The sequence below is a fragment of the Rubritalea profundi genome (assembly GCF_002954445.1).
GTDB lineage: Bacteria > Verrucomicrobiota > Verrucomicrobiia > Verrucomicrobiales > Akkermansiaceae > Rubritalea > Rubritalea profundi.
This window is the reverse complement of record NZ_MQWA01000001.1, coordinates 3679780-3737450: the sequence shown is the minus strand read 5'-3', so window position 1 is coordinate 3737450 and position 57671 is coordinate 3679780. Positions and strand designations below refer to the sequence as shown.

Here is a 57671-nt window from a genome sequence, read left to right as displayed (position 1 = left end):
AATAACAATAGCTGTGATAAAGGGGATAGTATCGTAAAGATTTCCAACAGGTGGACGGTTCATTAGGATACTCCGGTGCGTGATTCCAGTGATCAGCAACAATGCTCCAATGACTAACAAGCCCCATGCTATGCGATTACAGCCACGTCCCCATCGAGTTGCTGGCGATATCCAACCGCAGGCGACAATAATGAAACCTAGGATGAAGGGAGTGATGGAATAGTAGAAGTAATCCATCTTGTAGTAAACCATCTCACTCTTCAGGCTCTTGCCTTCTCCACGCTCATCCATCTTGGTCTGGACCGTTGCTTTGTAGAGCTTCACAGCCTCTAGTAAACCTTGCTGACCATCTTTACCGTAGGCTAGTGCCAGTGTCTCCATCTCACGGAGGTACTGGAATTGATCCTGATCTGCAGGAACTTTGTTCTGCATGTACTGTGAGAGCCAGCCCTGACGCTTCGGCCACGATGCCTGCTCCGGGTCGCTCGGCGGGAAGAGAGCTATATCTGAATACACGGAATCTAAAACGCGCATGGAAATCATGTTCGCCACTTTATTTAGCCCATCCATTTGTTTGCCTTCTTGCTGAGCAGCGGCTGCTAGAAACTGGCTAAGTTGTGGCCATCTTTCTACCCAGGTGGAAAAAAGTCTTAACTCATCACTGAGGCTGCTACTCTTGTCAGCCATAGCCTCCTTCACTGGAGAAAAGTGCGAACTAATCGAGACATAACTCTGAATGTTACTTACCAGCCCTATGAATTGGTCTTCGATGGGCTCGCGCTCGTCTTTGGTTTTTTGAGCGATCTCATCACGCAGCTTATCCACCTGCTTTAGATGGCCCTGAATCTCGGCCATACTATAGCGGTCACGTCGCTTTTTGCCGTCGTGAGGCATCTCTATCATATCGAGCACAGCATCGTCCTCGACCTGAAAAACGGTCATCTTGGATGCTAATTCATCACGAAACATCAGGTCTAACACCCACTCGGTCGGCTTGATGCTCACCTTCTCACCGTTGCTCTCGAAGCGAACTTTGCGCTTACCATTGATAGCTAACAGCTCAAAGCCAGCCCAGGTCGACACTGGCTTGATGCGTCCGCCGTCTTGGATTGGCATGGAGCCAAACTCTTTGACTAGTTCTGGATCCCATTTTTCATAGCCATCCACCACATTGGCGGGGCCACTCACAGTGGAGTCTTTAGCTGTGTAGAGCAGCATCGAAGCCACCACTAACAGGACAAAGAGAAAACCTATCCAACGACCTAATTTACTACTGCTCATTTTTGCTCCTTGCTATGCTATTGGACACGAATCCGAAAAGTTTGATAATAAAATGCACGAAGAGTGCTACTCCACAGGTATAGATGGCATACTTTGGCCACTGATCTGATGGGTTTGTTTTGACTGTGAAACCTGACTCAACTTTGGGACCAGCGTCATTCCAGCTCGTTTGGTAAAAGGTGAGATCTTTATAGCGCAATGGCTTATTCATCTCTATTTTGAACTTCCGCTCAGCACTACCATTTTCATCAAGAACAGTAACATCGCTCTCGTAAATCATAGCCATCCCAGTGCCAGGATGCTTTTCGCCACGTGAGTCGTCTAGACGGACACGGAATGGGGTATTCCAAATCTCACCATGGAGGCGGAGCCCGTATATCTTATCCTCAATCGTCACTGTCAGATCATGCGAAATTCCCTCGAACAAGAGCAACTCATGCTGCTTGCCTGATGAGCGCTCTTTTAGCGTAATGATACAGGCTGAAAGGTTCGTTTCCTCAGCTCCCGTTGGTTCGGTCGGCATTGCATAATATCCATCCACCACATGCACCCCCTCAGGCGCATTTCCCTGCACTGGGAAGAGTTCATTGTGGATATGGTACTCGCTCACCGTCGCGTCGAATGGGAAATTTGGTAGAAGAAATTCTCGTTGGCGCGTTGGTTTCCCTCTCACCCCAGCTAACAGCTCCGAGCTAATCACCAGCGGCTCTTGCTTTTGCCCTTCCTTGACCTCTGCAATCTCGATCGACAGCTCGGTCAAGCTGAACGCGGAGTCACCAGTTTCACCCACAGCTAAGAGCATATACGCTTCTCGTGATTGATGGTAAGTCATTGCTCCGCCAATCATCAACATCAGCATACTGAAGTGTGAAACGAGTATCGGAGCATGCTTCCAACCCTTGCGCATACGCATCAAACCGCCAAATAGAAGGTTCAGCGTGAAAATCGCACAAACCCAGTAACCACCGGGAAGATAAATTGGCAAATCATTGCCATACAGTGTTGGGCGCACATAGTAGGCACCGAAGCTAAAGTACTTTTCTAAGGTCCAGTAAAGTCCACCTGGGCCAGTCTGCTCGAGAGTCGAGAGCCATGTCAGAATAAGCAATAAAACCATACAGACGATGGCGACCTGAAATCCACCAATCAAGGCGAAGATCTTTGTAATAGGATTGGTTGGTTTCTTACTCATCATTTACTTCCATTGAATGCTTTTAGAAAAGGCGATGAAATTCTCGCGCTGCGCCTGAACTTCCTCTTTCTTTCCGATCATCTTCACCGTGATCAAATTTCCACGAGTCTCTACCAACAACCCGAGCAAACCCGCATCCTCTATAGTGACACCACGCATACCAGCAAATGTGCCTTCCGCTTCTAAAATAACGGCTTTTGAGCCCATTACATCGAGCTTCTCCAGTTCAGAAACGACAACCTCCCGCGTGTCACCAAACTGCTTGAGCCAGCGTTCGGCATTACTCTTGATATCGCCGGATCCTATTGAAATATAGACCTCGCCGATTTCGTTAAATTTACAATTATAGTCACGAAACCTAGTGCTGGGAACCCTCCGCCAATTTTTAGGCATAGCCACCGCGAGATTGCTCTCGTCATCGTAACTAGTGAGTTTGCGGGTCTCTGAGACCTCTACAGGATTAGTATTCTCATCACAGCTGGTGAGAGCGATCATTGGGACGAGCCCCAGGGCTAACTTGCGTAAGTTCATGACTGTTGTGGCGATAGCGTTGTGCACTTTAAGATGCAAGGGTAATCGACACTTTGCCATGTGCCGATTCTTACTATTCGTGGATTGCTTTTCCCCTGCTCTGCCCCACACTACGTGGCGTGGAGCCTATTACTTTCTATAATCGTTATACCGATAGCACCGAAACCGAACAAGTCTACGGAGAATCTTTCCTAAAATGGGCCTACGGCAACCCGCTCGGCAAAATCGCCCTCCACGCTTTCGTCAAGCGTCCCTTCTTTTCAGCGTGGTACGGCCGACGCATGGACCATCCGAAAACTAAAGAGAAAGTAGCTCCATTCATCGATGACTACCAAATGAACGTAGACGACTTTCTAGACACACCAGAAAGCTACCCTCACTTCAACGCATTTTTCTACCGCAAGCTCAAGCCCAGCGCCCGCCCGATCGCTGACACCGATCTCGTCTTCCCAGCCGATGGTCGCCATCTAGGATTTGAAAATGCCGAGGACATCGCTGGAGCTTTCATCAAAGGCCAGAAATGGGACCTCCGGGCGCTGATCGACGACGACGCACTCTACCAACAATTCAAAGGCGGCAGCCTGGTGCTCTCGCGCCTCTGCCCGGTCGACTACCACCGTTTCCATTTCCCCTGCGTAGGCACCCCCGGTGAAACCCGTGTGATCAACGGCCCACTCTTCTCAGTCTCCCCCATCGCACTGCGCCAAAACCTCAGCTACATGTGGGAAAATAAACGCACCTGCACAGTCCTCGACACCCCCGATCTCGGCAAAGTCCTCATTCTAGAAATTGGAGCCACCTGCGTAGGCTCTATCCTCCAGACCTACCAAGCGAATCAAGCGATCGCAAAAGGCGACGAGAAAGGCTACTTCGCCTTCGGTGGTTCCTCCACCATCACCATCTTCCAACCTGCCAAAGTCCAACTCTCCAGCGACCTACTAGAACACAGCGCCAACTGCCAAGAACTCTACGCACGCATGGGCGACACCATGGGCGACACCATGGGCGAAAAAAAATAGAACCACAGACACTCACCCTTAAAAAAACCTAACGCTTACTTTGGACGTCACGGCCAAACTAGTTTATACCCTAACCTATCATGACCGAAACTACTCACTCAGCTCTACAATACTGCCCGGATCTCTTCGCTTACCAGCGTCGATTCTCCCGCGAAATTACTGTTGGAAATCTTACATTTGGACGGAACAACCCGGTTCGCATCCAGTCGATGATTACCTCAGACACTCGCGATACGGTTAGCTGTGTGAAAGAAATTCTTGAGCTCGTTGAAGCCGGTTGCGAGCTCGTTCGCATCACTGCTCAGACGAGCAAGTACGCTGAGAATTTAGAGAACATCGTTCGTGAAGTCCGTGCTGCGGGTTGTAACGTGCCGTTCGTAGCCGACATCCATTTTAAACCAGATGCCGCGCTCGAAGCCGCCAAGTGGGTCGAGAAAATTCGCATCAACCCAGGCAACTACGTCGATAAAAAGAAATTTGAAATCCGCGAGTACTCGGACGATCAATACGAAGACGAACTCGTGCGTATCCGCGAGAAATTTACCCCGCTGGTCAAGCTTTGTAAGGAAAAGAACCGCGCCATGCGCATCGGCACCAACCACGGATCGCTGTCCGATCGCATCATGAATCGCTACGGCGACACCCCACTCGGGATGGTCGAGAGCGCTCTCGAGTTCGCACGCATCGCCCGTGACAACGACTACCACAACTTCCTTTTCTCGATGAAGGCCTCCAACCCGAAGGTCATGATCGAGGCCTACCGCCTGCTCGTCGCTCGCCTCTACGCTGAGGGATCTGACTGGAACTACCCGATCCACCTCGGTGTCACAGAAGCTGGTGATGGCGAAGATGGCCGGATCAAATCCGCCATCGGCATTGGTTCCCTTCTTGCAGACGGCGTGGGCGACACCATCCGCGTGTCACTCACCGAAGATGCAGTGAGAGAAATCCCTGTAGCCATGGCACTGGTCGACAATGTAGCCGACTCCCACCTCCCTCACGACCCACAGAACCAACAACAAGGGACACTGAGCTACGACCCATTTAGCTACAACCGCCGCAGCAGCAAAGAAGTCACGATCAATGGCCACAAGCTCGGAGCGGCAAACACTGTTCGCGTTTTCACCTCTCAGGAAAAATACGATGCTCTCTCACACAAGCTCGACAAACTGGGTGACTTCCAGCCAGAAATCGTCATCGAAAAATCCGGCGTCGTAGAAGTCGACCCCGAGGACAATGCCTCAATTGCTCAAATCAATGCCCAGTCAGTGCCACAGCTCGTCACGATCCGCGATGGACACCCGATGGCGGTGATTCACGCCTACCGCTTGCTGGCATGCAAGCTCGATGCCCACCACCCGATCTTGCTCAAGGACACCTTCCACCCATCCACAGATGAGAATAAGGCTTTCCAAGACATACTGCTAACCGCTGCTAGAAATTTAGGTTCCCTACTGTGCGATGGTATCGGCGATGCCATCATCATCCAGGGCGAACAAGCCCCCGGCCAATCGCTCCGACTATCCTACAACATCCTCCAAGCTGCAGGAACACGCATTTTCAAAACCGACTATGTCGCTTGCCCGAGTTGCGGACGCACGCTCTTCAACCTGCAAGAAACCACCCAGAAAATCCGCGAAGCCACTGGCCATCTCAAAGGTGTTCGCATCGCTGTGATGGGGTGCATCGTCAACGGCCCAGGTGAAATGGCTGACGCTGATTTCGGCTACGTCGGTGGTGCTCCGAACAAGATCAACCTCTACGTCAACAAGACCCCAGTGAAATTCAACATCCCCGAGGCTGAAGCCGTCGACCAACTCATCGATCTCATCAAAGAGCACGACAAATGGATCGATGCTCCAACTCTCGTTGCAGAAGTCTAAGTAATGAACTTACTCGCACTCAGCCAAGGGGAATTCGGTCACATCATCCTGCAAGATATTGCGCTCATCTGTGTGATTGCCGTCGTCCTTGCTGGCTTGATCCACGGCCGGCTGCGCAAGGCCTCGCCGAACCTACAGTGGAATCAGATAGGCAAGGTGAGTACCGTGGGACTGGGGCCAGCGGACATCGTGGGCTGCCTGTTAGTTACCCTACCCTTCTCTCTTTCATTAGTTTTGCCGTATCAAGACCCTAGCGGCACTGACCTTACCCCCATGATGCTAATCGCCAATTTTGCGATTATCTCCTTAATGGCTGGCATCGTATTAGTGATCTATCAACAGCGAGGCCTACTCCCAGACGCCCTCGGGCTACACCCAAGGCATCCTGTGCAAGTGATCACGTGGACTGTGGTTGCCTACATCGCCGTCTATATTCTCAGTATAGCTCTGTCATATCTAGGCATAGAAGAATGGTTAAGTGCTCGTCTTGGCGAACAACAGAACCAACAGATCGTCGACGAAATGATCGCTAGCCAGGAAAACCAAAAACTCCTTATCATGATACTCGGAGCCTGCGTCATTGCTCCCATTGCTGAAGAAATCGTATTCCGAGGCTACCTCTATCCTGTTATTAAGCGCTACACCGAGCCCGTTGTCGCCGCCATCTTTACAGGCGTTATTTTTGGAGCCATCCATGGCCAAATCTGGGCAGTCATCCCCCTCTCACTGTTCGGCATCCTACTCGCTATTCTTTATGAAAAAAGCGGTAGCATCTGGGCCTGCATCCTCTGCCATGGTCTGTTCAACACCATCAATGTCTTCTTCATGCTCACAATGGGTGACCAACTATGAAGCTCGGCGACAGCTCTGAAGACCAGCTCATTAGTCGTGTCACTCGCCGCCTAGTGCAGCAAGAGGATGTGCTCGTTGGACCTGGAGATGATTGCGCTGTAATCACCCTCCCAAGCGGCGATCTCCAACTGCTAAAGACGGACTGCGTAGTAGAAGGTGTTCACTTTTATCCCAACGAAAGTGGCGAGCGTGTCGGCTGGAAAGCGATCGCCCGCGTCGTCAGTGACATCGCAGCCATGGGCGGCACACCCCACGCCTTTGTCGTCACACTCGTGCTCACTCCTGACACAACAGTCGACTGGTTAGACGCCCTTTATGTTGGCATGCAAAAATGCGCTGACGCCTTCCAACTCTCTATCGTCGGTGGAGAAACCTCATCCGCACCCACTGGCTCAGCCAATGTCATTTCAGTAGCCGCCACTGGACACGTACAAGCCAGCAAACTCGTATTGCGCAGTACATGCAATGTTGCCGACGCGATTTACCTCACCGGAAAACTAGGCGGCTCCCTCGTAGGCAAGCACCTCGACTTTATACCAAGATTACAGCCGGCCCAGTGGCTAGTAGAAAACTGTAAACCCAGCGCCATGATGGACCTCTCCGATGGCTTAGCCAAAGATCTTCCTCGTATGGCAAAGCTCAGCGATGTCAGCTACGAGGTAGATCTGTCTTCTATCCCTTGCTCTAAAAACTGCACTATCAACCAAGCCCTCAGCGATGGCGAAGACTACGAACTACTTTTCACAGTCTCGCCAGACATGGTGGAGCGCCTTGGCTCGGATTGGCCCTCCTCTTTTCCACCGCTAGCCCGCATAGGAATCGTCAAAGAACCCTCTATTCCCCCCACTAAGCTCGATGGTGGTTGGGAACACTTTAGTAGGCCTTAGACCTTTGATCGGTGGCAAAAAGTTACGGGGAGATGCCTCATTAGAGCACCTAAAATACTCCATTTCATCTGACTGTTAAAAAAACATACAAGCATCACATCATCAATTTACGATCAAGAGTTCTGTATTGAACAGCCTCCATAACGTGGTGGACTGCGATACTTTCGACCCCTTCTAGGTCTGCCAGCGTTCTAGCCACCTTGAGAATTCTGTCATGTGCGCGGGCTGAGAAATTCAGCTCACTCATCGTTTGCTCTAGATAATTGGATGTTTCTTCGTCAATTCCACAATATTCCTCCATCAATCGACTAGGAAGCATGCTATTCGAATAAATGCTATCGTGTTCAGCATAGCGCGATTGCTGCCGCTGACGTGCACTTACCACCCGTTTCTTCACCTCTTCAGAACGCTCACCTCCATCGCCGCTACGGAGTTCCCTATATTCGATCATTGGAACTTCTACATGGATATCTATCCTATCTAGTAACGGACCGCTTATCCTCTGTCGGTATTTCTCGATTTGAGGGGGGGAGCAACGACATTCACGTTTGAGGTCACCGTAGTAGCCGCACGGGCAAGGATTAAGCGCAGCGACTAACATGCAATTACATGGAAATGTGACTGATCCAGCAGCACGAGAAATACATACTTCTCTATCCTCCAGCGGTTGGCGCAACACTTCGAGGGTTTGACGTCTAAATTCAGGTAGTTCATCAAGAAATAGCACGCCATTATGCGCCAGACTTACTTCACCAGGCCTCGGGTTCGTCCCGCCTCCTAACAAACCTGCATCAGAAATGGTGTGGTGAGGTGATCTATAAGGTCTTGAAACAATGAAAGATCCCGTTCCGTTGAGTTTTCCAGATACTGAATGAATCTTGGTCGTCTCTATCGCTTCACCAATATTCATGTCAGGAAGAATGGTGGCGATGCGTTTGGCTATCATCGATTTGCCAGTTCCAGGAGGCCCAACCATAAGAATGTTGTGGCCCCCTGCTGCAGCGACTTCGAGTGCGCGTTTGACCTGATGTTGTCCCTTCACATCGCACAAATCATCGAGTGTACGCAGGTGTCCCTTCATAAAAGCATCTCGATCTATCGACAATGGAGGCTGAAGGAGGTCTCCAGTAATGAGCAACCATGCTTGGTGTAAGCTATCTACTCCATACACTTCAACCCCCTCCACAACCGCAGCCTCTTCAGCATTCATAGTCGGCACGATGAGTCTAGTGCGCCCACATTTTTTAGCTTCTAACGCAATAGATATCACCCCTTTCACTGAACGCACAGCACCATCTAGAGCAAGTTCACCCACAATACAATATCGATCAAAAAAGGAGATCTCTTTCTCCATACCAACAGCAGCCATCGCCAAAGCTATTGGCAGGTCAAAACTGGGACCTTCTTTCTTTAAATCAGCCGGAGCTAAATTCACTGTGTTGATTCCCTTGCCAAAGAGTAATCCACTATTATCAATGGCGCTAAGCACCCTCTGCGAACTCTCCCTCACTGCGGCATCGGGTAAACCAACCAATGACATGCTGAATTTATCGCGCTTGATATGATTCACCTCCACATCCACCTCTATCGCATCCACACCTGATAAGGCCGCCGAAAAAACTCGCACTAACATAACAAGCAACCTAACAGGAAGATTAGGAGTAAGCAAGTTAGTTGTATCGTATTTCACACTACGCGACGAACTTTAAGGTGGAAGCCAGCATATTTAACCCGTTGACGAAACATCGGAATTCTTCGGCTAGAAGGTGAAGGTACCTTTTCACAGCATGGAGCTTGCCTGCCACAGCCTCTGCCGCAGGAGAGGGCACCATGACTGAGGAGAAACGCTGATTTATCAAGAAAGCGCGCCGCAGCCACTTATTCAGCGAAGCACATCTTCCTAAAAGTCCCAAAAACACCATTTGTCAATTTTGATTCACTAAGTGGCATAACCACTCAAATGGTAATATTTGTGAAAATAACAATCGAGGCACTAAGAGCATTCCTCATCTGAAAGCTTATTAATCAGAGCATTACTACGAGCCATACGCCACATGCCACGCGCCACGCGCCAGAGCAAGTGTCGCAATAATTGGCAACCCTTAACAGATCGACAGCTCAGGAGACGATTATATGACCAGCAATCTAATCAATCAGCAAAACGAGTGGAACTCAGATCCAAGCCACTAGGACGCTGGAAAAGTCGAAGACCGAACTCCGGAGTAATTGCCATGAGGTGGTCAAAAATATCACTCTGAATCCCCTCAAAATTCACCCACGCATTATCATTGCTGAATGCATAGATCTCGATAGGTAAGCCATTATCACCCGGTGAGAGATGGCGCACGAGAATTGTTTCTGCTTCATCGATATTTGGATGACTCTTGAGGTACTCAACAACGTAAGCTCGGAAGGTTCCAATATTGGTAAGAGCTCTGGCGTTGACTAGCTCGTGTGAAGTAACCCCCTGTTCTGTATTCCAAGCTGTAATTTCAGCTTCTTTTGAAATGATATAGTCCTTCAGCAATGTGATCTGACGCATTTTTTCAATTTCCTCTGGCTTGAGTACTCTGACCGACTGCATATCGAAATGCATCGCACGCTTCATGCGGCGCACACCACTCTCGCTCATGCCACTCCAGTTTTTGAAGCTATCTGAGATCAATGCATAGGTAGGGACTGTGGTGACCGTCTTGTCCCAGTTACAAACCTTGACCGTCGTGAGAGCCACTTCTTCCACCTCTCCGTCGGCACCAAACTTAGGCATCTCGATCCAGTCACCGACCGACACCATCTGATTTGCAGAAAGCTGAATACCTGCGACTAATCCCAAAATAGCGTCTTTAAAAATCAACATGAGAATTGCTGTCGCAGCGCCCAGTCCTGAGAATATAAACAATGGCGACTTACCCATCACACTAGAGATGATAAAGATCAGGCTTACTGTGAAGATTACCACTTTGATCACCTGCAAGAAACTCTTCAAAGGCAACTTCTTCGACACTTCATAGCGATTGTAGATTCTCTCTATGATGTTCAATACCGACATCAAGGAAAACATGATTAACACGATAGCGGTGACCTGTGAGACAATAAGTAAGATTTCCCCGATTCCTACAATTATTGAGTTCTGTTTATCGGCTCCAAATGCATCTCCATCAAAAACAAGAAGCGCTGTTTCCAAAACAATAGCCACAGGCACTAAGAGTGACACCCAGGTGAAAAGTTTCGATTTGAGTAACTCGTCATCCCAATTGTTTGGAGTGGCTCTTACGATCTTAGCTACTGCACCATAAATGATTTTACGTGTGATGAAATAGGCTGCTACTGCAACCGCTAAAACAATCGCAAACAATACAAAATTGACTACTAGCTGCTGAGCAAGCCCAATGTCCGAATTACCCCCAAAGATCAAATCAAGAATTTTATAGTGCCAGTCATGCACAGCTAATTCCTCAACTTGAGCCACAGTAAGGCCTTCAACTTCAGTAACTGGGGTATTCAACTCACTTATTTTCATACCATGGAATTACCCGCCAACTGCTAGATTATCAAGTGCTATGTGATAAAGCTGTCGCTTATGCCACCTAGCACTTCAAAAGAAACCAATGTTCGATTTGATGTCTTAATGCTGTTTATGCTTCACATTTATGTGGAAACTGGGCGATTCGTTTCTTTTGAAGTGCTAAGTGGTATTAGATGAGCTTGCAATCGAGCTAAACCAGCAGCAAGTTCCATCCACACTCCGATGAAAACCTTTCTACTTCACTTCCTAATCCTCATTTTTAGCCTCGTTTTACTCACAGGCTGTAAAATCGATGGTGAAGAAGAAATAACGATCAACAGTGATGGTTCGGGAGACATCCGAGTCCATTTCATCCTACCCTATAAAGCGTTCTCAAGAAAAGATGCCGTTGAAGTTAATTCATTGCTCGGTGAGATCGCAGCGAGGCACCGAGGAATTTCCATCATTGAGAACAACTCATGCGCCCATGGGAATTATTGCCAAGCACTCAAACTCCATATTCGTTTCGACTCAGCATTCGATTTAGAACGGATCGTCCTCTCAGAACAAGCCTACTTTGATGATCAAGATGACTCATCTGAAGCTAACGAAGAAAGTCTCGAAATGATATGCGCGCTGCTAGGTAATATTGATGCGGGCATCAATGTCGGAGGGATAGACTACCACCGTGAGCTCGACCTCAGCCCTTTATTTAAGGGTAAGATCAAAAATGGGGCTATTCTTGGCGACGCTGAATTTCGCTATATTCTCAATACCCCGATGGCTCCAGACTCCCATAATGCAGACACTTTCGATTCATCATCAAGTAGCCTCGTCTGGACGATCCCGCTCAAAACGTATTTTAACAACCCCTTCACCCTGCAGGCTAGCTATGCAGGTAGTGAGTTTTGCTTCATCTGGGCAATAAGCCTTCTATTAGGAATTGCTGTTCTCGCTTGGTTCTACGTTCGGTTTAGACGGCGCGGCAAAACTCACAGGTAGAGGAAACCTTCTACATCCATTGTCGCACGAGTCTCGACTTGGTTGTCACCATCGACACCAAACACGATGCTTGAAATCTTTAAGTGCTCGAAATCTCCATCTTCGTAGGCGAAACCAGGTAGTAGCCTGCCCACACTGCCCTCTTTCCATCCCGCTTGAAATTGATTGGTTGTCGTCACAGCATTCGGGTGCTCCGTAGACAAGGCAATGACTTTCCCATTCAGAACACCTACAGGGTAACAAGGAACGTCGGCATCATGGTCTAGCAGGCCTCCGGTGTGATAGAATATCCCCTCATTCGGGTGAAGCTTTGCCACCTTAAGCCGCAAACTCTCTCCACCGATATACGCCTCCACTGGGAAGGTCAGATTCCATTCTTCTAAGTGGCTCACCGATGTGTATTCGTCCGCTAAAAGCACTCGGACCTGATGCACCAGAGGTAAACCAATGGCAAAAATCAGCGCTGTTTCATCCTTTGAATCGACAACAATGACACCTCGTTTGCTAAACGCCGGACTTTCAGCGACCTGGAGCGCATTGGTAATCAAAGCGCGCTGCTGTCCGTCATTCATCGCCTTCACTTCATCTAACATTGCGGTAAAAGCGTTCTTATCTCCATCGAGCAACTCAAACTTCTTAGCTAATAGTCGCGATGGATGAACCAAAATATCACGCATTTCTATAGATTCCGACGAGAGTTGGTGGAGAGCTTTCCTCACAGCCACTGAACTCGCAATGCGGGGCAAGATTGGCTCCCCCCACGCAACCGTCACACCATAAGGAACACTATAGGGAATCTTCTTAAACATCCGGCCACGTTCGTAAGAAAAAATTGACCCCCAAAGGCCATCCATATAAACTGGCATCACTGGACATTTTGCTTTGCGGGCAATCATTTCAAAACCTCGCTTCAGCTCATTCATAGCACCACTGCGAGTCAATTGCCCCTCAGGGAAAATACAAACAACCGAGCCCTCAGCAACAGCTTCAGCGGCAATAGCTATCGCCTCTTTTGCCTTGTGGGCAGAAATCGGAACGGTGTCGAAAAGTTTCACGAAATGCCGCAAAATCCCATCCTTCTCAAAGTAGCTATCGTGCATCAAAAAACGAATCGGCCGTGGGCTTGCAGCGGTGAGGATAAAGGCATCGATATAGGTCACATGGTTTGGCACTAACAAAACTCCCCCGGACTCTGGCATACGCTCTGCATGCAGCACCTTCTGACGGTAAAAAATACGCAACACACTCAACATAGTGAAACGGATAAAGTGCTGAGGTAGCAGCTTGGTAGAAAAACCTGTGACGATCAAACATAGAGCCGCCATGCTGAGAAACTGCCCCGCCATGCTGACCCCTAGCTTACTCAGCAACAACTGGAAAGCCACCGCTCCAGCTCCAGCCAAACAATCCAGTAAGTTTAAACCAGCCAATATGCGTCCACGCTTATTCGGATCACAAACATCCTGGAAGTGGGCATTCAAGGGCACCAAGAAGATAGCGGCCCCAGCACCAGTGAAGATCATCCAGATTTTAAGCCAAATAGAATCCAGCGGACTCATCGCCATCAACACACACCCTAGAAATGTCAATAAACAGCCAATCGGAACTAATCCTAATTCAATATTTCGGCGACAACTAAGAGAGCCAATCACCCCACCAAGCACAATACCTCCACTAGCTGCAGCTAGGAACCAAGCCATTTCAGAGCCAAACCCCTGACCTCCACCAGTCAGTTCCTCGGCCAACTGTACAGCTGCTAGGTTTATAAAACCGCCAAAGAACCAAAAGAACGACACGCCAAGCCCAGCCCACTTCAACCTTCTATCTTTAAATAAATCTCCTAGCTGCCCAACATGCTCCCAAAGAATTTTAGCCTTAAATGGTCTAGACGAGGGCGACGGGTAGTACTTCAAGGACCACGAAAACAACACAGCGGGGATGGCCATTACGGTGATAATCATCAGAGGAGTCAATGCTGCGTCCCAACCATCTTGAGAAACAGCCAAACGGCTATCGAACCAAAATCCACTCACAATCTGGCCCACACAGATAGCCAGCACAGAAGCCATCTCTAACACCCCACTGGCGAAACCCAGTCGCTCGCTTCCGACCATTTCCTTGACCAAGCCCTTCTTCGCAGGACTCAACAATGTCGACTGAACCGCGAGCAAGAAGAAACCAAAGATTCCAATGCTCAAATTCTGAAGAAAGACAGAGAATGTGATCATTACCAAAACCACCAACTGCAACACCATCCCAGCACGCAGAACCCATGTCTTACTAAAACGATCCGAAAGCCAGCCAGCTAAAGGTGAGAGCAAGATAAACGGAGCTACAATCAAGGCTCCCAAAATATATTTCATATTACCTCCACCCCCAGCACCACTTTGGATTACCAACCAGGCGGCCAGCGGGATTAGGAAAAATTGAGCAGCCTTATCATTGAACGCATTTTGAGCCGCCAGCCCAACCATTGTCCAAAAGGATCGTTCATCTCGCTTGCTTGCTATGTGGTGATCTTCTCGTTCGCGTGGGTTTTGCATGACTCGTGCAAGCTATCTCATATTCTCTAGCAGATGGAAATCGATAAAACTCCACTTATTATCATTTTTGGTGATAGACCTATCAAGTCATTGCTTTCTGATTGAAATTTCCACTTTGCTCAGTCACAAATTCCCCTTATGGAAAAGATCACATTTGAAGTATTAGGCTCTTCTCCTGAACCATACACTGTGCGTTTTATTAAGAATTCACCCAGTGAGTTGTCAGCATTCTGTTCGTGCCGAGCTGGTGAAAACGGTCAACACTGCAAGCACCGCATCATGATTCTTCAGGGTGATAAAAAATCAATAGTTAGCGACAATTCTGTAGAGGTCGCAACTGTGGAATCATGGTTTAAAGGTTCCAATATTGAGAAAAAGTTACAATCTGTGCATGATCTCGAATTTCAACAAAAGAAATTGAAAACTCTTCTAGCAGTAGCCAAGAAAGACTTGGCCAACAGCATGCGAAGCTAACTCCTTGTGGATCCTTTCAAATTGTAATTTTTTGAATCTTACCAGTTGCATCTGTCGATTGGACTCTTCACAAGTATTCCCATGGACGAACTCGACCTCTTCGCATCAATCTCACAAGAAACCCCGCCAAACTCCCCTGCAGAGCGGATGGTTCAGCTAGCGAACGAACTCGATAGGCACAATGCCCTCTATTACCAAGAGGCGCAACCAGAAGTCTCCGACTCCGAGTATGATTCGCTCTACCGTGAGCTCGAAAACCTTGAAAAATCCCACCCGCAGTTCGTTGATCCGAACTCGCCGACACTCCGTGTTGGTGGAGCACCTCTCGATTCCTTTGAAAACATCGAGCACCTCGTCCCCATGCTTTCGATCGATGACGTGTTCGAATTCTCAGAAAAACAAATACAAGACAGTGAAAATGATGAAAAAAGACGTCTTAAACTTGAAGCTGAGAGGAAGTCTAAATATTTAGCTAATCCAAAAAATAAAATAGAAAATTTCACACCAAGATTGAATCTCGTTTATGAATATTTTAAAACGCTCGATGAAACTTTAACCAGTCTATCTAAGCCTACAGAAGAGCTCATCACCTTCTACCAAAGACTGCAGAAAAACCTCGGAACGACGACTATCCCAGTAATTATTGAACCAAAACTCGATGGAGTCGCCGTGACACTAGTTTATCGTAATGGCTCACTAGACTATGCAGCCACTCGCGGCGATGGCAAGCGCGGCGATGTGGTCACCGACAATGTCCGCACAATCAATTCGATCCCACTCAAACTTGGCTCAACCGCACCAGCGCTGCTCGAGGTCCGTGGTGAGATCTTTATGCCGAAGAGTGGCTTTGCCAAAATGAATGAAGACCGCGATGCCGAAGGCCTACCTAGCTTCGCCAACCCGCGCAATGCCACCGCCGGCACCATCAAGCTGCTCGACTCACGTGAAGTCGCCAAACGACCACTTGACTTCCTCGCCCACGGACTCGGCGCTTACGATGGTCCAGGTCTCCCCACGGAGGACGACTTTCATAAGCTGCTAGATACGCTAAATATTCCGCGCAATACTCCAGTCCAAGTGGCCGACACCCTTGATGGACTGATCTCCGCTGTAAACCACCTCAACACACTTCGCCACAACCTAGACTACGCGACTGATGGAGCAGTGGTTAAAGTGATTGATCGCGCCACCCGCGAGGCACTAGGATTCACCTCTAGAGCTCCGCGCTGGGCTGCAGCTTACAAGTTTCTACCAGAACAAGCTGAAACCACCATCAACTCGGTCACTATCCAAGTCGGCCGCACAGGCGTCCTCACTCCAGTAGCAGAGCTCACTCCTGTTTTGGTTTCAGGAACCACAGTCTCACGCGCCACACTCCACAACCAAGAGGAAATCGAGCGCAAGGATATCCATATTGGCGACACAGTCATCATCGAAAAGGCCGGTGAAATCATCCCAGCCGTGGTGAAAGTCATTAAAGAAAAACGCCCGACTGGAGCCACGCCATACTCTCTCTTTGATGCCGTCAATGGAATCTGCCCGTCGTGCTCCTCCCCTATTTCCCAAGAAAAAGGCATGGTCGCATGGCGCTGCACTAACTTCATCTGCCCAGCCCAGGCAATCACAAGTATCAAACAATTCGCCTCGCGCAAGGCTCTCGATATCGATGGACTCGGCACCTCAGTAGCTGAAGCCGTTGTGCATACTGGGCTAGTCAAAACCCCGCTCGACCTGTTCGATCTCGACCTCATCACCTTTAGCGAACTCAACCTTGGCACCAAGTTCGAACCTAGAATCTTTGGCGAAAAGCGCGCTACCAAGGTACTAGAATCACTCAATCAAGCGAAATCAAAGCCTCTCCACCTCTGGCTCTATGCTATGGGTATTAGAAACATAGGTGAGTCTGCAGCTCAGGAAATGGCAAGACTCCACCCATCTCTCGCTGAAATTCCAGACAGCTCAGTCATAGCCGCTCTGGCAGATCTTCCAGACTTTGAAGAACTCAGTATATCTAAACGGAAAAAGGAAAACCACCCGCTTCTATCGGAATACCAAATTGATGACAATTTGGGTCCAGTTGCGGCAGCATCCATTCGCGGCTTCTTCCAGTCTGAGGCAGGCAAGCACGTGCTCCACAAACTCGCTAGCTTAGGAATTCAGCCACGATCAGAAAACTACGCACCAAAGCCTTCAGAGGTAGACACCAGTGCGCTCATTTTCAGTGGAAAAACATTTGTCATCACAGGCGCACTAAGCAAACCAAGACCAGCATTCAAAAAACAAATCGAATCGCTCGGCGGCAAAGTCTCTGGCTCGATCTCAAAAAACACCGACTACTTGTTAGCTGGTGAAAAAGCTGGATCAAAAGCTGAAAAAGCCGAGCAGCTCGGGGTCAAAGTTCTCGATGAAGCAGCATTCAATGCCGAACTTCAAGCGCGCTCAAAAACGAGCTGATTCTTCTGCCAAACTTTGACTACTCCAACTTTATTGAGTGTCAGAGAATCGTAGAGTTGTTCCCATTGCGATTTATTGGCAACAGCAAATGCTGTGGCGAAGGCGTCTGCTACAGTCGCACCCTCACTACTCACCACAGCGACTACTCGATCATGCTGTAATACCTCGCCCGTGAGCGGATTGACTAACTTTCGCGATGTGTCGTGTGTAGAAACAGCCAGCCCAGCATCGGCAAACTCCATGGTGCCTACGAGATCTACCTCTTCACCATGAGGGGTTCCCATCACAGCAAGCGACCAATCTCGTCCTTCTGGATGTTTGCCAATAGCATAGGATTCCCCTAGATGTAAAAGTGCGTTAGTCATCCCTAATTCCCTAGCTGCCTGAGCTACTTTGTCAGTCAAAAAACCCTGAACCAGGGCGTTGAAACTTACCTCTGTTAGTCTATTCGTGAGCTTTATACTCTCTCCATCGAATTGAATGAAATCGAGCGATGCAGCTTGAACTCGTTGCTTCCAGTTAGTTGAAAATGGTTTACTCTCTATAGCATTCCACGCGCCATGGATTGCTGGCTGACAAAGTCCCGAAGTCCGCTCAACCAGTTTCTTTGAGATAACAAATAACTCTGTGAATATTTTCGAAGGATTACTTAACGCGCGACCACTATTGAGCCTACTTAACTCGGATGAATCACTATAGAGACTGAATGCCGATTCCAATTCTTGGATCGTTTGCTCAATCATAGCATGGATCTGTGGTAAGCAATTCTTATCCACATTATACCACTCCGCACTCATTTCGATACCGAAACCAATTCCAGACCAATAGCTATCAACTCTCTCGCTCTCGGTAAATAACTGAGCTTCATCTGACTTTCTACAATGAGAAAAGAGCAACGCTAGACTGGCAGTGCTAGCACTCTTTAGAAAACTGCGTCGAGTTGTCTTCATTACTTAGCCTCGACGGTTCGTACGGTACTGTAAGATTATACCTGTAGCGATCAACCAAAGAGTGCACAGAACAACAAAGTCATAAAAGTAAGCTGCGAAGCTACCCAAGAAATTTCCTGCGTGAAGGTCTAGCACGAAACGTGAAAGTGAAACCCCACCACCAGACCAACGAGATCTGAGTGCTTCTTTTAAATCACCATCCTCCAGTGGCTGTAATCTGATAGGCGTGACGGTCTCGCTAATAGCGGAAAACTCTATCCAGTCAGCATCCGCTACGTGCCAACTATCTGAAGAGCGAAGCGCCATTTTCCCATCAAAAATTCCAGCTTCCAACAAAGGGATAGATGGTAATGAAAGCTCATCTAATTTTTCAATGACACTTCCTTCAAAATCAACTCGAAGAACTGTACTATCACTCACAATCGCCATCCCATCTCCCATGGGCAACGCGGTAATAATCTCACCTTCGAGGTCAAGAGGTCGTTGGTCAAAAAACACCACTCCATCCCAAGATGTAATAGAGTGCCCGTGCAAAACCAATGATTCAGCGCCACCTGCTGGGGTCATGCCGTATGCTGAAAGTATGAGTGGGGATTCTAACTCCACAGAGTCCAAACCGAAGTCTTCAGAATGATTGAGTACCAGCCCTGTCAGTAAAACCCACACAAGGGGAAGAGCAGAAATCATGCCTAATAACCGATGCAATGATCTAGATTTGCGTTTCTTACGCTTTGGCTTACGAACTACATCACACACAACAGAACACCCCACTTGAAATGAGGCTGCACTTCCTGATGTTGTGTCTGAGTCGGACATCCGTGCTATTTCCCAGTTTCTTGGGATAAATACAAGGCTACAGCGGCTAATTTTTTAAGCGCACGAACAGACAATGTGGCTCCCACAATCCCGTCCACCTTCTTATTCAACACCTTACCGTCCAGTGATGAGCCTACGAATTGTTTGGTGAAAAATGGTCTAGTGACTTCCCAGCCGTGACTCTCACGGTAGACTAGCACCTTAAGCTCAGAAATCTTGCCATCCTTCACAATGATCCCCGTGGTTATAGGTTCGCTCTTACCTTTTTCTTCGAGAATCCAAGCAGCCTTGCCGTTTGCCTGCCAATAACGGATTTTTTTTGTTGCGTATTTGTGGCCTAAAATCGATTTAAGCTGCTTTGACTGAGTTCCACTTAGAGTAATTACCTGGGTTTGGGGAATAGCTCCGAAATGACGTGTCATAAAAGTCGATGGCTTTTCATAGACCTTCTCAGCAGCACTCACAAATGAGCCCAGAAAAGTAATCGCCAGAACGAAAAAAGCCGCCCGGCCAAAAAATGACCGAACGGGTGTTATGAATGACGATTTAAAAATCATAGGTTTTATACTGCACTGGCCAAGAAGAAGCAACCAGCCAGTTTGTAGTAGAATTTAGACTAATAACTCCAGCCAATACCAAAGTTGTATGTCTCGTTAGATCCTGACTTACCTTTTTCGTCAGCATTGAGGTAATCCGTTTTCACAACCCAGTTTTCGTTAAGCCAATAGTTCGCACCGACTGAAAACTCTGAGATCTCTTTCTGTGAGCCCTTGAAGTACTCATATTGAGAGAAACGACCAAACACCCCCACTTTACCAATTGCTGTATCCCAAGCGTAGGAAGGTTCAAAATAATAGCCCCACTGGTTTTCTGTATCGCTATCTGAGTAACCATCAATATTCCAATAATTTGCTAGAGCAATGAACTGGAAACCACCTTTACGGTAGACACCGTGTGTGGATGCTAATATCGCGTCCTGTTGTCCGGAAAGACTGCTAGAAGTATCATATTGATACTGGAGTGAACCTGCGAGTTCCACACCAGCAATACCGGTGTACTTTGCACGTGCTGTCATAGCCCAACTGTCAGTGTTTTGCTGGTACTCCTCGAACTGATAATTAGAGCGTCCTCCACGGATATAGCCATCGCTGCCTCTCGTATCTAATCCTGAGTGCAGAACTGCATCAACTTGGAGACCGTTGTCGTATTTCTTGGAAGCACCAACACTTAGCTCAGTCCATGTTGTTGGAAGTATGTACTTTTCTACATTAGGGCGCTCAACACCGTAAAATGTTGTCGGCTCGTGAATTTGGTTGATAACTCCTACTGGAACCAGGTAGAGACCTGCGTAACCAGTGACTTCTTCACTAAAGCTGTACTCAAAGTACGCTTGCTCAAGCTTGAATTCTACTCCGTCAGAAGTCCAATCGGATCCTTCATATTTACGTAGAGCGTGTTCTAGCTCGGTCTCTGAAACAAATCTGAGCTTGTCTGTGAGCTTAAAATCAGCAAACAGCACTATACGATGAGGGTCAATATTGTCTGTTCCATCACCTACTTGTGCATGGATTTCACCGTACGATCCAAACGAGAAACGATCGAACAAACTCTGTTCTTTAGAGATCAGTGAGGAGTCGAGTGCGTCAACTTCGCTACCAGCAAAGGCTACGCCTAATAATGCAGAACTCAATGCTGCAGTCGTGAATAGTGTCTTATTCATAATTTATATTTTTGGATTCCAAGCCAAGTCACCAGCCACTGGAGTTAATAATTGATGGTGACCTCGCTTGGTTGAAATAAACCTATCGAGAATGAATCTCAATAGCAATAGAATTGTGTGGGAGATCATTAGAAATTTAACAGGATAACACAACAATCGACTCTACATGAATAAGTTGCGATAATTCAAAATAAATCAATTATAGACTATAAAAGTCATTCTAAAAATAAAACCGAAGTTGATGATGGATATATTGATGAAAAGCATGTCAAATAATGACGCTATATTAGAGTATTTTTCTTGCTCAAAAGAAGGTTCAATGATATAGCTACATCAGATATTTTATCTTATTATGAAAAAACTAGCACTCATTCTTGCATCCACATTCGCAGGCCTCGGAGCAGCAAACGCAGCAGCTGACGGCGCTAAAGTATATAATACTTGTTTACCCTGCCACCAGGCAACTGGCGCAGGCATCCCCGGAGCATTCCCCCCACTTGCTGAGTCCGAGTGGGTCAATGGCCCAGTAGAAAACCTTATTCGCATACAGTTACGCGGTCTGATCGGGCCGATCACTGTTAAAGGCAAACCCTTCAACAGCGTGATGCCACCTAACGCTACGATGTCAGATGACGAGATCGCAGCAGTACTCACCTACGTGCGTAGCAACTTCGGTAACAAATCCTCTGCAGTGACAGTGGATCAAGTCAAGGCTCTTCGGTCTGAAGTAGGTAAACCAATGCTCAAAGCAGAAGAGCTCATCGACCCTAAGAAAGCTCCTAAGGCGGAAGAAAAGCCAGCTGAGAAAAAACCTGACACTAACGGCAACGCTCAAGTGACAGAAAAAGAAGCTCCAGCAGTAGCCGCTGTGGCACCAGTGAAAACTGGCGAAGTTACAGCCTCAGGCAAGGTCACTAAATCCGAAGTTCAAGCTGGCCCTAACAAGCTCGTTCTCGGCGGTATCGCAGCATGGGCACTCATCTGCATCCTTCCTGTAGTTACTGGCTTCGGCCGCAAAGCCTAAGCCAACACTTTAGCATAGATTGCTAAAATTTCTTCAGCAGCGTCTCGCCATGTGCGAGACGCTGCTTCTTTTTGTAGCTGGCTCACTAATTCTCGATAGCTAAGAGTGCTCTCTATCAGGTGAGTTACACTTCGAACCCAGGCATCCACGTCGCGATGCTCTACCACACATGCGCTCTTGAGTATCTCTTTAGCTCCGCACCTTTCAGAAAGAATAACAGCGAGCCCAGCCTGGGCTGCCTCCAGCGCAACCATTCCGAATGGCTCAGCAATTGATGGTAACATGAGCAAGTCAGCTCGGCTGTAGACTATTGCGACACTCTCTACTGGAATCTTACCCAACAACTCAACATTTTGCTGCAGAGCATAGAAGTCAATCAACTTCCTCATAGGATCCAGTAACTCCCCCCTTCCAACCATGAGTAGACGAAGGTGAGGGTATTGTTGAACCAATCTCCGGAAAATCTCTACAACCAATTCTGGTGACTTCTGTGAACAAAACCTCCCGACGAAAAGTAGAGTCTTAAGCTCGTCTGGTTCTCTTAAATTCACAGAAGAGGAATCGATGGCATTCTGTACCACATGGATTTTCCACGCTGACACACAATAGGCACAAGCTAAAGACTGCGCCGAGATACCACTAACCGCAATGACCGCATCCGCATACTCAAGCCCCCATTGTTCCAGAGCTTGAATTCCACGTTTAGCAAAGACTCCGACTCGCTCGACTTGGCTGGAATGCATCTGTAAGACCATAGGCACTCCATGAACTTTCTTCAGCGCAACAGCTGCGAGCATGCTATGCCAATCATGCGCGTGGACAACATCTGGTAGACTCTGAGCAGATTGACCCAAAACCCATGAGGAGAAGCTTTGCACAGCCTCCAGTAAGGTCTCACCTCTAAGTGATTGACCAGAAATGATTTTATCTACGAGCGAATCAAAGTCACACGAAGAAAAATCCTCGTTAAGGTAGGACTCCTTTATATCTCTATGGCCTTTCATCATAGCTGGATGAAAGACCTCTACATTGCAGCCAGCGGTCTGTAGGCCATTGTAGATCCCTTCACATGCGATACCCAGCCCACCTTCAATCACTGGGGGGAACTCCCAAGTGAGGTGCCATGCATATATCTGTGGTAATCTACTAGACAAGGATGGTATGATGCCAAGTTGTCCTCGTGAAGCAACCTCTAGATAAAAAAAGCGCAACCCGGTTGGGTTGCGCTTTTTTAAATCATCTTTCGGCTCTGATTAATCTTCACTTTGAGCTGGTGGAGCCACCTCAGCTCTTGGCGTCTCTACCGGAGTAATGTCGGCTGCTACTACTACGGCCCTCTCTTCTTCAGTTGAGGTAACCTCTTCGGCTACAGGAATTACATCCTGGTTATGACGACGGCGCTGCTGCTGAGGCTGTGATTTTGGTTTGGGGTTTGGAACATTACGACGTCCTTGCTCTTCAAGGAAGATTTCAGCGAGACGAAAACTTCTCTTAGAGAGCTCCCGACCTTCTTTATCTCCAATGAGAGCGAGACCCTCTTCACTCACTTCGCTCAAGAAAATCTTCCAAGCTCTTTTGCTCAACTCCTTAGCGTCTATTTGAGGAACCTGCACCTGCTGTTGAGCTTGTGGCTGGTCACCTTTAGTACGGTTGCGGCGACCTCTACGATTGCGACCCTTGCCCTGCTGATTCTGATCACCTTCAGCAGAGTTTTCATCTTGCTGTGATCTTGTATCCTCAGTGTTTCTAGATTCTGGCTTTACAGCCTCATCATCAGTCTTTTGAGTACGTGTATCACGTACACCTTGAATGGGCTCTTTGCGCTCAGTTTGCTCAGGAGCATCGTTAGAGCTTGAGGAGTCGTCAGCAACGCTATTCTTAGCAGTCTTGCGTGGTGCAGGCTTCTTTGGAGCTTCTTCTACATTCTCAGAGTTCACGGGAGCGGATTCTGTTGTGGCTTCTACTACGCCTGCTTCAGTTTCATTCTTGCTAGTACGCTTGCGTGCCACTTTTTTAGTGGCTGTCTTTTTAGTGCTCATGTTTCTTGGTAACCCGACAGCATTACTGCTGGTTACATAGGTTTGAATATTTTTGGGTCTCATAAAGTTCATTGAACTAGGCGCAACTGCAGCTCAGTAGTCCCATGAAACTTTATTTAGATGGTCGAACTTACTGCACTCTTCGATAATAACTAAGAGTTCTTAACAAATAAATTCTGACTGTGAGAAACCGTATATTCAAGCATCTGTAAAGCTTATAAGCCACCAGCAACAAAAAAGACACCTCATCGAGGTGCCTTAGAGAGTTTAGGTTTGCTTGATTAGCCAGGCTTACCAGTTGGTAATATTATCAAGCCCGCCATCTACACCGTCGTCATTATTCGAGTCTGCATCAACGCCGTCTGGCCCTAAAGACCAGATATCGAAGCCATTCTCTACGTTATTTTTATCACCTGGATATTTATAGCGTAGTGGCTGATTCCAAGGATCAACAAGTAACAGATCCTTATTTACATACTTTCCTTTACCTTCGTACTCAGGATCAATTTGAGGGAACATCGGCTGCCTATCATCATCAACCTCACCCGTAAGCGTGTAATCGCCTGACAGAACCGCATAGAGGTTTTCTGAACTTGTAGCCAAGCCATCACCTGTGGGGTAGAGCGCATCAGCGTCTATCAGACCAGATAAATCATCTATATCAATTTGACTAAAACCTTGATTGATACGCGCTTCGAGGCTTGAGCTAATATTCTCAATCATCACCTCTGCTTGCTTAGACTTGGTCTGCCTGATCACCAGCATATAGGTGCCAAATCCGATGCCTCCAAGGACGGCTAGGATCGTAATCACGGTAAGGATTTCTATCAGAGTGAATCCTGAGCGCTTCGGCTTATTTTTATAACTTTTCATACGGATATTTTTTTAATCTAGGTTAAAAAGAACTGCGAATCTCGTTTCCCAGATTCGCAGTTGGTATAGTTTATTCTAGGTGACTCGCGTCTAGCTTCCGACGGACTCGATCATCGCAATCAATGGTAAGAACATCGCAAAGACAATTGCCCCAACAATAGCGGCGAGGAAGACGATCATAACAGGTTCAATGATTGAAGTCAAAGCAGTTACAGCACCGTCCACTTCATCATCGTATACGTCAGCAATTTTGAGTAGCATGTCAGGAAGTTGACCAGTTTCCTCGCCAACATCCACCATACTTATCACCATAGGCGGAAATACGCTGCTTGCTTGGAGAGGCGTCACGATGGACTCACCTTCCTTGACCGCATCGTGAACCTGATCGACAGCTTCAGCGATGACCACGTTTCCAGCAGTCTCACGAGTGATCGCCAGTGCCTGAAGGATGGGAACACCTGAAGTGACTAGAGTACCCAGTGTGCGGCTGAATCGAGCAATCGCACTTTTACGTTGGATGTCGCCAAAAAGGGGGATATTGAGCTTAAGATTATCTAAAGCCTTTCTTCCTGCTGCAGTCTTCCCCCAAACATTTGTTCCTGCGAAAACACCAAAGGCAACAATAAATAACCAAACAGCATTTGGAAGTCCCGCTGTACTCGAGATCATGTTATCTGAGAATCCGAAAACGATTTCAGATATTGCAGGCAATTCAGCACCTTCGTCAAACATCTCCCTAAATTTAGGGACAATAACTAGCATCAAGAATATCAAGATTGCGACGGCAATAAACCCCACAATTAATGGATACACCATTGCTGCTACAATCTTATTCTTAAGCTTGTTGGCTTTTTCCATGTACTCAGCAAGTCGGTTAAGAACGACTTCAAGAACACCACCAAGTTCACCAGCTTTCACCATATTCACGAATAGCTTGTTAAAAACTCGTGGGTGCTGGGCGAGTGATTCCGAGAATGTTGCACCACTCTGTACTGAGTCTGCGAGTGAATTCACTGTGCCTTTCAATACTGGATTGGGCTCCTGCTTAGCAAGAACTGTGAGGCTTCGCATAAGAGGAAGACCTGAGTCAATCAGTGTTGCAAGCTGACGAGTGAAAATCATCAAAGCCTTCGGCTTCAACTTGCCGCCGACAGACTTTTTTAAATTTTTCTTACCTTTACTACTAGCTGGTGACTTGCCCTTGGCTGAACCACTCTTGGATTTTCCTTTAGCACTGTGGGCTGTAATACTCCCCTTACCTTCTTCTATCACCTGAGTCGGATACAAGCCTTGGTTGCGTAGCTGCTGAATTGCTTCAGCTTCGCTTCCTGCTTGTACAGCACCAGTGGTCTGCTCGCCTTTTGCGTCAAGAGCTGCGTATTGAAAATTTGCCATATGTATAGTCTCTATAAATTTATAGTTATTTAATGTGGAGAGATCTGCGCGCTATGAAAAGCTTAAATAACGCATTTCCCGATAATTATTAAGTGTACTTAAGTACTTCCTCGATGGTTGTTTTTCCTGAGTAGATGTTCACGAGACCATCCTCACGCAATGTACGCATACCAAGCTCGATGGCTTTCTGCTTAAGCACAACAGTCGGAGCCCGTTCAATAATTAGCTCTCCTATAGGGTCGGTAATATCAAGTAATTCAAAGAGACCTTGTCGCCCTTTGTATCCACTATCACTGCAGACATCACATCCGCGACCAGTATAGAACTCTTTATCACCTAATTCATATGGAGAGACTCCAAGCTGATTCAAAATTGCCTCATTCGGCTCATACGGCGCACGACAACTAGAACAGATAGTTCTAACCAATCTCTGAGCCAAAACACCTTCAAGCGATGCCGCTACCAAGAATGGCTCAACTCCCATGTCAACTAATCGAGTAACCGCACCAGGAGCATCGTTTGTGTGAAGAGTACTTAGCACCAAGTGACCAGTCAGTGACGCCTGAATAGCAATCTTGGCTGTTTCCTTATCTCGAATCTCACCAATCAGAATGCGGTCTGGATCCTGACGCAAGAACGCACGCAAAATACGGGAGAAGTCGAGTCCAATCGCCTCGTTCACGGGCACCTGAATAATCCCGTCAATATCGTATTCCACTGGATCTTCAGCAGTAAGAAGCTTGGCATCTATCGTATTGATCTTGCGCAATGCAGCATACAAAGTGGTTGTTTTACCAGCACCGGTTGGCCCCGTCACCACGAAAATACCATTCGGTTTATGGATCGTTTCATCCATGTATTCGTAAATGTGCGGAGGTAGACCCACGGATTCCATATCTAGATTCACACTGCTGCGATCTAGAATACGAAGCACGACACTCTCACCGTGCTGAGTAGGTAGTGAAGACACACGCATATCCACTTGTCGGTCACCGATCTGTTTAACAATTCGCCCATCCTGTGGAACGCGTGTCTCAGCAATGTTCATGTTAGACATGACCTTGACCCTTGATATAATTGCCTTTGCCAGGTGCGGTGGCGGCGGTGCCATCTCAAATAATCCACCATCCACACGATAGCGAATTTTAAAGTCTCTATCAAATGGTTCAAAGTGAATGTCTGATGCTTTCTCTTTGATTGCTTGGAACATAACGAGATCAACATAACGAATAATCGGCGCGGAGTTCGCTTCTGAAGCCACATCTTCCGTGCCGTCAGCATTCGTAACCACATCAATCTGATCAAGTAGTCCTTCTGTAGCACTACCTCCACCAACGTAGAATTCGTTAATTTTCTCCTCGACCAAATAGTCGGGAGCTACTGCTACAATAATTTCCTTGCCTAAGGCGAAGCGTAGATCTTCTGCTGCTTGTGGGTTTAGCGGATCACTGAGCACTACATGTAACCCTTCCGGCCCAACATTTACTGGCAAGCAGCCGTGAAGTCTCGCCATGCCAGCTGGAACCATAGAAAGTAGATCAGCTGGTGGATCAAAATAATTTAAGTCGATGAGTTCAGCTCCGAGCTCGGATGCAATCACCGGCCAGATCTCATCTTTCTCAGTGATGACTTGAAAGTCAGCGAGCGTTTCGGCCATAGTCTTACCTGTGGCCTCCATAGTTGATTCAATGTCTTGAGCTAGGTACCTATCTACCATACCCCGCCCAATGAAAATTTCTAAAACTTGTTGGTTATCCATTATATATCAAAATTTATTAGAGTTACACTCTCGGGATTAGTCCTTGTCAGACATAGTGACACTGATGACTTCTGATGCCGAGGTCATACCCGCCTGCACTTTGCGGATTCCATCCTCGCGGAGAGTACGCATTCCTAACTCTCTCGCTCGCTTACGTAGCTGCGGGGAAGTGAGGTTTTTGTTAATCATATGTCGAACTTCGTCATCGACTTCTAGGATTTCGAAAATACCCATCCGGCCCTTATAACCTTTATTGCGGCATTGCTCACAGCCTCCAGGACCATAGATCGTATGATTCATCTCTTGCACTGGGTCGAAGTTGAGCATTCTCATCTCACGCTCATCTAGAATCGCTGGCTCTTTACAGACAGGACAAAGTTTACGGACCAAGCGTTGTGCTATGATTGCCCGTACAGCTGAAGCTATCAAAAACTTCTTAACTCCAATATCAGCCAAACGCGCCACAGCACTTGGGGCATCATTGGTGTGCAGCGTGGAAAATACTAAGTGCCGGTAAGGGATGCGTTGATCGCGATGTTTGCAGTCTCAGCATCACGAATCTCACCAATCATGATTACGTTAGGAGCTTGACGAAGCATTGCTCTAAGAGCAGCTGAGAAAGTCATCCCAATATCCGCTTTTACCATCACTTGGTTTATACCTGCCATTTCATATTCCACCGGATCTTCCACGGTGATGATCTTGCGGTCAGGCTTGTTGATGTAGTTCAGACAAGCGTAGAGAGTCGTCGTCTTGCCTGAACCCGTTGGGCCCGTGACAAGAATAATGCCATCTGGAAATTTAATATAGCGCCTGAAGTTTTCTTGATCATCAGACAAGAACCCTAACTCACCCAATCCTAACACCAATGATGATTTATCCAAAATACGCATAACGATACTCTCCCCGTGGCTACTAGGAACACTAGAAACCCGAAGATCTATCTCTTTATTACCAGCCTTGAGCTGAATACGGCCATCTTGTGGAAGACGTTTCTCAGCAATACTCATAGTAGTACTCATCACCTTCAAACGTGCAATAATCGCTGGCAGCAATTTCTTCGGATGGTTATCGGCCTCTATCAATTTACCATCCACACGGTAACGGATACGAAGCGATGTCTCTAATGGCTCAATGTGAATATCACTTGCGCGCGCCTTCAATGCCTCAGAGAAAATTTGCTGCACCAGCTTGATAATAGGTGCATCATTCGTGTCGCCACTTTCATCGTCGAAGGAAAACTCCTCATCTCCTTCATCTTCTTGTATAACACCATCACCGTAGTTAATTTGAATACATTGGTCGATCGCACTACCAGCAGCACAAACAGGGTTGATTTCACGGCCAATAACGTGTGGCAAGGTGTCAAGAACCTCAAAGTTCAGTGGATCTGAAATAGCCACGGTTAGCGCGTAGCCATCGTCCATTACTGGAATAACTCTAAATCGACGCGCTACGTCCTCCGAGATCAGATCAAACATATCTGGTGAAATAGCGGTGCTGCGGAGATCTATAAACTCCATGCTCGAGCTCTGAGCACACACTTGCGCTACTTGGTCTTCGGTAAAGCGATTTTCTTTAATTAATCGCTCAATGACACTCTCAGTCCCAGTCAACTGGACTCTAGCCGCAGCAATGTCACCTAGGTTAATCAGTCCTGATTCAATAATCAGCTCTAATAAATAATCTTCGTTTGAATACACGGTTTCTATGAAATTGGGTCTCTAATGTGTAGGATGGGCTTCGTCCTCAGCACTACTAAAATAGTGCAATGAACGATTGGAACACTGCCCAACTCACCCCCTGACGTCAAGGTATCAAACGATATTTTACACGAAATATCTAGCAATGTACCTATAAGCAATGACATCGTGAATACATCAGCGAGACCTCGTATTACTTGACGCTCCCCCTCGGGCTTATTGTTTAGATAATTACGCAGTCACCTAACAACAAATTCACACAACCTACTTAGCAAGTTAATGTTCAGCTCTTTCGATATTAATTTTGGCACATTCGCCACTTTCATTCTAGGATTAGGCATTCTAGCTCAATGGCTGGCGTGGCGATTCAAACTCCCATCTATCCTACTTCTGCTAGTTTTCGGATTCGGAGCTGGGCAACTATTTGGCGTCAGCATCGACACCTTCCTACCTGGTGAGGAAGGTGACTCCATAATCCTTTCTCTGGTCGGGCTAGCGGTTGCCATTATTTTATTTGAGGGAGGGTTGACCTTGAAATTCTCTGAACTCAAAGAAAGTGGAGGCCCCGTGTTACGGCTTTGTACCGTGGGAGTTGCTATCTCATTCGCTCTAATCACAGCATTTGGAATTTTTGTCTTCGGCTGGAATTGGCGTGTAGCCGCAATTTTAGGATCTATCCTAGTCGTTACAGGTCCCACAGTCATTGCCCCCCTCTTGCGTCACATCAAGCCGTCTCGTAAAATGAGTTCGATAGTCAAATGGGAAGGTATTGTAGTCGACCCCATAGGAGCAATCATGGCCGTGCTTGTATTTCAAGCAGCCCTGGCAGGTGACGTTGAACAAGCTCAAGCCACCATATTATATGCACTAGGAGTCACCCTCCTCATTGGAGTGGTGTTTGCATTCCTACTGGCAAAAGTGATCGAGCTCTTATTACGAAAACACCTCATCCCCGACTTCCTCCATTCGGTGTTCCTTCTCGCAACCATCGCAATCGCATTCTCAGCATCGAACGCGCTTCAAAAAGAATCAGGGCTACTCACAGTCACAGTATTAGGAATCGCGCTAGCCAACCAGAAATCTGTCTCAGTCAAACATATCTTAGAATTCAAAGAGACTCTGAGAACACTCATTATTTCCCTTCTTTTCATCACCTTGTCTGGCAGAGTCGATGCCGCGAGCCTAAAGGATGCTCTGCTTCCAGGCCTTGGCCTCATTGCATTTCTCGTAATCATCGTCCGTCCAGTCTCCATCTTTATCTCCACGGTATTCCTCAGACAAACAAATATCAAAGAGCGTCTCTTCCTAGCAGCTCTTGCACCACGTGGAATCGTGGCTGCAGCGGTCACAGCCATTTTCGCGCTCGAGCTCACCCACGCAGCCAGCTCAGTGGAGGGCTTCCCCCCAGAAGTCATCGAGCAAGCAAAGCTTATGGTTCCCATGATGTTTATCGTGATCGTTGGGACTGTCACCATTTATGGGCTACTGGCCGCACCACTAGCCAACAGACTAGGAATCGCAACTAAAAATCCACGGGGCATCCTGTTTGCTGGTGCAGACGGATGGATCAGAAAGTTAGCCAAAGCTCTCATCGACGATGGTCACGAGGTCCTTTTGCTCGACACTAACTACTCAAACGTAGCCGCTGCCACTGTAGATGGCATACCAGCAAAGCGCGCAAGCATCCTCTCAGAATATGTGGAGGAGGAACTAGATTTTGGGGGACTTGGCCAGCTGATCGCGGGCACCCACAACGACGAAGTCAATAGCTTAGCAGCCAGTGAATTCACCCACATTTTTGGCAGCGCCGAGGTCTGGCAGGTTGCACCTCTGGATGATAAATCACACCACACAACTGCAGTAGCCTCACATATGCGAGGTAGAATCATTTTTCCAGAGCGGCCTAACCACAAAGAACTTTCACGGATGAGCCTTGATGGAATGGAAATCAAAAAAACCACCCTTTCAGATCAATTCACTTACGGTAATTTTTTAGAGCACCATCCTGAAGCCATCCTACTCTTCACAGACTGCGCGGATAAAGGGCTTCGTCCAGCTCACGATAAAATGAAAGCACCCACAGATGGACACACTATATACGCTTTTGTTGATCCAAAATCTGACAACTAATATCACATGTACAAAGATCTCGAAGCTCGACTCCATGACCTATTTTGGAAAAATGAACCGGACGCTGATGAATCCCCACTTCTAGAGAAATTCCTCAAGAAGCACCCAGGTAAAGCGCTCGAGCTAGGCTGCGGATCTGGTCGACTATTACTCCCCTTACTCAAAAAAGGCTTCGACATAGATGGGGTCGAGATTTCAGCTGACATGGTTAACCTTCTCCAGCATGAAGCCCAGAAAAGAAAGCTATCCCCACAGGTTTACCTCTCTGATATTTCTCATTTCCAAACCACAGAAAAGTACGACGCTCTCGCTATCCCAGCTTTCACATTACAGCTATTTCCAAGAGAAAAGGTACTGCAGACACTAGTCAAATTACGACAACTGGCTCGTCAAGAGGCTGGCATCTACATCACCGTATTCATCCCTTGGTCTGAAATCCTAGACGAGCTCGAACCGGGTGTTTGGCACCCCGATAAAGAAGCCACACTCCCAGATGGAACGATTGCTCGATGCAAGACTCGCCACCATATCGACCGGACATCTCAGACGCTCTCCCGTGACCACCATTACACGGTTAGCGACAAATCTAACGCAACTCTTGAGGAGCAACATGTCCACCAAGACCTAGAATGGTACCTTCTGCCAGAGCTCAAACTCATGCTACATCAAAGCGGGTGGAATTTTTCCGCGTACGATGCTGATTTTAGCATCGGCAACAACGACTCGGACGCCTCCCTACTCACCCTTTACGCGTCTGCCGTCTAAGCTCCTTCACCAGTGAATGCAGTTTTTTCACATCCACTTTTTCGCTAGGATCATAACGCATTTGCTGATGACTCTGGATAACTTTGGCCACGAGTTCTCGGTCCACGCCTTCACAGCTCACTAGCTTCCCAACCCAGGTAGCATACGGCTCACCTTCAGCACGCAATCCAATTTTCTTCTGAATCGTGCGCTCTAATTGATGCAAAGGAGTGACCACCGAGTCACCACTCCAAGTTGTATAAGCCCACTGCGGAGCCTCCTTTCGTGAGCGATGTTTCCATAGTCGATAAATTATCCATAGGAACAAAAACACAGCAACAATGGACACCTTAACTAACAACCCTGAACGATTCAACGGATCCTGTCTCCATATAAAGAAATCTTCTCGAATCAAACTGATCCTTTCACGCAGCCAATCTACCGCTGACATCCCCGCATTTGATGAAACACCGCGGAAATCAGGCGGCGTGAGATCCACATTGATCCAATTCCCATCAATGTAGGCGCGTGACCACGCATGGCCATTGGTCCCCCTCACATTCCAACAGTCAGAACCTCGCTCAGAAACTGCATAGCCCATAGCATAGCGTGAAGGGATACCCACCTCACGAAGCAGCAACACCGCGGCTGTTGCATAATACTCACAGTGACCACATTTCAAGTCGTTGAGAAACCATTCAATCTTAGACCTATTGTAGTCTACATCACCTGGATCAAAATCAGTGGAGTACTCAAACTCCGAATAAAAGTAATGCTTCAGAACTGCAACAACCTCCTTAGGATCCTCCATCGAACGCAATCCCAATTGATCAACCAGACCTGAGATTACTTGCTTTTCCTCCGCTGGGATACGCAAGTCGACTTCGCCTAGTGGAGGTTTATCGAGGGCTATCTTCTTGGAATCCGCATACAGCGAATAACTGATAACCATGTCGCGATTGGAGAAACGAAGTGCCCCCATAGAATTTACCTCAGCATATGTTTGTTCGCCCAAAATACCTGACACCGCATAAAAACCTGGAGCTGATGGCACAACGGAAGTGGATTGCTTCTGAACTATCGTTCCTCTGATCTCCAAAAAATCACTCTTTTTAGACTGCTCAACGAGCGTCCTATCCGTTTTCCTAAAATAGGTTACAGCCCCATCTTGCGTCTCTATTTCAGCATCGAAAAACCCCCGGTAGGAATGATCGAACTTATCATACTCCTCCGCGCTATAGTCATAAGTCCACTGTCCCTGACTATAATTATTATGACTCGCTAGACGGAGGTATTCAGGATTTGTGTCAGACCACACTCTCCACTCGATCTTTGGATTAAGTTCAACATTTCCAAGCTCACCCAAATAAGAAGTGAAATCTGCGAGAAATGTCCCACTCCCAGAGCTTTTGTAAAAACTCTCAATATGTGCTTTCACCCACAAATACGCGGTAGTCATCGTCCACTGAATCCCCCAGCCCAATGCCACCACAATGGGCATTACTAACCATAAGCCACGAGCACGCATCCCTCGACCATAGGAGATTGAAAACACAACAGCAAAGGTCAGCACACAAATACCTCCCCAAAAGTACCACTCAAGAGCCTCAGTCGTGGAAGCAGCAGTTAGCACCCCGAAAATATAGGGATAGCCAGTATTAATTTGAGTAGGGTGTACCTCCCTCCCCTCTTTTCTATCCAGCGCCATACGTCTGCGACTTAAGAAGAAAAATGAATTGAGCGTCACCGTATTTCTCTGCCCATAACGCTGAACAAACTCAATCGGGAAAAATATCACCGGCACCCACGTCATCACATTCAGCGCCCCAGCTGACCCAGTATCATCGATCCAACTGATCGCCACGCCAGCTATCATTAACAACAACGAAAACTGAAAAGCCTTCACTTGAGCACTCTCGTCAAAATCCCATTTCAAAGGAATCCACCGACGACAATCCAATATCCCAGCTATCACCAAAGCAATGAGGATGCTACCACTCGTCAGCCCCCAAAACAGCAACACCAATGACGTCAGTAGTATGGGGGGGATTAGGATATGAGAGTCTTTCTTTGACACGCGAGAGAACGTGACAGTTCTCATCAAAAACCTCAAATCACAAATCCCTCTCCTTTACAATTATCTCAATCCCTTCTACTGAGAGCGCATGAAATTCATCGCAGCCATCTGGGGAGCATTCGGAGTAACCTTCCTTGTGGGGAAATCCTGCTATTCCCTATTCGATTACGCAAACAAAGCCCTGCAAAGCGGCCTTAGTAACTACCAGTGGATCATACTCGTACTCTACTCCCTCTTCATGCTGTATTTCGAAGGCTACAAAGGATTTCAAAAAAAATTCTCCCCTCGTACTGCAGCCCGAGTTCATTATCTTTATATGAATCCACGCCCCCTCCACGTCATCCTGGCACCGCTATTCTGCATGGGGTATTTTCACGCCAAGAGAAAAGTCCGCATAGCCGCGATCGCGATATCTTTACTCATCCTTTGCGTCATATTCCTTATGGGTTCTGTCCCCCAGCCATGGCGCGGTATCATTGACATAGGAGTCATACTAGGTCTCAGCTATGGCCTCATCTCATTTGGCTATTTCCTTATCAAAGTCTTCACTACAAAGAACCACGACATTTCACCTGAAGTCCCTGAGTAAGGTGCTGCGCTCACTTTCTAACGAGCCTACGCAAAGCCTCAATATACTTTAGCTGTTGAGCTGTTGGGTGAAGCTTCTGTGCTAGCTCGAACTTTTCAACGGCGGCTCCGTATTTCCCCTGAGTCACCAGCATTGTTGCGTGAGCGAAAAATGCAACGTACTTCGAGCTCTCAATCTTCTCGGCACGTCTGAAATAAAACTCAGCAACTTCAAACTTCTCTTCAGTGGCTGACACCTTTGCCAACAAAACTAAGGCATCACCATCCAGTGGATCTCTTTCTACAATTTGCTCCAACAAAGGCTTTGCCCCCACTTTATCAAGCTCCATCAACACGATAGCTCTCAAGCGATCGCGCTTATTGAGTAAACTATCATTTAACTCAGTACCCATCGGATCAACCGACAATAATTCTTCGGCAAGATCCCAGTCACTCAACCGCAGAACTGCCTCAATAGCTCTCAGGTACCGCGGGTAAACTTCTATCTGAAGGTCTTTTTTTACTAGATCAAGCCACGGTCTAGCAAGCTCAACTGTACCATTTTGTGCATGAAGTTGGGCCAGCAGAGCTGCATGTTCTATAGTTAACTCACCTTGTCTACCAAGCCACTCAAGAGCCGCAATCGCTTTCACATCCTCACCATGCAGTAAAAGCATATTCACCATCAATAGCTGATAGGAAACTTCACTAGGACGGGCTTGAATCACCTCCTTCATTAAGGAAAGAGCCTCTTTGTTTTGCCCAATTTCAAGCAGACATTGCGCAACACCGGCCTTCCACTCGATAGTTTCAGGCTCTGTCACTTGAGCCAATCGGTACGCTTGCAGCGCTGACGCATAATGTTCATTTTGCAAATGACAGTAACCTAACATACCAAGGGTAGAACCACTCATATCCCCTAAACTTAAAGCCATCACCAAAGATGACTGCGCTAATGGAAATTGCGATCCTCTTAAATAAGTGAGACCTAGATTTTTATGCGCTCTGCGGAATGATGGGTATTTTTTGATGGCAGTCTTATAGGCATCGATAGCTTTCACCTCGTCTCCAAGCTCAAGATGAATATTAGCTTGGTTATATAAAAGAGCTGGTGAATTTACTGAGATTTCACTCGCTAGCAAAGCTTGCAATGCACGCTTTTTGTCGCCCTTACCCATCCACTTGGCAACTTCAGCTAATACCTTTTGCTCCTCAAGACTAACCGTTGGCTCGACTCGTGAGTTCACCCCATAAGAAGCACTAAATGACTTCACGAAGGCTTCAGACTCCCAGTAAGAAGCTGGAATATTCAACGACTCACCCGCCACAAGCGAGTTGGGAGCTAAAAATGTAAGCGCGCTAGCAGCAGTTAGAATTACAAATTTCATGGTTTCTTCAATATTAGAGGCCAGTTAAAAACGACCTTCACAGGTTTCCCATTCTTCTTAGGGACAGTAAATTTGCTACCATTGACAATCGCAGGTAACACACTGCGAATAGATTCATCCGAAACTGATTTTATCTCAATGAGCTTCACATTCCCCCTCTCATTTAGCTCCACTTTGACCACTGCCTTGACCAGTTCTGAACGCACACGACTCGGCCAGCGAAAACGACCGCGACGCACCACCGAAGGGTTAGCATCTAAGTCGCTAATACCTATTCCTCCTGTTAGTTTTGCTAGTGGCCGCAGCACTCGTACCGGCCTGGGTGTTTGCTTTTGCTTTGGCGTTGCAACATGCTGACGTTGTGGTTGAACCTCCAGCGAAAAAAGATCCACAGACAAATCTAATGGAACCGATTGCTGAAGATTTGGCATCGTAAAACTAGCCAAGTCAATACTCGGTCGTAGCTCAGCCAAGGACGGAGGCGTGGGTGGTGCGGCCATCTCGGTCACTTCGCTTTTCTGATTTGGTTGTACAGGTTGAGGTTCTGGAGGCGGCGTGAGGGTGATCATTTCTATTTTTGTGAGTTCCATTTGCGCCGGATCCACCTTCAAAAAAATCAACCTCGTCACTGATAGGAACACTAGCAACAACAAGGTGAAGAGCACCCCAAACACTATGTTTCTTAATGCACTCATCACTTAGCCGTCGCACTATACACGCTCTGAGCTCCCGCCAACTGAGCAGCATCAGTCACCTTCATGATCACTCCATAGTTAGCCTCCTCATCACCTTGAATAACCACAGGCAGCTCAGGGTCACTACCTAACAATGATGCCACAAGCCCCCTCACCCCCTCAACCCCAATACTACGACCACCATAGAAAACATCCCCATTTTTGGTCACTGCTATGAATATAGAATTTTTCTGGATCTCCTCAGCTGAACGCACCTGAGGTCTATTAATTTCCACACCTGGATCATCAATAAAGACAGTCGTCACCACGAAGAAGATCAAAAGTATGAAAACAATGTCAATCAATGGAGACATGTTGATCTCACTTGATGCTGTATCGCTTTGTGAAAAATGACGAAACCTCCTCATTGCGCACACCCTCCCATATCAGACTCTCTGATAACTGCATGCATCTTGCCCTCAGCCCTAGACCTAACAATAGCTACTCTCCTGAGCAATAAAGCATACAAAAAGGCCGCTGGGAGCGCCATCAAAAGTCCAGCTTGAGTCGTAACTAGCGCCTCAGATATCCCAGTAGCTATTTTCTCCATAGGCGAAGCGGTGCTTAAAGTGGCCATATTGGAAAATGTAACCAGCATGCCAGACACTGTACCTAACAGCCCCCCCAGAGTACACACTCCTACCATCACGCCAATCACCGGAGTTCTTCGTTCAACCCAAGCTAGGTGGTCGAGCTCGAAAACAGTAAATTCCCGTACTATAGAGCGCTTTGCCCCACCATCACTGACGAACTCATTATCGAGCTTACTTTCAAATTTTTGAAGCCCACACCAGGTCGAAAAAATCATTGCATAAAGCCACACTCCGACAACTAGAATCCCCCACAGCACAACACCCCCCTCACCCAAAAGAGCCTGACATTCATTGCTGATAACGTAAAATAAAGACATTTTCTTTAGAGTTTTCTAAGCCCGTTGACAAATGTGAGACCTAGTTTTTCAGTGTTTTGCACAACTCCATTACTCCTCCTAGAAAGCATCGTATGCATAATCAATGCTGGGATAGCCACCACCAAGCCAAACAAGGTCGTCACGAGCGCCTCCGAAATCCCCCCCGCCATCGGCTTAACATCACCAGTACCTGTCACTGTAATGACATTGAACATCCTGATCATTCCTGAAACGGTACCCAACAAACCTAGTAATGGTGCTGTAGCCGCTGTCACAGCTATGAAGGGTAACCATTTTTGCAACTTTGATTGCACTCCAATGAGCTGTTCGTAAATCACTTCCTCCACGACATCTACTCCTGCACTGATGTAACACATCGATGCTCTTATCATTTCAGCCGCTGGGTGCTTACAACTCTGTGTCAGCTGTTTTGCAGATTCGAGATCACCAGACCTAACAGCACCTAAGATGCTTGCTAGCCATTGAGCATCGGGCTCCCGAATTTTTGCCAATTGAAAAAATTTCATACATCCGCAGAAGACTGAAATCAAAGCGATTAAGATAATTGGCCAAAGCCAAACCCCACCTTTCTGGAAAAGATCTAGAGGATCACTTTGAATTTCAGCAATAGCCCTAGCCTTACCCCCTGACACATCAATAGCTAATTCAACCGGTTCACCCTTAAATAACAAAGCTACATTTGCAGACTCTTCATGACCTAGCGTAGGTAGCCCACTGCTATAATTATTCTTTAGATGCCCTGCGTAGATACCATCACTAGACAAGAACCAACTCAAAGGCCCTACACTGTACGTAGAACCGGCAAGAATCTGACCTTGATTACCAATTGCCTTGGACTGAGCTACTTCACCACCAAGCACCTCCTCGATTTGATCAAAAGCATAATCTAGTAGATCCGCTTTAAGTTCTACCCCAGCACCTTTTACTTGGTTATCTATTGGCTGTTTCTGGATTAATTCCCTACCAGCGGAATTTGCCATAATTTCCAACTGCAACGATAGGTCATCATAAACATCTGATAGATAACGAGCATCGTCTAGCAGCACTCGATTTTCTGCTTTGACCTTTTTCAGTAGCTCCTCACGAGCTGACGCGCTCATCATACCGAGCTCATTTTTTCGTCTTGCAGGGAGAAGTTTCCGTTCAATATCCTGCAATTTTTTACCAACACTAGCTTCAACCTCTAATTGCGCTTCTCGCTGCTGAGACAACTGTATTCTAGCTGCATCAAAGTTTTGCTGAATCGTCTGGGGTGCGGATTGAGCATAAGCCCCACAAAGTTCGGCCACTACCAATAAAACTATGATCGATAGAGTCTTCATTTGGACAACTGGATTGGAAGTTTCACTAACTCAGGACGAGTGGTCTTCTGATATACCCCAATAGCTCTAGCAATAGCATTGCGGTATTGGTCCTTTCTAGACCACTTCCAGCCAGTAGAACTCACCTCAGCAATTCCAGCGGTGTCCCCACTCACGTAGTAGCCTCGTCCCAAACCTAAATACAGAACCTGCAGTTGCCTCTCAACTCCATCGACAACCTTCACTTCCTCAGAATAAGTAATAACCTGATTGAACTTCATCGTAGACTTTACCACAGCAACCATTGCTAACACTCTTGCTCGTAGTTTCGTGGATCGATCTCCTAACGAAAGTTGCTCAGTAACTAACTCATCACGTAATGGGCGCGGGAAGCGATTCATAATTTCGAGCAAACGTAATGATTGCCTATCGACCTTTAACCGTAACAGGTTGCGCGATTCTCGGTACCGAGTAATAGATAGCTTTATCTTTTCAAGCTCAGCATCAGATTCCTCTATCAGTCCCCCAGCAGCGGATATCCCTTCCTCCAGCAAATCTAACTCAGTTACATAAACACCCAGTAATTGCTCTATGGAGACCTGCCTTCGTCTGAAGTCTTTCCTTTCCTCAGCTAGGGACTTCTCAAGAACTAACCAGGCTTCAATTTTTTGCTGAGCCTGCTGAGGTGTCATCTCAGGCTCATTTCCCGCAGTTAAAAGGCCGTTCATCACGACGAATAGCAAACTTGTAATCAAAAATTTCACTCTATGAATCTGCTCACTACTACGACTGGCTACAAGTATCATCTTAATTTTTCTTACCTCCGAAAATTGAACTACAACACCCGTATTGCTTCTAGCTCAAAGACTCAAGCCTTTTATTGAGAATTATTCTCAATAAAGAACTAAGTAAATTAACTCTAAATAACAATAATCAAGATGATCTAAAGATTAAGTTTTTCTTATAATCCTTAATTTCTGAGTTGCCTTGGTTGCTTTAATCCTAAAGTATGCTGCCGATCTGTATATATCATGTCCGACGAACGTTACGAAATAAGAGGTAAAATTGGTCAAGGAGGAGTAGGCGCGGTTTACCGAGCTTATGACACCCAACTCCGCCGCGAAGTAGCAATCAAGCGAGTACTCGCTGTTGAGGGAGATGACTCCCATAATGCAGACTTAGCCACAAAGAACCTTCTCAAAGAGGCAACTGCCCTATCCTCAGTACAACACCCGCATATTTGCACAGTATATGACGCAGGCATTGATAAGGATGGACCATTCGTTGTAATGGAGCTAATCAATGGTAAAACTCTCGACGAAATGGTCGAGCGCGGAACTCTTACCTATGATGATTTCAGGGAAGTTGCTATTCAATCCCAGGAAGCAATGATCGCAGCCCAGGACCTAGACCTTGTCCACCGCGATCTCAAGCCATCTAACGTGATGGTTTGCTGGCTCCCATCTGGTAGATTCCAAGTCAAAATTGTAGATTTCGGGCTCGCAAAATTTTCAGCAAAACCGTCTCTCCAAACCATCGATCATGGTGATGCAGTTTTCGGATCCATCTTTTTCATGGCTCCTGAGCAATTCGAACGCGTACCTCTCGACCGCCGCACAGACATGTACGCATTGGGTTGTATGTATTACTACTCTCTAGCAGGGACGTACCCTTTCAATGGTGATAGTGCACCTCAAGTAATGGCTGGGCACTTACAAAACTCCGTTCAACCGCTCCAAGAATTACGCCCAGATCTTCCATCATGGGTATGTGCTTGGGTTATGTGGCACATTGCCAGAAACATGGATGATCGACCAGAGTCAGCTCGTGTAGCACTTGAGAAATTTATCAATGATGAAACAACAGCAGCTCAACACGGCGGAGTAATGCCTCACCGTTCTGGTCCGCAGCTAGTTATTCCAACAACTTCACCACAGCTGATCACTCCGACAGTTACTTCTACGAAGGTAAATACGCAAACTGCGCCCCAGGCCATCATTCCCCCAGGTGGTCACACTGCGTTTACTTCATCTCAAGCCATTCGTCCAGCAACTGTAGTTACAGGCGGGACCGCTATCCAGCCCGCCCGCCCAGCAGTTACTGTAAGCCCAACCATCACCCCCGCTGCAACCATCACCCCCGCTGCAACCACCCCTCCCGCAGCAGTCAACCCTGCGACCAATGTCGTCGCAGCTCAGCCTACTGTCACCCCACCAGTGTTTCCCGGCCTAACACCTGCTAAGAAAGGCCTTAGTAGCACACATAAGATTCTGATCTACTCTGGACTCGGTGTAGCAATCGTCATCTTATGTTGGATTTTGCTATCCAGAAACTCATCGAATAGTGAAACAGACAGATTCAACGCCTTGATGATACAAGTAGAGGATCTCAGAGCACGTGACCTCCCTACCACTAAAGATGACCTCACCTTACTCTTGGATTCACTTGCTGATGACACAATCTCTAACCGGAACGCTATTTTTCAGCGCATCGTTATCTCTAAGCCCGAAGGAAGTTACTCCATTGATAAGCTAGTTTTAGATTACGCTACTTCCGCCGGAATGGCTGAAGAGGATTGTAAAAACCTCTCTATTGTCATAGGTAAACGCGGCGATCAAGGAGCAGTGAAAGGGCTTCTCAAATGGGCTATTAAAAACCCTGATCATCCAGCAACCCAAATAGCGATAGACGGCGCGAATAAGACGATCGAAGAAGACAACTTCCTTAGTTTCATCTCAATTCTTGGAGCTACAGAGACCCCTGGAGTTAAAAGTTCAGCCGAGAAAGCTCTCAAAAATGTCATTTCAAACAGCCGTAACAAGAAAAATCTAGCCAATCAACTTGTGGGTGCATTCGATGGGAGTATCGACGATAATTACAAACTCGCTATGATTCGACTACTTGGTAACACCGGTAGCGAGGCTGCTAAAAAAACAATTTCCGAAAGTTTATCCAGCGATAACACAAACGAACGAATTGCTGCCGCTACAGCATTTGGAGCTTGGCCAAACGATGAGCCTTTCGACACCCTGCTCGATGCCTTTGAATCTGAAGATACTATAGTAGTAAAGACTGGGGTATTTAAGAGTGCTATCAGCCTCCTGAGTTCTGAACGCAAACATGACAACGATGAGTTAGGAAACCGCTGGCTCACCCTCTCAGCCTACGCTACAACAAACAGCCAGAAGAGTAAGATTATCAGTGAGGCGGTAAAAGCTAATGCAGACTGGTCATCTCCTGTTCTCAAATTTTTCACTGGTAAAGATCACGATGATCGCATTCAAACACACGCTGCGAAAGGCCTCGATAAGATCAAAGACTAACAAATTCACTTAACATATCTTTAGTTTCTAAATTTTTACATTGTAAACCACCGCAATCTAAGTCCAATATAAATTCAACATGAGAAAAATCCTAATTTCCGCAACCGCGATACTCCTGACAGCCACCTGCAGCTATGCAGACATTCAAGCGCCTCCAGGATCCACTTACACATCTAGCCGCAAACTAGGACGTGGACTTTCTAATATCGTTTTCGGTATCACCGAAATCCCAGAGCAGATCGTTCGAAAGACCAATTCCTACGGAAGAAAAGCTGGGTATACCTACGGTCTCGTAGATGGTACTAGCCGAACATTCCGCCGTATTGGCTATGGCTTCTATGAAGTATTCACATTCAACTGCCCAACATTCCATGGGACATTCAAGCAGCCATACATGAAATGTGGAGCTGACAATCGTATCGAAATGAACGTGCATGACGGTCTTTCTGAGTTCCCTCCAGAGCTTGGCGCTGACTCCTACTACGGCCACGTTCGTGCCCAGAAGTTCTAATTTTTGGTTCACACTATATTCAATTTTAATAAGCGCTCAACTCATAGTAGTTGGGCGCTTTTTCTTTATCGCTATGAAGTCATTAATGAACGAGTAAACCTCCATTCTTTTTACTAGACTAAGTCTGTGAATGCCTTCACTTTACCGTCCACGTTGCTGATTACATTCAGCCTTAACAACAATTAAAAATTGATTCATTATGAAACTAGTTACGATGCCAGCACTCCTCGGGAGTGCAGCCCTAGCAATACTCTCTTCTTGTAATTCTTCTACTGAAGAGTCCAGCAATCAAGAGACTCAGAACAATGCTGTTCTTCGGTTCTCAGCAATACCAGACATAGACACAACTGGGCAGACTGAACGCTATCAGCCAGTAGCCGACTACCTCTCAAAAGAGCTCGGAATCAAAGTCGAATTTGTAGCTTCACCTACGTATGGAGCGTCTGTGCAAAAGTTCAAAGGTGGAGACATCCAGTTGGGATGGTTTGGCGGTGTGACAGGAGTGCAGGCTCGACAAGCGGTAGAAGGAGCACAAGCAATCGTCGCTGGTGCCGCAGATCTCGAATTTAAGTCCTACTTTATCGCTAACACCTCTACTGGTCTTACACGCTCAGATTCATTCCCTACTGCTATCAAGGATCTTAAATTCACCTATGGAAGTCAGAACTCCACCTCAGGCTGCATCATGCCCACACATTTCATAATGGAATCCTCGGGTAAAACTCCCAAAGACTTCTTCACACATGATTTTGGCTTTTCTGGATCTCATGATAAAACCGCTGAACTCGTTAACAATGGCACATTCCAAGTAGGTGCCCTTAACTTTAAAACATACGAAAAAGGTATCGCCAATGGCAAGCTCGATAAAGATAAGTGTGTCATCATCTGGGAAACCCCCACCTACGCAGACTATAATATGACGGCTCACCCGATCCTCAATAAACAATTCGGCGAAGGCTTCATCTCTAAACTTCAACAAGCTCTCATCGAGTGTGATGACAAGGCGGCTCTCGATGCCCTCCAGCGTGAAAAACTTGTAGAAGTTAATAACGAGACATTCGAAGGAATCGCATCGGTAATGAGAAAAGTAAGTTTCAGTAAATAACTCATTTGCTATTATCATGCCAGCTAGCACCATTGCTAGACTGGCATTTTTCTCATTATGATCGAACTTGACCGCTCCCATCTAAATTTTGGATCAACACTCGCACTCGATGATTGTGACCTCTCGATCAACGAAGGTGAACAAGTAGCTCTCATTGGGCCATCGGGCTCAGGAAAGAGTTCTCTCCTGCGTGTTTTAGCAACAGAGCACGCCTTGGTATCCGGAGATTACCGACATAATGGTCGATCGATCGGATCACTGTGCAGTAAAGCCCTTAAAAATCAGCGCTGCGACATTGCTTACATTCCGCAGAACCTCGCACTAGTTTCTAACCTAAAGGTCAGCCAAAACATCCTGTTAGGAAAAATAGGGAGGCAACAATTGCTAGCGAGCATCAAAGGCTTGCTTATCCCTTCCTCTAATGAACTCCAGCTCGTTCAGAAAATCCTCTCAGAAGTAGGCATCCCAGAGAAACTCTTTCATCGTACAGACTCACTCTCTGGCGGGCAGCAGCAACGAGTCGCTATTGCCCGAGCTCTCTACCAAGAAGCCTCACTCATTCTCGCCGACGAGCCAGTTTCAGCTGTCGACCCCTCACGAGCTCACTCTCTGTTAGAATGTCTTACGCAAATGGCCACAAAGCACACGCTTACGCTTATTTGCTCACTACATAACCTAGAGTATGCCAAAAAATTCTTCCCTAGACTCGTAGGCATGCGCGAAGGCAAGATCGTATTCGACGGCAAGTCTAGTGAATTCACGGACCAAGACTTTAACTCCCTCTACCAACTCGACCGTGGCTAGTGCTATGCGAGTAAAGCCCCCAATATTGAGTTGGCGTAGAGCCACAGTGATTGGATTTCTGTGTCTCCTGATCGTTTGCCTATCGAAACTTGGATTCGAATTCAATCAACTTCCTGAGAGCGCAGATCCATCTGCGGCCGCCTACTCCTTTTTCTCAGCGGCTTTAAGCCCAGCATTAGTCGACCAAAACCTTAGCCTCCCTGCTGATAGTCAACCTTTGATCATCAGATTACTGAAAGCCTTACTCAACACATTGCGCTACGCCTTTGTCGCTATGTCAATGGCTGTGCCCGTTGGCTTAGCCTTAGGTTTTTTATGTTCTCGTTCGTGGTGGCCGACCACACTGCAACACAAAGCTACCTCTATTCCTACGAAGCTAGCTAGAACGACCCTCAACCTCATCTATCTCTCTGCACGTTTTAGTATCACCTTCATGCGCTCTATTCACGAGCTCATATGGGTCATGCTTTTCATGGCATTCCTAGGGGACTCTCCACTCACGGCCTGTATTGCATTGGCTCTTCCCTTCGCTGGAACTTTGGCCAAAGTATTTTCAGAAATCATCGATGAACAATCGGCTAACGCTACAGATCATCTACAATTATCCGGCGCTTCTAGCGTGAGCGCATTCTTTGCCGCCCGCTTCCCACAATCATTGCCCGATCTACTCACCTACACCCTTTACCGACTAGAATGCGCCATTCGCTCCTCTGCGGTACTCGGCTTCATAGGCATTGAAACTATTGGCCTATCTATCAAGCAGTCCTACGAAAATAACTACTACAATGAAGTTTGGACCGAACTCTACCTGCTAATTTTTGTAGTCATGCTCTTTGATGTTCTAGGGTCGAAAGTACGCTATCGACTAAGCACTCCTGCTGTAGAGCGCTCAACTCCGACTGACTTGAGTCTCAAATCTTTGAAAAAGTGCGCTCCAAGTTGGAAGTTACTCCCGCTTACATGGAGCCTATTGCTAGTAGGATCTATTGCAGCCTGGACTTTGGGTCCTCCACTCAACGTCTACCATTCTGCCATCAGTCGATGGGATCGCACCCAAGTATTTTTTGAAGAACTCGTGCCAGAACCAGTGAGGGCATCGAACCATTGGAATGACGCTCTCCCTTGGCTAAGAGACCTCTGGACCAGCAATGGCAAAGAAGCTCTTCTTAATACCGTTTTGATCGCAAGCTCAGCATTATTGTTAGCCGCTGTATTCGGCTACATCCTTGTTCCATGGGCTAGTCGGAACATCTCCACACCCACCCCATTTTCTAGCTTCAATGGTCGTACTTCACGAATCAAGAAATGGCTTTGGAGCACACTAGGGTTTTGCATTCGAACTCTCTTTCTCATCACCCGATCCATACCTGAATACATCATCGCTTTTCTATTGATTGGCATCCTCGGCGCCCATGCCTGGCCATTGGTCATCGCCCTGGCTATACATAACTTTGGAATCCTAGGCAGACTATGGGCAGAAGTGAGCGAAAATCACGATGAGAATGTCGCACGCCAACAAGTCGTCAGCGGCGGTTCGCGCCTCCAGGCGTATCTCTGCGGCATTCTACCTACTAGTTTCAACCGCCAACTCCTCTTCATATTCTACCGATGGGAGACTTGTGTCAGAGAATCTACTATACTCGGTATGCTAAGCATCAGTTCACTGGGGTATTACATCAGCATAGAATCCAGCTTCCTTCATTACGACCGAATGCTTTTCTACATATTGTTAGGCACTGCCGTGATCTTCATCAGTGACCTTATTTCAATCAACCTACGGGCAAAACTCAACAAGTCTGGGAGCCATTCATAAAAAACTCCGACCTAACATCAGCTAGATCGGAGTGAAATGTGTTTAGTGCTAGAGATTAAATCTAACACGATTGTGGGCTCATCGGGTTTACATCGTCATGCCACCATCACATGCGACTACTTGTCCTGTGATGTATCGAGCCTGTGGGCTGGCCAAAAAGAGTGTCAGATTTGCGATATCTTCAGTCTTACCAAACTCCTTAAGTGGGATGTTAGCTAGCACGCCTTCACGCACCTTCTCGTCGAGTTCGTCAGTCATATCAGTAGAAATGAAACCTGGGGCAATTGCATTGCAACAAACCTTACGTCCTGAGAGTTCCTTCGCGATAGATTTAGTGAAGCCGATAAGACCAGCCTTAGACGCTGCATAGTTCGCCTGACCAGCGTTACCGATGAGACCGATAACGGAAGCGAGGTTGATGATTCGTGGGTCTTCCGCCTTCATGAGGCTACGCTGGAATGCTTTCACGGTGTTGAAAGCACCTTTGAGGTTGGTGTCGAGCACGGTGTCCCAGTCAGCATCCTTCATACGCATCAGCAGGCCGTCACGAGTGACGCCTGCATTATTGACGAGAATATTCACAGAACCAAAATCAGCAATGATCTGCTTACCCAGTGCTTGAACTGCATCATGATCTGCAACATCGACGGCGTACGCCTTAGCTGAATCGGCAAATTCAGAATTGATGGAATCAGCCGCACCTTGGCAACTGCTCTCGCTGCGGCTAACGACCGCAACCTTTGCTCCTTCAGCTGCAAATGCACGTGCAATTGCTTTACCGATACCACGTCCGGCACCGGTGACTACTACTACTTTATCTTGAAAGCGTGACATGCACCTATGTCCCATGGAATTGGCCCTCTGGCAATCCGAAACCCACTGTGATGAACTAGCCAAAACCAGTTTTGCTCATCCGCCAGCGTATATAGAACTTTCTAGCCAATCTATTCATTGGAATACTCACCAATCACAAGCCATTGAGCTTGATAGATTTGAATTTATCACTCTAAACTACCTTGATAGTTCTGGAATAGATCGCCCACTTTCTCCCTCTCATTCTCATAACCGTTTAAAACCGCCATGAAACTAGCTCTACTCACACTCACACTCCTCAGCCTTTGCGTCTCGGCCCAAGACTACACTAGTTACAACCAGCTCTTAGCAAAATACGCTAAAGTAAATGGGGTCGACTACAAAACCTGGGTGGCTAACAAATCCGACAAGGAATCGATAAATCAGATTCTTAAGGATTGGTCTGTGATCGATCGCGCAAAGCTCAGCAAAAATGAACGCGCTGCATTTCGAATCAACCTCTACAACGCGGCGATGGCATCAGTCGTGCTGAAGAAATACCCGCTCAAGTCAGTCACTAAAATTGGCATCCCATTCTCCGTATTCAAGCGCTCATTCATTGCCACTCCAGCTGGTAAGATCAGCTTAGACACACTAGAGAAAAAACAATTGCTAAAAGACTTCCCCGACCCGCGCGTTCATTTTGCTGTCAACTGCGCCAGTGTATCCTGCCCACCGCTGCGCAATCAAGCATTCACGGGACCAGAGTTAGACCAGCAACTCAACGAGCAAGCCAAGCAATTTGTTAGCAGCAAGCATGCGGTTAGAATCAAGGGGGGTACCGCCGAGTATTCCTCTCTTTTTGATTGGTATAAGAAAGATTTTGGAAGCTCCAATCCAGCTGAAATAATCAACAAATACAGTGACAAAAAGATCTCAACAAAGCTTAAAGTAAAGTGGATCAAGTACGATTGGAACCTGAATGAATCTCACTAATTGAAAACGCATAATCAACACTTCATCAAATGAACATCATCACGCGATACTACCACTGGCTGCATGGTCAATGGCCCTCCGGAGCTGTTGAGAACCTACCCGTTGTGGGTGAAGATGGCCTCACTCGGATTCCCGGTGTTCGGGTAGTAGGAGATCTATCAGGTGTGCCGCTTCTAAAGTTTTCTTCGGAGACTGGAGCACGTGCTATTCACGCCATTCTCACAGAATCGGACTACCAGCAGCAGCGCAGTAAAGCAGAGCAAGAGGTCTATGATGTGGCCATTATTGGTGGCGGCATCAGTGGTTACTCAGCTGCTATTGATGCAAAAAAAGCGGGACTCCGCTATATCATCATCGAGGCTAGCAGCAGTTTTTCTACCATCAAAAACTTTCCTAAAGCAAAGCCCATTTTTACCTACCCCACTGAGATGACTCCCAGTGGTGGCATCCAATACGATTCACCTAATAACGTCGTGAAGGAAGGGCTGATAGAGGACATCCTGCAGCAGGTCGAAGACGCTGGTATCGAAACAACTATTGGACACATAGAAAAGATCGAGCGCCATAAATCAAGATTTCTCCTCAAAAACACGGCTAACAAAGGCCAAGAATGGCAGGCTCTTAGGGTGATTGTGGCGATTGGGCGTTCTGGTGATTTCCGCAAAATGAACATCCCTGGCGAGGAACTAGATAAGGTAAGTAATCGACTACACGATCCTAAAGCCTTCACTGGCAAAGATGTTCTCATCGTGGGTGGTGGTGACTCGGCGGCAGAGGCTCTCATTGCTCTTACCGAAGCCGGAGCACGAGTGAGCATGAGTTATCGCAAAGATGCACTCACCCGACCAAAACCAGAAAACATCGAGAAGCTCCAGTCGCTTGCAGAGTCCGGTAAAGTTCAACTCTACCTGCCATCTTCACCAACATCCATCGACCCCGACTCTGTGACTCTGGATCACAATGGTGAAGAACAGTCTTTCCCTAACGATGCGGTATTCTCACTCATCGGCCGCAACCCGCCACTCGCCTTTTTCCGTAAAAGCGGTCTTGAGATTTCAGGTGAACGCACCACCAAGTGGTGGGTCACACTTGTGCTTTCCGTTATCTTCTTCACCTGGCTTTACCATTGGAAAAAATATATCATCGGAGGGCTCGACCCCAAACCAATGGTAGAATGGATCTTTTCTGGAGTTCAAAGTATTGCCGACGAACAGACGAGCGTCCTCCACACATTAAGAAATTCCGCTAGCCAGCGTGGTTTTTATTATACCTTGGCTTACTGCCTGATGGTGAGCATATTTGGCTACCGTAGAATCAAGCGCCGAAACACCCCATATATCACTAGGCAAACCATCACCCTCGCTCTCATTCAGTGGATACCACTTTTTATTTTACCTGAACTCATCTTACCCTATCTCGGTAATAACGGTGTTTTTGAAACTGGAATTGGCGGTTGGATTGGTGACACGCTATTCCCTGATCACTCCTACTGGCGCGCTTATGGATTCATTTTAGCTTGGCCATTATTCATCTACAATTGGTTCACCTCTGCTCCCATTTGGGGATGGCTCATCATTGGTCTTCTCCAGACCTTCGTTCTTATCCCATTGATGGTTCGTCGCTGGGGGAAAGGTTCCTACTGTGGCTGGATTTGTTCCTGTGGAGCACTTGCCGAGACAGTTGGAGACACCCATCGCCACAAAATGCCCCATGGCTCAAAAGTGAGTCGACTAAATATGATCGGGCAGGCATTCCTTGCCATAGCATTGCTCATTATGCTTTTCCGAATTCTGGGATGGATATTCCCCAGCTCGCCCCTGCTCTCACTGTCTAACTCGATGTTCAATGGCATACCAATCTTGAACTACGCCTACTTTGTCGATCTCATCTTTGCGGGAATCCTAGGTGTCGCATTCTACACCCATTTCTCTGGCCGTGTTTGGTGTCGATTTGCTTGCCCGCTCGCGGCACTGATGCACATCTACGCACGCTTTACCAAGTTCCGCATTTTTGCCGATAAGAGCAAATGCATCTCGTGCAATGTCTGCACATCAGTCTGCCACCAAGGAATCGACATCATGAACTTTGCAAACAAAGGACTAGCAATGGAAGACCCTCAGTGCGTGCGTTGTTCCGCCTGCGTCCAACAATGTCCGACTGGAGTCTTGAGTTTTGGCCGGGAAGGAGAAAATGGAGTAAGATTCCTCGATTCACTGCCAGCCTCTCCAGTACAGATTCGTGAACTACAAGAGCGCAAAAATCTGAAATAGCTGGCAATTTCTAGTTTGCTCCCGAAAGTCACACCCACTTCACATACCTAATGCCCTTTGCATTCACTCTACTCCTAGCACTCTACCTCTTGTGCAGCGCCATTCTGGTCCTCTATGGTTTTCACCACTACTTCATGCTCATTCTCTTTTTTAGAGCACAAAAGAAAATGAAGGTTCAGAATGCTGCCATTGTTCCCCTAACAATCGATGACACCGAACTGCCTGTAGTACTCACCCAAATACCTCTCTACAACGAACTGAACGTTGCTGAGCGTGTGATAAGAGCGGTCGCGGCAATGGAGTACCCCTCAGACAAGCACATCATCCAAGTGCTCGATGACTCGAATGACGACACATGCACACTCGTTGACAAAGTAGTTAGCGAACTATTGGCCCAAGGCTATCAGATCTCAGCAGTGAGAAGAACTGACAGATCTGGCTACAAAGCTGGTGCGCTCGATTACGGTCTGCAGATTTGTGATGCCCCGTATGTCACCATCTTTGACTCAGATTTCGTCCCACCTAGGGACTACCTTCTGCGTACCATCCCACACCTGTTAGCCAATAAGCAATATGGTCTAGTCCAAGCCAGATGGGGATTTCTTAACGAAAATGCATCTCTATTCACCAAGGCACAAAGTGTCGGGATCGACGGCCACTTTGTTGTCGAGCAAGTGGCGCGATCCTACAATGACTACTTTCTCAACTTCAATGGCACCGCTGGAGTATGGCGTCGCAGCGCAATCGATGACGCAGGTGGCTGGAATGCCGACACCCTCACCGAAGACTTGGATCTTTCCTACCGTGCTCAACTCAGAAATTGGAAGATCCACTACCTGCCTGACCTCGTGGTGCCAGCAGAAATCCCCTCCAGCTATGCGGCTTTCCGCTCCCAACAATTTCGCTGGGCCAAGGGATCTATTCAGACTGCCATCAAGATTCTACCGAAAGTTTGGGAAGCTGAAATCCCGCTGCGTCAGAAGATTGAATCGAGCTTTCACCTCACCCACTATTGCCTCCACTTATGCATGTTGTTGCAGGCCGTCCTTGGCCTACCACTAGCTCTCAGTGATGCAAATCCATTCAGCGACTTCGTTTTGAGTTGGTATATTGTCCCACTTAGCCTGGCAATGGTTGGCCCTAGCTTATTGTACCTAACTGCCGAAATGTGGATTAATCCAAAGCGCTGGTGGCTATTTATCACTCGACTTCCCATGCTCTTGCTCATCGGGTTCGGTATTTGTTTTTCCAATGCCCGAGCCTGCTTAGAAGGCTTTATTGGAGTCCAATCTCCTTTCGTTAGAACTGCTAAATTGGGTGATGGAAAAGTGGCATACTCTCACCGTAGTCGATACATGCCAATGATCGAGCTGACTTTAGCTGTTTACGCAACTGCCACAGCTATTAGCTACAGCTTGAATGGACTGCCAGGCGCTGCCCCCTTCTTTATCCTCTACGCCGCTGGTTTTTTCCTCTTTAGTGCAAAGAGTATGTTAGAGGATAAACAGTCATCGAAAAAGAACTAATGCTTCAACCACGCAATATCGCATGGTTATCCTGCATCCTTCTACTTTGCCTGCTTGCGTGTCTTTACGGGCAGGTAACCACCAGCTTCGACTCTGCTGGTAGCTCCAGAACTATGCTTACCATTGGAATGGGCATTCTAGGTTTAGCCTCTGTCCTTCTCTTTCCAAAATTTACCACCACACGCGCCACCCTACTGGCCATCCTTATCCCCGCCATCATCGTACGCGTTCTCGTTGCACAGGCTGCTCCATCAGATGACATCCACCGCTACCTTTGGGAGGGTAAACTTCTCGCCGCTGGTGAAGATCCCTACATCGCACTTGCTGACAACCCCATACGACAGCCTTATCATGATGCTCATTGGGAATTGATGAACCACCGTGATCAGCCGACAGCCTACCCACCCATTGCGATCTTCGCTTTCTCTTTGATCAATAAACTAGGGTACTCATCCACAAGCTATAAGCTGGTTTTTTCATTGTTAGATATGATCCTAATCGCTTGTTTCTTAGCCTTATTGAGGCAACTAGGAAAACCTCTCAAATGGGCGGCGTTTTACTCTCTCAGCCCGATTGCCTTTCTCGCGTTTTCAGCTGAAGCCCACTTTGATATCCTGATGGTACTCTGCCTCGTTGCTGGCATTCTAGCACTTAATAAAAAGCACTATATGCTAGCTGGCACAGCACTCGCTTTTGCCATCCATTTCAAGCTCATGGTCGCGGTTGCCATCCCCTTTCTTCTCTGGCGAAGCCCATTGAAAATGTGGTTAGCGTTTGGACTGGCCTTTGTCATCCCACTTATCCCCTTCATTGACCAAGTGGAAAGCATGCTTGCGGCAGTCGTCCATTTCGGCTCAATAGGTAGCTTCAATGGGCCAGTCTACCAAGTTCTCCAGCTCCTTCCCACTGACATTAGCGGCGTCTACAACCAGCGAATACTCGTCAATGGTCTGACCGCTACCTTTTACACACTAGTATGGTTCTCCATAGCCTATCAGTTTTACAGACGCAGACTCACGGGGCTCAGCGCAGCGGTCTCAGCTCTGACAGCATTGGTCTTACTATCACCCATCATCCACTTTTGGTACCTTGCATGGCTACTGCCATTCGCCGCCTTATCGCCACGCGCTTCTTGGCTGTCATTGAGTGTCAGCTTTGGACTCTATTTCCTAGTGTGGCAACAACTCGAACTCAATGGATATTGGGCGATGCCCGTCTATGCCCGTTGGTTATTCTGGCTGCCCTTTATCGCTCTGAGCCTTTGGGAGGTTCTAGGTAGGAAACGTATTCTTAACACTAGTGTGCGCAAGCTAACAACAAAGGAGTTAACTGACATCAGCATTGTTATCCCTACTAAAAATTCAGGAAAAGGCCTTTTAGATGCCTTAAAAAGTATTCAACAACAGTCGCATTCAGCCAGTGAAATCATCATTGTCGATGCTCAGTCTACAGACGATTCCCTCACTGCAGCTAGCGGCTGTAGGATCATACAATCACCAGCGGGTCGCGGGCTGCAGATTAAGACTGGAGTAGAATCCGCCAACTCCGACTGGGTCATCATCCTCCACGCCGACGCACAACTTCCTCACAACGCTCTCCAACTGCTCAGTAAAAACATCGCCGCCAACCCAGCTATGGTTGGTGGTTGCTTGGGCCAGCGTTTCGACAGCTCCGGAGCTGGTCTTTTATTGATAGAAGTACTCAATGAGTTTCGTGCGTTCTTCGGCCGCACTAGTTTTGGCGACCAAGCACAATTTCTTCACCGACCAACCGCACTCAAATACTCCTGCCTCACAGACCAACCATTGATGGAAGACGTGGAGCTCAGCGACCGACTCCGACCACTTGGAGATGTTTGTTACCTCGGGAATGAAGTCACCGTGTCTGCAGAAAAATGGAGCAAACACCCATTCTGGCAACGCTTCCGGCTCATTGTCCGCTACTTTTTCCTCTACCGGCTCATGCTCTGGAAGCCTAGAGAACAGCGCAAATTATTAGCGGAGAAGCTAGTGACTGAATATTATCCCCCTACAAACAGTTAGTAACTCTATGTGTAGACTGTAACGGGTCCAACACCGCTAAAACCTTGGACACTGCGTAGCTTTCGCACTGCTTTTTTCACCATCTCTACAGCATCATTGGTTTCTTCCATGGTGCTTAGTATGGAAAAGGAAATACGCAGACTGCTCTTAGCGCGCTTTGCGCTGTAGCCCATCGCGGTTTGGACATGCGAGGGTTTTTGCTTGCCCGTCATACAGGCTGAACCAGCCGAACAGGCCATCCCGTATTCATCTAATAAAATGAGCAAGCCAGCGGCCTCACAGTTTTCAAAGGCCAAGTGGGCAGTGTTTTTTGTTCTAAATTCTTTGGAGCCATTGACCAACACGCCATCGACTTCAGCCATGAGACGTTTCTCGAAGTGATCACGCAAGGCGGCAACTCCAGCATGGCCGTCAGCGTCTAGGCGTAGTTGCATCATTTCAGCCGCGGCCCCCATCGCTATGATCGATGCCACATTTTCTGTACCGCTCCGGCGTCCTGCCTCCTGACCACCACCGAACAGTAATGGATCGAAGGAGACATTCTTGTTCACGTACAAAGCTCCCACCCCCTTAGGCGCGTGGAATTTATGACCTGAAATCGACATGAAATCTATGTCCTCCTGCTGTAGATCAATCGGCGTTTTCCCAACTGCCTGAATGGCATCGCTATGAAATGGAATCCCTGCCGACTTGGCTAGCGCTACAGCTTCTGCCACTGGCTGGATCACACCCGTCTCATTGTTGGCCCACATAAGAGTGGCAAAGCCTGCGTCATCTAACTCGACCGCTTGTTTCCACGCATGAAGATCTAACCTACCACTTTCATCCACTCCGACACGCTCGACAGCGTAGCCTTGTTTTTCCAAGTGCTCGCAGACCCGCAGGATGGAACTGTGCTCGATCTGGCTCGTAATGACCCGTTTACCCTTACCCACAGCATTGGCTAACGAAAATAAGGCTGCATTGTTTGACTCGGTACCACAACCAGTGAAAACAATCTCCTCGGGCTCGGCTCCGATCAACTTCGCGACTTGTGTCCGCGCCTTGTCGATCGCCTTCTTCACAGCCTTACCAGCACGATACCCACTAGACGGATTGTAGCACTGATCTGTGAGATACGGCAACATAGCTTCCAGCACATCTGGATGCACTTGAGTCGTCGCGTTGGAGTCGAGGTAGATCATACTTTTGAGGCTAAACACAGAGATCGTAGTATTCAAGTGTCAGAACTATGAAATCTACTGCGAATTTTGTAAAGTTTGATTGGATGATCGGCCAATACACGCTTATCTTCCGCCAACAAGACCGACACCATCATGATCACACTCACGCAATCATCTATCAAAGAGGTAAAGAACCTCCTCGCTAAGAAGCAAGCCGCACTAGGCTCCGGCCTTCGTCTCTCAGTCACACGTGGTGGCTGCGCGGGTATGCAGTATGTGATGGAGGTGGATGTAGCACACGAAGGTGACGACACTATCGAAGAAGATGGAGCTATCGTCCACGTTTCCCAAGACTCATTCGAATTCCTCAAAGGCTGCCACCTCATCTACGAATACTCACTCGCCGACTCTGGCTTTAAAGTCCAGAACCCGAATGCGTCACGCTCCTGTGGTTGCGGCACATCCTTTGAGGCCAAAGGCGAAGAAGGCACATACGATCCTGCCGACGATTGTAAATAATCACTAACCACACCCGCTGACTGTGACGCGCAACCGCGAAGACGACTCACTCGTCTGCGTCTACTCTAGCACCTTGTAGAATATAGGATTTTTTTGACTGTGCCTAGAACTGTGCCTAAAAGCACAGCAAGGAAGCGACTTATAATCTTGTGAAAAAATTATAGAATTATGAGTCGCAGCGGTAAAATCGAGGCGGATGGTAAGCCAGCGTTTATTGAATTTGATACGATGGCTGAGGAATATTGGTGCGTTGAGCAATGGCCTAAGCACTCTGCTAAGTTTGTGTTGAGGAGTATGACATGCCCCTGTTTCACCAATCCTTTGTGGGTCAAGGCCGAGTGAATCACAACCCCGTGACCACCCGACTAGATGCAGATCCCATCACCCAAGGTAGCTACGGTTACAATGTAGGCACACTCACAGCCAGCGGCCAAGTGACAGCACGCATCCAAGCCGCCGCCTTCGTATGGGGTCAATCGAAACGCTCTGCAGCGTCAACAGTCTCAGAAGAAACGGGAACAGAGAACCCACCGCAAGAACGGATGAAAGCGAACTATAAAAGCTTGAGTGGCACTGACATCCAAACCTATGATTCCTGACTTCATATCGTCACCCCATATTAGTCCCACCCCGTCATCGACAAATAGAAAAATGAAGCAAATAGCCCTACTCACCTTCGCACTTTCTCTCTATTCGTAGACTTCTTGCTATAGATCTGACCCCAATGGCACTGACCACTTTTCCCAAGAAAAAGCAAATTACTATCCGTCAGTCTCCCAGCGGAATTATATAATCTTTAAGAGTCTGTCGGACTTACCTTCCTCACAATCTTAAAATCTGCTAGAGTGAGCTCATGGTTGAGAGATTCGTAACTGTAGACCGTGACACCCCGATGCTACTGCCTCCGGATTTACGGGACTGGGTAGCTGATGACGACCTTGTTCACTTCATCATTGAAGCGGTTGATCGTCTTCCTCTCTCTAGTTTCAAAACGAATACACGCGGCTGTGGCAATGCTCAAATGCCACCCCAC

At 47.3% G+C, this 57671-nt stretch carries 46 protein-coding genes and 2 pseudogenes (1 of these 48 running past the window's edge); 23 read left to right on the top strand and 25 right to left on the bottom strand.

What is annotated here, in order from left to right; translation table 11 throughout:
* The 3 genes in view from BSZ32_RS16340 to BSZ32_RS16330 are tightly spaced (each overlapping or abutting the next) and all read right to left on the bottom strand, a layout consistent with a single transcriptional unit that may run on beyond the window.
* Positions 1-1281 carry the 5' portion of a cytochrome c biogenesis protein gene (locus BSZ32_RS16340; RefSeq protein WP_105044405.1) on the bottom strand. It extends 726 nt beyond the left edge of the window, so 1281 of the gene's 2007 nt are visible here — the first part of the coding sequence; the start codon lies at positions 1279-1281; its stop codon lies beyond the left edge, outside the window.
* Entirely contained in the window at positions 1271-2476 is a 1206-nt protein-coding gene (locus BSZ32_RS16335) for a cytochrome c biogenesis ResB family protein (RefSeq protein WP_105044404.1), read from the bottom strand. The genes BSZ32_RS16340 and BSZ32_RS16335 overlap by 11 nt, the downstream gene beginning before the upstream one ends.
* A complete protein-coding gene (locus BSZ32_RS16330; protein ID WP_165788905.1) occupies positions 2477-3064 on the bottom strand; it encodes a hypothetical protein in 588 nt (195 codons plus the stop codon). It lies immediately after the preceding gene.
* A 59-nt stretch (positions 3065-3123) separates the two neighbouring features.
* Between BSZ32_RS16330 and BSZ32_RS16325 the strand changes: the two genes are divergently transcribed.
* The 4 genes from BSZ32_RS16325 (at position 3124) to BSZ32_RS16310 (ending at position 7645) form a co-directional block, all read left to right on the top strand.
* Complete coding sequence (locus tag BSZ32_RS16325) at positions 3124-4023, top strand: phosphatidylserine decarboxylase (RefSeq protein WP_105044402.1); 900 nt, start codon at positions 3124-3126, stop codon at positions 4021-4023.
* An 80-nt stretch (positions 4024-4103) separates the two neighbouring features.
* Positions 4104-5906 (top strand): (E)-4-hydroxy-3-methylbut-2-enyl-diphosphate synthase, encoded by a 1803-nt coding sequence (ispG, locus tag BSZ32_RS16320; protein WP_105044401.1) that lies wholly within the window; start codon positions 4104-4106, stop codon positions 5904-5906.
* A 3-nt stretch (positions 5907-5909) separates the two neighbouring features.
* Entirely contained in the window at positions 5910-6758 is an 849-nt protein-coding gene (locus BSZ32_RS16315) for a CPBP family intramembrane glutamic endopeptidase (protein WP_105044400.1), read from the top strand.
* Entirely contained in the window at positions 6755-7645 is an 891-nt protein-coding gene (locus BSZ32_RS16310) for a thiamine-phosphate kinase (protein WP_105044399.1), read from the top strand. The genes BSZ32_RS16315 and BSZ32_RS16310 overlap by 4 nt, the downstream gene beginning before the upstream one ends.
* A 94-nt stretch (positions 7646-7739) precedes the next feature.
* On the opposite strand, the gene BSZ32_RS16305 is transcribed toward BSZ32_RS16310, so the two are convergent.
* Positions 7740-9278, bottom strand: a complete 1539-nt coding sequence (locus BSZ32_RS16305) for a YifB family Mg chelatase-like AAA ATPase (RefSeq protein ID WP_105044887.1) — start codon at positions 9276-9278, stop codon at positions 7740-7742.
* A gap of 516 nt (positions 9279-9794) precedes the next feature.
* Positions 9795-11165 (bottom strand): mechanosensitive ion channel family protein, encoded by a 1371-nt coding sequence (locus tag BSZ32_RS16295; RefSeq protein WP_105044397.1) that lies wholly within the window; start codon positions 11163-11165, stop codon positions 9795-9797.
* A gap of 228 nt (positions 11166-11393) precedes the next feature.
* Between BSZ32_RS16295 and BSZ32_RS16290 the strand changes: the two genes are divergently transcribed.
* Positions 11394-12152 (top strand): hypothetical protein, encoded by a 759-nt coding sequence (locus BSZ32_RS16290; RefSeq protein ID WP_105044396.1) that lies wholly within the window; start codon positions 11394-11396, stop codon positions 12150-12152.
* Here the strand turns inward: BSZ32_RS16290 and BSZ32_RS16285 are convergent.
* Positions 12143-14695 carry an MFS transporter gene (locus BSZ32_RS16285; protein ID WP_105044395.1) on the bottom strand — a complete coding sequence of 851 codons (2553 nt, stop codon included), beginning with the start codon at positions 14693-14695 and terminating at the stop codon, positions 12143-12145. The two genes, BSZ32_RS16290 and BSZ32_RS16285, sit on opposite strands and share 10 nt — an antisense overlap.
* A 138-nt stretch (positions 14696-14833) precedes the next feature.
* Between BSZ32_RS16285 and BSZ32_RS16280 the strand changes: the two genes are divergently transcribed.
* Both BSZ32_RS16280 and ligA read left to right on the top strand, forming a co-directional pair.
* Positions 14834-15169: an SWIM zinc finger family protein gene (locus BSZ32_RS16280; RefSeq protein WP_105044394.1), complete on the top strand. Its 336-nt coding sequence runs from the start codon at positions 14834-14836 to the stop codon at positions 15167-15169.
* 81 nt (positions 15170-15250) lie between these two features.
* A complete protein-coding gene (gene ligA, locus BSZ32_RS16275; RefSeq protein ID WP_105044393.1) occupies positions 15251-17623 on the top strand; it encodes an NAD-dependent DNA ligase LigA in 2373 nt (790 codons plus the stop codon).
* Here the strand turns inward: ligA and BSZ32_RS16270 are convergent.
* From BSZ32_RS16270 to BSZ32_RS16255, 4 genes are read right to left on the bottom strand one after another with little or no spacing between them, the layout of a single operon-like run.
* A complete protein-coding gene (locus tag BSZ32_RS16270) occupies positions 17599-18573 on the bottom strand; it encodes an FAD:protein FMN transferase (protein ID WP_105044392.1) in 975 nt (324 codons plus the stop codon). The two genes, ligA and BSZ32_RS16270, sit on opposite strands and share 25 nt — an antisense overlap.
* A 3-nt stretch (positions 18574-18576) precedes the next feature.
* Positions 18577-19389, bottom strand: a complete 813-nt coding sequence (locus BSZ32_RS16265; protein WP_105044391.1) for a PepSY domain-containing protein — start codon at positions 19387-19389, stop codon at positions 18577-18579.
* Between the two features lie 5 nt (positions 19390-19394).
* On the bottom strand, positions 19395-19979 hold the full coding sequence (locus BSZ32_RS16260) for an FMN-binding protein (protein WP_129589803.1): 585 nt from the start codon (positions 19977-19979) through the stop codon (positions 19395-19397).
* Positions 19980-20005: 26 nt separating this feature from the next.
* Positions 20006-21109: a porin gene (locus BSZ32_RS16255; RefSeq protein WP_105044389.1), complete on the bottom strand. Its 1104-nt coding sequence runs from the start codon at positions 21107-21109 to the stop codon at positions 20006-20008.
* A gap of 352 nt (positions 21110-21461) precedes the next feature.
* On the opposite strand from BSZ32_RS16255, the gene BSZ32_RS16250 reads away from it, so the two are divergent.
* A complete protein-coding gene (locus BSZ32_RS16250; protein WP_105044388.1) occupies positions 21462-22133 on the top strand; it encodes a c-type cytochrome in 672 nt (223 codons plus the stop codon).
* On the opposite strand, the gene BSZ32_RS16245 is transcribed toward BSZ32_RS16250, so the two are convergent.
* The 6 genes and pseudogenes from BSZ32_RS16245 to BSZ32_RS16220 all read right to left on the bottom strand — a co-directional run bounded on the left by BSZ32_RS16245 (position 22130) and on the right by BSZ32_RS16220 (position 29680).
* Entirely contained in the window at positions 22130-23287 is a 1158-nt protein-coding gene (locus tag BSZ32_RS16245) for a glycosyltransferase family 4 protein (RefSeq protein WP_165788904.1), read from the bottom strand. The genes BSZ32_RS16250 and BSZ32_RS16245 overlap by 4 nt on opposite strands.
* Positions 23288-23386: 99 nt before the next feature.
* Positions 23387-24172, bottom strand: a complete 786-nt coding sequence (locus BSZ32_RS16240; protein ID WP_105044386.1) for a hypothetical protein — start codon at positions 24170-24172, stop codon at positions 23387-23389.
* 291 nt (positions 24173-24463) lie between these two features.
* Positions 24464-25045 carry a type II secretion system protein GspG gene (locus BSZ32_RS16235; RefSeq protein WP_105044886.1) on the bottom strand — a complete coding sequence of 194 codons (582 nt, stop codon included), beginning with the start codon at positions 25043-25045 and terminating at the stop codon, positions 24464-24466.
* 90 nt (positions 25046-25135) lie between these two features.
* Positions 25136-26440: a type II secretion system F family protein gene (locus tag BSZ32_RS16230; protein ID WP_105044385.1), complete on the bottom strand. Its 1305-nt coding sequence runs from the start codon at positions 26438-26440 to the stop codon at positions 25136-25138.
* Between the two features lie 88 nt (positions 26441-26528).
* Entirely contained in the window at positions 26529-28199 is a 1671-nt protein-coding gene (locus BSZ32_RS16225; RefSeq protein ID WP_105044384.1) for a GspE/PulE family protein, read from the bottom strand.
* A 36-nt stretch (positions 28200-28235) separates the two neighbouring features.
* Positions 28236-29680: pseudogene (locus BSZ32_RS16220) on the bottom strand (GspE/PulE family protein).
* A 501-nt stretch (positions 29681-30181) separates the two neighbouring features.
* Here BSZ32_RS16220 and BSZ32_RS16215 point away from each other — a divergent pair.
* Positions 30182-32032 carry a cation:proton antiporter gene (locus BSZ32_RS16215; protein ID WP_105044383.1) on the top strand — a complete coding sequence of 617 codons (1851 nt, stop codon included), beginning with the start codon at positions 30182-30184 and terminating at the stop codon, positions 32030-32032.
* 6 nt (positions 32033-32038) lie between these two features.
* Positions 32039-32797 (top strand): methyltransferase domain-containing protein, encoded by a 759-nt coding sequence (locus tag BSZ32_RS16210; protein ID WP_105044382.1) that lies wholly within the window; start codon positions 32039-32041, stop codon positions 32795-32797.
* Here BSZ32_RS16210 and BSZ32_RS16205 read toward each other — a convergent pair.
* The gene (locus BSZ32_RS16205) at positions 32772-34853 is read right to left on the bottom strand and encodes a transglutaminase-like domain-containing protein (protein WP_165788903.1); all 2082 of its coding nucleotides are present in this window, start codon (positions 34851-34853) and stop codon (positions 32772-32774) included. The two genes, BSZ32_RS16210 and BSZ32_RS16205, sit on opposite strands and share 26 nt — an antisense overlap.
* Positions 34854-34941: 88 nt before the next feature.
* On the opposite strand from BSZ32_RS16205, the gene BSZ32_RS16200 reads away from it, so the two are divergent.
* Positions 34942-35442 carry a hypothetical protein gene (locus tag BSZ32_RS16200; RefSeq protein ID WP_240610666.1) on the top strand — a complete coding sequence of 167 codons (501 nt, stop codon included), beginning with the start codon at positions 34942-34944 and terminating at the stop codon, positions 35440-35442.
* A gap of 10 nt (positions 35443-35452) precedes the next feature.
* Here BSZ32_RS16200 and BSZ32_RS16195 read toward each other — a convergent pair whose 3' ends face one another.
* From BSZ32_RS16195 to BSZ32_RS16170, 6 genes are all read right to left on the bottom strand, one after another.
* Complete coding sequence (locus BSZ32_RS16195) at positions 35453-36598, bottom strand: tetratricopeptide repeat protein (protein WP_165788902.1); 1146 nt, start codon at positions 36596-36598, stop codon at positions 35453-35455.
* Between the two features lie 206 nt (positions 36599-36804).
* The gene (locus BSZ32_RS16190) at positions 36805-37503 is read right to left on the bottom strand and encodes a hypothetical protein (protein ID WP_105044379.1); all 699 of its coding nucleotides are present in this window, start codon (positions 37501-37503) and stop codon (positions 36805-36807) included.
* A complete protein-coding gene (locus BSZ32_RS16185; RefSeq protein WP_105044378.1) occupies positions 37503-37910 on the bottom strand; it encodes an ExbD/TolR family protein in 408 nt (135 codons plus the stop codon). The genes BSZ32_RS16190 and BSZ32_RS16185 overlap by 1 nt, the downstream gene beginning before the upstream one ends.
* Positions 37907-38452, bottom strand: a complete 546-nt coding sequence (locus tag BSZ32_RS16180) for a MotA/TolQ/ExbB proton channel family protein (RefSeq protein ID WP_105044377.1) — start codon at positions 38450-38452, stop codon at positions 37907-37909. The genes BSZ32_RS16185 and BSZ32_RS16180 overlap by 4 nt, the downstream gene beginning before the upstream one ends.
* A gap of 5 nt (positions 38453-38457) precedes the next feature.
* A complete protein-coding gene (locus tag BSZ32_RS16175; RefSeq protein WP_105044376.1) occupies positions 38458-39795 on the bottom strand; it encodes a MotA/TolQ/ExbB proton channel family protein in 1338 nt (445 codons plus the stop codon).
* Positions 39792-40502, bottom strand: a complete 711-nt coding sequence (locus BSZ32_RS16170) for a DUF3450 family protein (RefSeq protein ID WP_165788901.1) — start codon at positions 40500-40502, stop codon at positions 39792-39794. Before BSZ32_RS16170 ends, BSZ32_RS16175 begins: the two co-directional genes overlap by 4 nt.
* Before the next feature lie 303 nt (positions 40503-40805).
* On the opposite strand from BSZ32_RS16170, the gene BSZ32_RS16165 reads away from it, so the two are divergent.
* The 5 genes from BSZ32_RS16165 to BSZ32_RS16145 all read left to right on the top strand — a co-directional run bounded on the left by BSZ32_RS16165 (position 40806) and on the right by BSZ32_RS16145 (position 47330).
* Complete coding sequence (locus BSZ32_RS16165; RefSeq protein ID WP_105044374.1) at positions 40806-43097, top strand: protein kinase domain-containing protein; 2292 nt, start codon at positions 40806-40808, stop codon at positions 43095-43097.
* A gap of 79 nt (positions 43098-43176) precedes the next feature.
* Complete coding sequence (locus BSZ32_RS16160) at positions 43177-43608, top strand: exosortase system-associated protein, TIGR04073 family (protein ID WP_105044373.1); 432 nt, start codon at positions 43177-43179, stop codon at positions 43606-43608.
* A 199-nt stretch (positions 43609-43807) separates the two neighbouring features.
* On the top strand, positions 43808-44713 hold the full coding sequence (locus BSZ32_RS16155; protein WP_105044372.1) for a putative selenate ABC transporter substrate-binding protein: 906 nt from the start codon (positions 43808-43810) through the stop codon (positions 44711-44713).
* Between the two features lie 57 nt (positions 44714-44770).
* Positions 44771-45517 carry a phosphonate ABC transporter ATP-binding protein gene (locus BSZ32_RS16150; protein WP_105044371.1) on the top strand — a complete coding sequence of 249 codons (747 nt, stop codon included), beginning with the start codon at positions 44771-44773 and terminating at the stop codon, positions 45515-45517.
* 25 nt (positions 45518-45542) lie between these two features.
* Positions 45543-47330: a PhnE/PtxC family ABC transporter permease gene (locus tag BSZ32_RS16145; RefSeq protein WP_165788900.1), complete on the top strand. Its 1788-nt coding sequence runs from the start codon at positions 45543-45545 to the stop codon at positions 47328-47330.
* A gap of 87 nt (positions 47331-47417) precedes the next feature.
* Here BSZ32_RS16145 and fabG read toward each other — a convergent pair whose 3' ends face one another.
* Complete coding sequence (gene fabG / locus BSZ32_RS16140; protein ID WP_105044369.1) at positions 47418-48164, bottom strand: 3-oxoacyl-[acyl-carrier-protein] reductase; 747 nt, start codon at positions 48162-48164, stop codon at positions 47418-47420.
* Positions 48165-48410: 246 nt separating this feature from the next.
* Here fabG and BSZ32_RS16130 point away from each other — a divergent pair, with 246 nt between their 5' ends.
* Genes BSZ32_RS16130 through BSZ32_RS16115 form a run of 4 tightly spaced genes read left to right on the top strand, consistent with a single transcriptional unit; the run spans position 48411 to position 54956 of the window.
* On the top strand, positions 48411-49118 hold the full coding sequence (locus tag BSZ32_RS16130; RefSeq protein ID WP_105044367.1) for a DUF547 domain-containing protein: 708 nt from the start codon (positions 48411-48413) through the stop codon (positions 49116-49118).
* A 29-nt stretch (positions 49119-49147) separates the two neighbouring features.
* Positions 49148-51388 carry an NAD(P)-binding domain-containing protein gene (locus BSZ32_RS16125; RefSeq protein ID WP_105044366.1) on the top strand — a complete coding sequence of 747 codons (2241 nt, stop codon included), beginning with the start codon at positions 49148-49150 and terminating at the stop codon, positions 51386-51388.
* A gap of 50 nt (positions 51389-51438) precedes the next feature.
* Positions 51439-52914, top strand: a complete 1476-nt coding sequence (locus BSZ32_RS16120) for a glycosyltransferase (RefSeq protein WP_105044365.1) — start codon at positions 51439-51441, stop codon at positions 52912-52914.
* Positions 52914-54956: a glycosyltransferase gene (locus BSZ32_RS16115; RefSeq protein ID WP_105044364.1), complete on the top strand. Its 2043-nt coding sequence runs from the start codon at positions 52914-52916 to the stop codon at positions 54954-54956. Before BSZ32_RS16120 ends, BSZ32_RS16115 begins: the two co-directional genes overlap by 1 nt.
* A 5-nt stretch (positions 54957-54961) precedes the next feature.
* On the opposite strand, the gene BSZ32_RS16110 is transcribed toward BSZ32_RS16115, so the two are convergent.
* Complete coding sequence (locus BSZ32_RS16110) at positions 54962-56140, bottom strand: cysteine desulfurase family protein (RefSeq protein ID WP_105044363.1); 1179 nt, start codon at positions 56138-56140, stop codon at positions 54962-54964.
* A gap of 132 nt (positions 56141-56272) precedes the next feature.
* Between BSZ32_RS16110 and BSZ32_RS16105 the strand changes: the two genes are divergently transcribed.
* The 3 genes and pseudogenes from BSZ32_RS16105 to BSZ32_RS19895 all read left to right on the top strand — a co-directional run.
* The gene (locus BSZ32_RS16105) at positions 56273-56638 is read left to right on the top strand and encodes a HesB/IscA family protein (RefSeq protein ID WP_105044362.1); all 366 of its coding nucleotides are present in this window, start codon (positions 56273-56275) and stop codon (positions 56636-56638) included.
* Positions 56639-56991: 353 nt separating this feature from the next.
* Positions 56992-57237 (top strand): hypothetical protein, encoded by a 246-nt coding sequence (locus BSZ32_RS16100; RefSeq protein ID WP_129589801.1) that lies wholly within the window; start codon positions 56992-56994, stop codon positions 57235-57237.
* A 254-nt stretch (positions 57238-57491) separates the two neighbouring features.
* Positions 57492-57671: pseudogene (locus BSZ32_RS19895) on the top strand (IS5/IS1182 family transposase); the annotation flags it as partial.

Bases quoted from the DNA above. Each gene is read 5' to 3' on its own strand.
- BSZ32_RS16335 (WP_105044404.1), bottom strand. From the start codon at position 2,476: ATGATGAGTAAGAAACCAACCAATCCTATTACAAAGATCTTCGCCTTG.
- BSZ32_RS16330 (WP_165788905.1), bottom strand. From the start codon at position 3,064: ATGGCAAAGTGTCGATTACCCTTGCATCTTAAAGTGCACAACGCTATC.
- ispG (WP_105044401.1), top strand. From the start codon at position 4,104: ATGACCGAAACTACTCACTCAGCTCTACAATACTGCCCGGATCTCTTC.
- BSZ32_RS16315 (WP_105044400.1), top strand. From the start codon at position 5,910: ATGAACTTACTCGCACTCAGCCAAGGGGAATTCGGTCACATCATCCTG.
- BSZ32_RS16310 (WP_105044399.1), top strand. From the start codon at position 6,755: ATGAAGCTCGGCGACAGCTCTGAAGACCAGCTCATTAGTCGTGTCACT.
- BSZ32_RS16305 (WP_105044887.1), bottom strand. From the start codon at position 9,278: ATGTTAGTGCGAGTTTTTTCGGCGGCCTTATCAGGTGTGGATGCGATA.
- BSZ32_RS16295 (WP_105044397.1), bottom strand. From the start codon at position 11,165: ATGAAAATAAGTGAGTTGAATACCCCAGTTACTGAAGTTGAAGGCCTT.
- BSZ32_RS16290 (WP_105044396.1), top strand. From the start codon at position 11,394: ATGAAAACCTTTCTACTTCACTTCCTAATCCTCATTTTTAGCCTCGTT.
- BSZ32_RS16285 (WP_105044395.1), bottom strand. From the start codon at position 14,695: ATGCAAAACCCACGCGAACGAGAAGATCACCACATAGCAAGCAAGCGA.
- BSZ32_RS16280 (WP_105044394.1), top strand. From the start codon at position 14,834: ATGGAAAAGATCACATTTGAAGTATTAGGCTCTTCTCCTGAACCATAC.
- ligA (WP_105044393.1), top strand. From the start codon at position 15,251: ATGGACGAACTCGACCTCTTCGCATCAATCTCACAAGAAACCCCGCCA.
- BSZ32_RS16270 (WP_105044392.1), bottom strand. From the start codon at position 18,573: ATGAAGACAACTCGACGCAGTTTTCTAAAGAGTGCTAGCACTGCCAGT.
- BSZ32_RS16265 (WP_105044391.1), bottom strand. From the start codon at position 19,389: ATGTCCGACTCAGACACAACATCAGGAAGTGCAGCCTCATTTCAAGTG.
- BSZ32_RS16255 (WP_105044389.1), bottom strand. From the start codon at position 21,109: ATGAATAAGACACTATTCACGACTGCAGCATTGAGTTCTGCATTATTA.
- BSZ32_RS16250 (WP_105044388.1), top strand. From the start codon at position 21,462: ATGAAAAAACTAGCACTCATTCTTGCATCCACATTCGCAGGCCTCGGA.
- BSZ32_RS16240 (WP_105044386.1), bottom strand. From the start codon at position 24,172: ATGAGCACTAAAAAGACAGCCACTAAAAAAGTGGCACGCAAGCGTACT.
- BSZ32_RS16235 (WP_105044886.1), bottom strand. From the start codon at position 25,045: ATGAAAAGTTATAAAAATAAGCCGAAGCGCTCAGGATTCACTCTGATA.
- BSZ32_RS16230 (WP_105044385.1), bottom strand. From the start codon at position 26,440: ATGGCAAATTTTCAATACGCAGCTCTTGACGCAAAAGGCGAGCAGACC.
- BSZ32_RS16225 (WP_105044384.1), bottom strand. From the start codon at position 28,199: ATGGATAACCAACAAGTTTTAGAAATTTTCATTGGGCGGGGTATGGTA.
- BSZ32_RS16215 (WP_105044383.1), top strand. From the start codon at position 30,182: ATGTTCAGCTCTTTCGATATTAATTTTGGCACATTCGCCACTTTCATT.
- BSZ32_RS16210 (WP_105044382.1), top strand. From the start codon at position 32,039: ATGTACAAAGATCTCGAAGCTCGACTCCATGACCTATTTTGGAAAAAT.
- BSZ32_RS16200 (WP_240610666.1), top strand. From the start codon at position 34,942: ATGAAATTCATCGCAGCCATCTGGGGAGCATTCGGAGTAACCTTCCTT.
- BSZ32_RS16195 (WP_165788902.1), bottom strand. From the start codon at position 36,598: ATGGGTAAGGGCGACAAAAAGCGTGCATTGCAAGCTTTGCTAGCGAGT.
- BSZ32_RS16190 (WP_105044379.1), bottom strand. From the start codon at position 37,503: ATGAGTGCATTAAGAAACATAGTGTTTGGGGTGCTCTTCACCTTGTTG.
- BSZ32_RS16185 (WP_105044378.1), bottom strand. From the start codon at position 37,910: ATGAGGAGGTTTCGTCATTTTTCACAAAGCGATACAGCATCAAGTGAG.
- BSZ32_RS16180 (WP_105044377.1), bottom strand. From the start codon at position 38,452: ATGTCTTTATTTTACGTTATCAGCAATGAATGTCAGGCTCTTTTGGGT.
- BSZ32_RS16175 (WP_105044376.1), bottom strand. From the start codon at position 39,795: ATGAAGACTCTATCGATCATAGTTTTATTGGTAGTGGCCGAACTTTGT.
- BSZ32_RS16170 (WP_165788901.1), bottom strand. From the start codon at position 40,502: ATGAACGGCCTTTTAACTGCGGGAAATGAGCCTGAGATGACACCTCAG.
- BSZ32_RS16165 (WP_105044374.1), top strand. From the start codon at position 40,806: ATGTCCGACGAACGTTACGAAATAAGAGGTAAAATTGGTCAAGGAGGA.
- BSZ32_RS16160 (WP_105044373.1), top strand. From the start codon at position 43,177: ATGAGAAAAATCCTAATTTCCGCAACCGCGATACTCCTGACAGCCACC.
- BSZ32_RS16155 (WP_105044372.1), top strand. From the start codon at position 43,808: ATGAAACTAGTTACGATGCCAGCACTCCTCGGGAGTGCAGCCCTAGCA.
- BSZ32_RS16150 (WP_105044371.1), top strand. From the start codon at position 44,771: ATGATCGAACTTGACCGCTCCCATCTAAATTTTGGATCAACACTCGCA.
- fabG (WP_105044369.1), bottom strand. From the start codon at position 48,164: ATGTCACGCTTTCAAGATAAAGTAGTAGTAGTCACCGGTGCCGGACGT.
- BSZ32_RS16130 (WP_105044367.1), top strand. From the start codon at position 48,411: ATGAAACTAGCTCTACTCACACTCACACTCCTCAGCCTTTGCGTCTCG.
- BSZ32_RS16125 (WP_105044366.1), top strand. From the start codon at position 49,148: ATGAACATCATCACGCGATACTACCACTGGCTGCATGGTCAATGGCCC.
- BSZ32_RS16120 (WP_105044365.1), top strand. From the start codon at position 51,439: ATGCCCTTTGCATTCACTCTACTCCTAGCACTCTACCTCTTGTGCAGC.
- BSZ32_RS16115 (WP_105044364.1), top strand. From the start codon at position 52,914: ATGCTTCAACCACGCAATATCGCATGGTTATCCTGCATCCTTCTACTT.
- BSZ32_RS16110 (WP_105044363.1), bottom strand. From the start codon at position 56,140: ATGATCTACCTCGACTCCAACGCGACGACTCAAGTGCATCCAGATGTG.
- BSZ32_RS16105 (WP_105044362.1), top strand. From the start codon at position 56,273: ATGATCACACTCACGCAATCATCTATCAAAGAGGTAAAGAACCTCCTC.